This is a genomic window from Hornefia butyriciproducens, from assembly GCF_009695915.1.
Taxonomy (GTDB): domain Bacteria; phylum Bacillota; class Clostridia; order Peptostreptococcales; family Anaerovoracaceae; genus Aminicella; species Aminicella butyriciproducens.
In genome coordinates this window covers 1-57671 of the sequence record NZ_VUMZ01000008.1, presented here as the reverse complement: position 1 = coordinate 57671, position 57671 = coordinate 1, and the positions used below count along the sequence as shown (strand labels likewise).

Sequence of the window (57671 nt, the reverse complement as noted above, 5' to 3'; positions counted from 1 at the left end):
TCGTGTGCTTCCTCCGGCGCAACCTCGTAGCCCTCGAAGCTCTGCATGCAGTGTCCGCATACGATTCCTCCCGTCTTGTTGAAGCTCTGTTTGGTAATGTTGAACTGTTCTCTTGCGTTCTCCACATCGCAGTTGATCCCGGTAGTGAAGTACTGCTTCTCTGTTTTGCCTTCGTCGGCAGCGTAGGCAATGACATCCGCAAGCGCCTGCCGGTCTGAATCGGAGAAGTCAAGGTTTCTGGTCTTCTCCGGATTGCCGATATATGACAAAGGGTTTCCGGGATTGCCCCGGATCCGTTTGATTTTCGTCACTGCCATTCTGAGTATCTCCTTTCCGGCATCAAATATTTCCGTTCCATCTCGAGCCTGAACGCACGCCATGCTTTTGCCTCTGACTCAAGTAGTTCTTGTGCTTCCTCGCCGGACGTCACTGTGGATAGTGTCTGCAATCTCTCCGCAAATTCCGATATCCGGTTCATGTCCTCAAAAAATTCCGGGCCCGGTCTTTCCGGCGGAACATAGCCCCGGAGAAGGAGACGGACCAGATCGGTTTCGGTCATGCACGCCCGCTTCGCTTTCTCTGCCAGGTCATCCGCCTGCTGTTCGGTCAGCCAGAATTGTTTCTTTCTTCCTCGTCTTCCCAAAACCTCACCTCCATTCTCCGGGGTCTTAGGGTCCTCCCTAAATCTATGGGAACCGGCGGCCGGTGCCCATGCCTTTGTACTCACATGGGAGTACGAAGGCTTTGCTTGCTAAAGTTATGCACATCATCCTACCTTTCCATTTGGTGTTTCCGGTCATGGTTTACGGGATGCATCTTTTTTGACCTGATTCCGTTTTCCGAAACATAAAACTGCTCCGGAAGCTCGAATTTCTTACGCATTTTTTCTTCCAGATCAGGCGGCATGGACAGGAATCTTTCACTTTCGACAGGTGCGTAGCAAATGAAAAACGGACCTGCAATGATGTCCTGCAGCCGTCCGTTCCGGTCAAATATTCCTCTGTTCAGTTCCATGCCGAGCATTTTTCCTTCCTCGTTGCAAACGATAGCACAGTCTCCGACGCGCGGATCCGATGCATCCTCAAAGGGCATATATTCTTCAATATTTCCCTCCACGAGTCTCTGCATCGACTCCAGATTGTCCTCGATTTCTGCAATCTCTGCCTGTTCTCCCGGCTTAAGCAATAGCACCCGGAGCTTATCGTTTTCATTATGTTCGTTCATATTCAGGTCCCCTTTCATTCTTCTCGCGCTGTTTTTCCATTGCCTGATCGATGGATGTGATCATCTCATCAGCAGTCTTTCTGATCCGTTCCAGCGAATTTTTCAGTTCCTTTGTGTCTTTTCCGGAGGACCATCCGGCCACATATCCGAAGGTGTAGTCTGCGGTATCCAGACCGAAGTGGCTGCAGACAGTGTAAGCGATGCTCTCCGCCTCAACTTCCTTAGTACTGCGGTCCTGCGGCTTTTCCTCATCCATATTCTCTTTGGAATGAAGTCTCTGGTGACTGATTTCATGGATCATGGTTTTGATAGTCTGGACCTGACTCATGCCGGAGCGTATAGCAATTCGCTTTGCCCCATCATCGTAATAACCGTTGGCGCCGCCCTGAATATCCTCGGAACAGATGGGAACCGGGCAGATATCCTTCAGCGCATTGAACAGCTTGTGATAGTTTTTCACGTCTCCGGTCAGTTCATTTACGCCGATCATTGGAAGTTCTCTGCCTTCCGTCTGTTCATAGGCGAATACGCTGACCACCCGGAAACCGGTGATCTCGATGATCTCTTTATCCCCATCGTCTGCAGTATCTTTTTCCACCTTGTACCTGCAGGGAGCCAGAATGCGAATTCCTCTTTCTCCTTTGCGAACCTGCCGGTCGAACTCCTTCTGCCATGTCCGGTAGCCTGCAACCAGAGAGGCAGAAGGGTACTGCATGGCAATCAGAAGACAGTTGTTCAGAGAGTAGTGGTGAAATTTGCTCATGCATTGCAGCATTTCCCGGTACTTGTCGCTTTCAAATACTTCCTTCACGCCTTCCTCCAGCCGGTCGGTGATCTCCCGGATCTGCTCCTGCTGGCTCTTGCGGTCAGTTCCCCGTTTCTTCTTTTCATCCAAATCTCGTTTCTCCTTTCTGCCGCAGGGCTCTCAGAAACATCAGCTCCTCGTTGTAATCCTTTCCGTGAACAGGCGGCTCATCCCGGATGTGGTACCGTCTGTTCAGCCTGCCGATGATTGAAGCGGCCGCACTTCTTCCGGCAGAATCATCATCCAGGCGGAGAATGATTTCTTCGGTTCCCGGATGATGATCCAGATAATTTTCAAGTGCTGCCGGAAGTTTCACGGCCTTTGATCCTCCATATACGCCGCCCAGGGAGAGCAGTGAGTCACTGTTCCATCTTTCTCCGTTCAGCTTCCGGATCGTGGCATAGGACAGAAGGTCGATAGCACCTTCAAAGACATGAACGTGTTTTCCCGTGCCTTCAATCCGGAAGGAAAAGTGCTTGTCGGAGCCTGCAGCCTCGCCCATGATCCGGTCTTTTTCGGTCCCCCGGAAGAAGGCGTATCTCGCTTTATTGTTTTCATCAAAGCCCAGAAAAATTGCACTGTGTGAAGGTAATGACTCATAAAGTAGCCCTTCATCGATGCATTTTCCGAGAATTTCCCGGTCGATGCCCCGGCCGGTAAGATAGCGAAGAACCACATGATTGTCCTGTGCCTTCTCCGGCAGAAGCAGCCGCTTTGCTTTTCCATTTTTCGGGACAAAAGAAAAAGGAGGCCGCTCCGCCTCCGTGCCCAGTATCATTCCTACCGCTTCTGTGAAGGGTACATCCTTTACTTTGATCAGATAATCAAGCGCCGATACACCACCGAAACCTCTGGACCACCACATCCATTTACCGTTGGATATCTTCAAACTGTCATGCTCTCTGGTGCAGTATTCACCGCCCGAAATATGGATCAGATTCCCCGGATCATTCTGTCTGAGATAGGTCAGAAGATCCATCTCCCGGGCGCGTTCGATCTCTTTTGCCGTGAAGCCGGCCATGTTCATCACCTCCCGAAACTGAAAAACGCAGGTTTTTTCTATCGTTCCCACTCGCTTGTATAGTCGTCTCTTGACCGCATTCCATCGAGAAGTCCTTTTCTGAGAAAACTGGCCTGTTCTCCGGTTTCCGCGGCGATGATGATATGATCCAGCATCTTGATGCCCATGAGTTCCCCGCATCTGACCATCCGCTCGGTAACGGCAATATCCGCCGGACTCGGTTCACAGTTTCCGGATGGGTGATTGTGAATACAGATGAAGGATGCCGCATTGGACAAAATAATGGCCTTGAACGCCTCTCTCGGATTGATCATGGCTGCATCCAGGGTGCCTACGCTGCAGATATGAAGGTTGATGGGCTTGCCGTTCGTCTTCAGATTCAGGATCGCAAATACCTCCCGGTCATAGTTTTTCAGCTCGCCTGCCACCACTTCCATTACAGCTTCCGGGGACGTGACTTCTTTGGTGGAATAGAGAGAAGGCTCTTTCACCAGCCGGACATTCACGACTTTGATCTCATTTTCATTCTTCTTCGGCAAGGATCATCACCTCCTCTATCCGGATGCTGATTACCGTTCCGTCTTCCAGGTCATTCACCAGCTTTCTGAGTTCTTCCATCTTACTGATTACTGCGGTATCCGCCGTATTCGTATCTTTCATTGTTTTCACTGCGGTCTTCCTCCTTTTCTTCAAGGTTACTGCTATTGGTCTTTGGGGGTTTCGGTTTCGCATCGTCCATTGCGTTGCAAAGGTAGGCGATGACCTTCCGGTCCCGGATCGCCTCCTGCAGCTCCAGGATCACGCCGATCTCTCCGCTCAGTCCGTGATCATAGGCGATTTTCATATCGATGGATGTGATCTTCTTTTCCGTGTCAAAACCTTCATCCGTCAGTTTGTTCAGTGTCTTCAGCTTGCTTTTGTCTGCTGTCATTCTCGTCCTCCTTCCGTTTCCCATAGATGATCTCCATCATGCAGTATCCGCAGAAGGGTGCTTCCTTCCTGCGGTAGCGGCAGTTCTCCGGGCACTGCCTGCGCCCCTTCAGCCCGTTCATGCGTAACTCCCCGGGCTCATCAGCTCCATGCCGTATTCGGTGAACTGATACCATCTGGTCCGGTCGAACCGGCTCTCGTTTCTTTCCGAAGCACGGAGAATCCGGCATTCGGTCAGTTCTTTCATGGCATCCCGGATCATGTGCCGGCTCAGAAACGGGTAGACCGTCTGGATCATCTTCTGGGGCATCTTCCTCCAGTAATCCTCTGCCGTGCCGTTCTCGTACTCCATGATCTCCCAGAGATACTGGGCGATCAGTGCGGCCCGGATCCCGCATATCATGGCGATGTTTCGGTTAAACCGGCATTCGTTTTCCTTTCGGATCTCACCATTGATCCCGTTTGTAATCATTTTCTTTTCCTCCTGACGGAACCAAAAAAGAGCGGCATCTCTGCCGCCCTTTTGGCTCATTGGCTATTTCATGCTCTATTCCTTTAGATCATCCTGGTCTTCCGGAAGCTTATGAAGTCGTCTTCTCTTGTATGCGATTCCTGCTGCGGTGGTCCCCGCTGCCAGCATCAGAGCGATATATCCCAGAAGATTTGTCCTGTCTCCGGTCTTCGGCGGAGCAGAGTTCTCCGGCGGGGTATCCGGCTTCTTCGGAAAATGAACGGTCTGGTCCTTGTCGGAAAGGTCTGCGTGGCTGGTAACGGTGATCCCGTTATGGATCAGATCCTCGAACACGACCACATCGTCTCCCTGAAGCCTTTCGGCGTCAAAGGTGAACTGCAGCTCGACCGTTCCGTCTTTCTTCTCTGCGGTAAACGTCTTCTCGGAAGTCACGGCAGAAAGTCCGTCACGGACCGGCTTTCCCGTTCCTTTGTCCATCAGGACACCCTTTACCGTGTATTTCTTTCCCACAACAAGGTTGTGATAGCTGACGGTATCCACGATGGAGACCTTCTTGTCCCGGGAAGCTTCATGATTTCCGGACTTGCTGTCCTTTGCCGTTGTTTTGATCTCCGGATGCCAGATCGTCTGATCCTGATCGGTGAGATCCCCGTGAGAGGCCACCTTGATTCCATCATAGAAGATATCCTCGAATACGACAGTGGTCTTTCCTTTCAGGGAAGATGCATCGAAAGTGAAGCTCAATTCCACCGTTCCGTCGGCCTTGTGTGCCGTAAACTTTTTCTCGGAAGTGACCTTCTTTCCATTCACCATCACCGGTTTTCCGGTCTCCTTGTCCATCAAAACGCCCTTTACCGTGTATTCTTTTCCCGGAATCAGATTGCGGTAGTTTACCTTGTCCACAATGGTCGTTCCCTTGTGGGTTTCCCCGACTTCGTCCTTTGTCTTCCGGTCCTCCGCATGGGTCTTTACCTCCGGGAAGTGGATGGTCTGTCCTTCATCATGAATGTCTGCGTGAGATGCGATGTTCACATCGTTCTCATAGAGATCCTCGAACACTACCGTTGAGGTTCCGGCAAGACCCGCACCGCTGAAGGTAAACTCCACATCCACGGTTCCGTCCTTCTTCTCCGGCACGAATTTCTTCTGGGAAACCACCGGCTTTCCGTCCACCAGAAGCTCCTTTCCGGTCTTCTGGTCCATGAGCTTTCCCTTCAGAACATATTCCTTTCCGGGAACCAGATTGGTGTAGGAGACGGTGTCCATAAGTTTCACATCCTTCTCTGCTGCAGAAAGATTCATGCCGGTATTCTCTGCTTTCGCCTTGGTTCCGATGGTGATCAGATCATCTGTGATGGTCTCCAGGTCCACGGTTCCTGTGCGGGTTTTCTCATCCACGGTGAAGCTGAACTTCTGCAGAACATATCCTTTGTTGTTCTCGCAGCGCATCTCTTCGATGGTGTAGGTGTCATAAGGCAGAGCTCCTGCGCCGGTGATCATGGCAGCTTTGCTCCCGAACTGTCCTGTGCCGAAGAACACGCCGCATCGGATCTGCTCCGCTCTCTTTTTCAGAGACCCGGTAGAGATCTGTTTCTCGTTCAGAAGATCATCAAACGGATTCTGGCTGCGGGCATTGTCTTTCCCTTCTTCCTCGTCCAGATCACCATCGGCTCTTCGGTCTTTTGTGGAGAAGAATCCGTTTTTGTCCGTGACAACCACGTGGGTCTCACCGTTTGATGCGGCGGTGATTTTGAACGGGACAAAGGCAAATCTTCTGGAATCGCCGTCACCGATCTTGGTTCCCTGAACGTCGCTGCGGTAGACATAGTTGTCAAAGGTCAGTGCCATTTCGTTCTGTCCGTCGTCGTAGGAAACGGTTTTTCCGTCTTCCCGGATCTTGAACATATGCTCGCTTTTGTCCGTCCTCTGGTAGGTCTTGTTGGTCTTCGTCTCACGGATGGTATAGGTTCCGTACGGAAGATCATCCGGAAGGGTCTCTGCCGTGTAGGCCTTTTTTGCTTCATTCCAGTGAACGGTGATCTTCCCCATATCCTCACCGGACTTTACACGCTTGACTTTTCCGGAATCAATCAGATCCTTCTTTGAGGAAAGGGCCTTCCAGTCCACTTTGTTTTCCGGACTTCCGATATCACTGCGGACCAGCACATCGTGACCGGATACGTTTTTGATGGTCATCTCGATCCCGTTCAGATCAGCACCGCCGAGTGCCTCTGATTTCTTCAGCTCCTTATCCCGCTTTACGATCTGAACGCCGCCCCGCTGGACGTTTTCTCTCACGGGAGCCGAAGTGATATCGATAATCTCTCCGTCTTTCCGGATGCTGATGGCTCTTGACCATTTCTCATTGAGCTGATATCCGGAAGGCGCTTTGGTCTCTTTCACCAGATAATCGCCGTATGGCAGGGCGTCGGCAGAAGACTTCGCAAGTCCTTTCTTGTCTGTCCTGATCGTAACTGCCGCTTCTCCCTGGTTGATTTTCTTTTCTCCGAGGAAAACGGCATGACCGCTTTTGTTAAATGCGGTGAATTCCGCGCCTTCCAGCGATGCATCTCCCTGTGCGTACGGTTCATCCAGATCATTATCGATCTTCTGCAGGCGGAATCCGCCCCGGATATCCTCCAGGTATCCCACCACCATGTCCTGCACGCCGCTCATGGTGCTGATGAACACCTTGAAATTTCCCGGGATGGCCTCATCTTTTTCCGAATCCGCATTCCAGAGTCCGTCTCCCAGTTTCTTTGCCTTTGTCCAGATATCCCCCAGGCCGGAAGCTTTCGTTCCGCCCCAGGTCGCCATATCAGAGGGCCTTCCTTCGTAAACATATGCCATGGCAAGATGAGCGATGGCCCAGTCTTTGGTGAAATTTCCGGTGTAGTATGCGCCTTTGATGTTGCTGATATTCTTCTCGTAACCCGGATATGACGGGGAGTAGAACACGATGTTTCTGAGGGCATTCCATTTTCCTTTGTCGTCAGAATCGGTGATCACTTTGTCTACCGTGACCTTTCCGGTGGGCGGTGATGCCTTGGCCGGCTGGACGCAGTAGGTATACCGGATCCCCAGCCCGTCTCCCAGGTCGCATTTCCTGGAATTGCTGTAGCCTCCGTCACCGGAGCCGTAGGTGATCCTGCCTCCGTCAGTGACCGTATAGCTGCTTCCCACCTTGCCGGTGAATGCGCTGGCCGTTTCCGTCACCGCAGGAAGAGCGGACCCCAGCACCATCATGGAAGCAAAGGCGATGGTGAGCAGCTGCTTGAATTTCTGCTTGAGCTCTGTTTTTCTGTTCAAAGCATTTCTCCTTTCCGTTTCATGGCAATCGCAGAAAAATTCACCAAATCGCAGATTCGGGAATTTCTTGCGGCTGACCTTCATCGGCGCTGAAGCGCCGTGATAGGGCAAGCAAAAACGCCTGTGCTTTCACACAGACGTCCTGACTTGTCTCTCTTCTTTTAGATATATTTCTTCTTCGGGTAGTAACTGGTAGTAAATAAAGGGAGGGTTACAGGGAGGGAAAATTGGGAGTGCGTACTCCCGCATTTATCGTCCCTGATCCCTGGCTTTTCGCTGGAGGAATCGGTTGTAGTGTTCCATGGCTGCCGCAACAAAATCCTCCCTTTTGGACAGCGGCAGGTCCCTTGGAAAAAGTTTCGCGATCCGGTCTCCCCGGAAGACGATGCGCTCCTTCTGGTTGGGCTTCTCCTCCAGCATGATATCCTCCAGCGCCTCGATTGAGAGTTCGCCGGCCTGATAGAGTTTTTTCATGCGGAGAGCCTGCGAATGATTGGGAGTACACTGCTCCTGCAAAATCAGATTGTAGACATCTCTCTGCCTGTGTTCCAGATAGGAAAGTTCAACGGCAGGTCGCATGGCGATCTTGCCTTCGTCCACCATCTCCAGCAGCTCCGGGATCAATTCAGTGAGGCGGATATATCGATAAATCTGATTCCTGCTTTCTCCTGTTTCCACCGTAATATAATCCGTTGATCTCACTTTCTGTGTCCCCATTGGGGACACGCATTCATGTTTCCGTGAATCCGGTGTTCCCAGACGGAGTATTTCTTCCTCACTAAGCCCATACGTTCTCCCAAGATGTTCCTGCGCTCGTTCCAGCTGCGGTCCGACAGGCTCCCCTTCGTACTCCATTCCTTTCTTCTGATTCTCTTTCATTCTGGCGATCTGCTTTTTCATCGCTTCAAGCCGCATCTTGTACGCAAAGGCCTTCTCACTCGGAAGGATCGTTGTTCTCTGGAAATTGGATTCCACCATCAGGATCGTCGCCTCATCCCGAGAGAGCTCCACCACTTCACAGCGGATTTTATCCATCCCCAATTTTTCACAGGCCCGCTTCCTCCGGTGTCCGGAAATCATCTCATACCTTCCGTCTTTTTTCTTCCGTACCATACAGGGGGTAATCAGCCCTTTGGCCCGTATACTCTCCACCAGATGATCCATGTCTTCATCGTCTCTGACCTTGTAGGGATGATCCGGAAAGGGATCGATCTCTGTCAGCGGGATCTCGTAGATCCGCTTGAGCTTTGCGTCATCCCGTTCCTCTTGGGAGGAAAACAGTTCATCGAGAGAGGGAAACTGTATCTCTTCTCTTTTCTCTTTCGCCACTGCGGATCACCTCCTTCGTCAATGCTTCATAAGCTTTCGCCACCTTTCCGTTTTCATCGTAGGTGAATATACTCTGCCCGGACTTAGCCGCCTCAGCCGCTTTCACCGCCACCGGGATCTGGGTATCGAAGATCCGGATTGCCATCCCGTAGTGGGTCCGGATGCTGCTGATCACATCTCTTGCCAGGTTGGTCCGGTTGTCCACCAGCGTCATGACGATGCCGCCGATTTTCAGGTCCGGATTTATGTGGGTCTTGACCCGGTCGATACTCTTCATCAGTTGCGTCATTCCTTTGGCAGGAAGATACTGGGCCTGCACAGGGATAATCACTTTATCCGCCGCGGTCAGCGCATTGATGGTGATCATGCCTAATGACGGCATGCAGTCGATCAGAATATATTCGTAGTTTTTCTTTACCGATTGGAGAAGGTTATCCAGCACCTGTTCTCTGCTCATGGCGTTCACCAGACTGACTTCCATAGAAGAAAGATCCAGATTAGACGGGATCAGATCCACGCCTTCCTCGTGATGAAGGATCGTATCTTCCACAATGGGTTTGCAGTCTTTGGTGACCAAGTACATCAGCCTGCCCAGGGATTTCTCCAAATCATCCCCGTTCCATCCCAGGGACTGGGTGAGGTCACCCTGTGGATCCGAGTCGATGAGCAGCACCTTCTTTCCGGCCCGGGAAAGACCCACCCCCAGATTCAGCGCCGTGGTGGTTTTTCCCACGCCTCCTTTCTGATTGCAGATCGCAATGGTTTCACATTTCGCCATTCCTTACCTCCTAACTCAGCAGCTTCTGATCCTTGCTGGGAAACATGTCACGAAGCCAGCCTTCCACGCAGTACCAGTCAACATATCCGTCATCAAAGAAGGAATCTGCAAACGCATCGCAGGCATCAGGAACTTCACTGGTGCAGTAGTCCAGTGCTTCCATTTCCGCTGCCGCGGATTCCATTCCATTCTGACGAAAGATCCTGCCGAGAAGTGTGATCATAGCGTCCGGTTCATCAGAACAGGCCTCTGTTTCCAGCTTACGCACGATCTCCAGGACCGTTTCCTCATCCATCTCCTCGGTCATCTCAGTAAAATGCTCCGCGGCTCTTCTTGCCAGTGCATCCACTAACGGGCATCCTGCGCAGCTTTCTGTTTCACGGGCTCCGTTTTCTCCCAATCCCATCGCAATAATTTTCATTGTTTCCTTTGTTGTAGCCATCTTTTATCCTTTCTCCGAAAGCCGGATAGAAAAATAACCCCGCACCGGATTGTGCAGGGTTATGTATTCATCTTCCGGCCGGAAGGATAACTAGTCCATGAATTTCACCAGAAGATCGTCGATGGCATCGGTGTAACGGTTTTCCCGGATCAGCTTGTTTTTCATTTCGATCAGACAGAGAACTATGATCCGGCGTTCGTCGTAGCTCAGCTTATATCTCGGTTCAAACATCATGCTTACCTCCGTTTCTTCATTTTTCTTCAGCATAATGTACTCCCAACGGACCTGCAATTATGCGAAATCAGCTCGGAGAAAATGGAACAGAAAAAATTCCGGACGCAACTGTGCGGCGATCTCGACTCCCCTCATAGCAGGGGAGCCGAAAAAAATCCCAGATTTTTTCCCAGATCATATGGCTTCAGGTGGGTCTGAGAGGGTTTGTGTGCGTCTGAAAAAAGGCATAAAAAAATCCGCTGACCATTGAAATCAGCGGAATTCGTTGCAATGTAAAAGGTTCAGAGTTTTGCCTCTGAACCCCAAAAAATGGTGGAGATGATGGGAGTCGAACCCATGTCCGAAAGCATTTCCGCAGCAGTTTCTCCGAGCGCAGCTGATGGTTTAGGTTTCGCTCGTCCGTCCGCCCGTCAGCAGGCTGATAGATCCGCTATCCCGTTGTTCCCTTGCAGATCCGGGAAAGTCTGTAAGGTTTTCCTGTATGATTCGATGCCAGACATCCGGCCTACAGGGAAACCGGAGCTGACACGCAGCGCTGCTTATGCAGCCAGTGCGAAATTGTTATTATTATTTTTAGCGTTTATATTTAAACGGCCCTTTTTAGCGCAGACTGGGCGACTGCGGCTCGCTTCTGCTGTTTCTACACCCCCGTCGAAACCTTTACACCCCCGCAAAGATCCGCCGGATATGGCGAACTGAATTTGTACTAATATTATACACGACTTTCACAAAAAGTAAACAGATCATCAATCGTTTATCGCCTTGCAAGTATCAATCGCCTATCACCTCGCAAGGCACCCCGCAAGGCACCCTCAGATCATCAATCGTTTACTGCCTCATAAATCGACGACATTTGTTGTATAGTCAAGAGATCCGATGAACCGGACCGCATCGACAGTGCGAAGGAAAACCGTTTTCTCGTTGGTGTTTGGATGAAACTCATCGGAGAGCACAGTACATGGTAGCTCGCAGTTCTAAAATATAGGGATTTACAAATTTTGTAAGGCCTGATATTCAACCTCTCCATGTAAGACGGATCTGCAATCTCTGCGGAACTGATTCACGGTTTCAGTGAGATGAATTCACAGGGAAAAGTTGATGACCACGTTCAGCGCGTGCTCCGGATCCGCCGCCCGCTGGATCGCAGTGTCGATGTCATCAAGCGGATATTCGTTGGTAATGAGGGTTTCCAGAGCTGCACCCTCCAACTCCATGATGCGGAAGACGTCCCGAACATCCTCCGGTGTGTAGCCTCCGGAGCCGATGATGCTCTGCTGTGCGTAAGTCATATGAAGCAGATCGATGCTTCTGGCAGTGTTGTTTACAGCGACCGAAACGAACCGGCTTTCGATTTTTCCGTGCACAAAGAACAGGTTCAGAAGCGCAGGCGCTCCAGCGGCATCCAGCACGATATCGATATCAGCGGTTTTTCCCGTCAGCGACGGTGCTTCGCCGAAATATTTGCAGGCTTTGGGAAGAAAGTTTTGTTCGTCCCTCATATTAAATACTTCGAATCCAAGTCCGGCAGCGATGTCGAGCCGGAGCTCCGAAAGATCGCAGATTATGACTTTGTCTATGCCGAAAAAGCGTAGAGCCACGGCCGCGGCAATGCCGATCGTTCCCGCGCCGAATACCACGGCGCGCTCGCCCGCTTTCGGCTGTGAGCGGCGGGCGGCATGGCAGCCTACAGTGAAAGGCTCTGTCAGGCAGGCGAGACGATCGGAGATTTCCTTCGGTACCGGATAAAGGGAATGCTCCGGCTTTGCTTCCGGAATGAGAATGTATTCTGAAAATCCGCCCAGAGTTCCGGCGCGGGAAGTGTCATTTTTCGCGTACAAAGGGTAGGGATATACGCGGTCACCGATGCGAAAATCTGTTACATCGTATCCGATGGCAGAGACGACGGAGACAGTTTCGTGACCGAATTCGCCGCCGACAGTGATGCGATGACCGGTCCCCGGACCATGAGTATAGACGGCAGCGTCCGTTCCGCATATACTGGAAAAGATGTTGCGGATTACAACATCCCGTGGCCCCGGTACGGGAACCGGGACTTCCCGCACTTCGACTGATTTTTTCCCAAGATAAACGGCAGTTTTCATATTGTTTCTCCTACTGATTTCGGGGTTTTGACAACTCGATATTACTAGATTAACATTGATTTTGCAATCGGTAATAATGAGATAAGTGTTGGAAATTTCATCCGGCGGCTTATGGCCGCCGGGCGCTGCTGCAGGTCATGTAGATGATCTGGGTTTCGCTGCTTAGTGTCTGCAGAAGGTCGAGCGCTTTTCTGATGTGGCGGTCATCCAGATTGACAAACGGGTCGTCCAGGATCAGAAAAGGCTTTTCGTTTCTGAAGAGGGAGTCGATCAGGGCGAGGCGCAGGCAGATCATGACCGTATCTTTCTGTCCGGCGCTGAAGTATTGCAGACTGCGCCGCTGTTCGCTGCGGCTGATCTCCACATTCAGATCTGTATCGAGATAGAGACGGTTCTCTGCTTCTGAAAGCCTGTTTACATAATGCGAAAGTTTCCGGAGGATCGGTCCGGAATAGCGTGCGGAAAGAGAATCCTTCGCTTCTGCGAGAAACTGCATGGCTGCATCCAGCAGATCTGCCTGCCGGTTTTCTTCCCGAATCCGAGCGGTGAGGACAGAAATTTCGTCTGTCTTTGCGGGAATTTCATCCAGCTGCCGATAAAGCGTCCGCAGAGTGTTTTCAATTTCTCCGATGCGCTGGCGATCCCTGCTGATTCGGACCGACAGCGTGTGGAGCTGCTCTGTCGGGTCGAGCTGCGCTGTCGTGTCAGGCCGCACTGCCGGGTGGAGCTGCGCTGCCTCTGTCGGGTTGCTTTGCGGCGTGGATACGCACTGCTCAGAGGGAATCTCTGCGGGGGTGTCGTTTTTCTCGCAGGGGCTCTCTGAGAGCTCGTCCTGATGCTCCCTGCGGAATTGTTCCAGTCGCTGTCGGGATTCGTCCCGGCTTTTTTTTAATGCGCCGGTGATCTGCCGGCGTCTGTCGGCGAGGGCATCAGACCGGTTTTTTTGTGCCCGCAGTTCTGTTACAGCCCTGCTCAGATCCTCCGCATTGTCGAGAAACGGCGACATCTGATGCACAAGGCGGTAGGAAAGGCGGTCGATTTGACTGTGCAGACCGTCCTCCGGATCGCTGATCAGTCGGAGACGGCGCTGAAGCTCGCAGAACTCTGCCAGCAGTGCGGGATCCTCGACGGCGGGGCCCGGGGCTTCAGTGTGCGGCGAGCGGGGGATGCGCCTTATGACGAACGGGATGCCGCCGAAAAGCACCGCAAGGATACCGGCAAGCACAAGCAGGCCTCCGGGGAGCAGTGATGCCTGATGCGATGTATGCTGCGACAGCAGCATCAGAAGGATTCCTCCGATGATCGCGCATATGCCGGGGAGGACAGAGAGACTCCGCCGAAGTCGGTGCGGCGAAGCTGCGGTTTGTCTGTCGGATTGATCCCGGTTCTCCGGGGCGGATGAACCGTCCGGAGAACCGCTGCCCGGAGCGGGCGTGTCAGTCCGGATGTGACCGGAATGGTTGTCCGGACGGCTGAACCGTCTGCTCAGTTCTGCGTATCGCAGCTGCTCCTGCGGGGAAAATTCCAGCAGCTCAAGCTGACTGTTCAGCCGGTCAATCTGCCGCACTATCGTTTCTGCCTGCTGCAGCAGCTCTTCGGAAGGAGCGCCGTCAGGAAAGCCGTCGTCGCTGAGAATTTCAGACGCATGTGCATATTGTCTGTCTGCCTCCGCACAGACCAGCTCGAGATCCCGGGCCCGTTCCCGGACGGAGCGGACAGAGACTCTTTCTGAACGTCGTACAGCCGACTGCTCGAGGGCGTCCCGGCGCTGCAGATTTTCCCGGAGACGGGAGTTTGTCTCCGATGCTTCGTTTTCCAGCCGGCTGATCTGATTTTTCAGACTGTCTTTGACGCTGACTTCGCTGTAAAGCTCCCGGAGCCGTCTTTGTGATCCGGCGATGCTCCCGCCCTGACCGCGGAAAGGACGCAGTCCTGCTCGAAGCTCCCGGAGTTTTGCGACGGCAGAATCGTAATTGTTAATGTCATCGGTATCTTCCACCAGTCCGCTGATCTTGCTCTGGATGTCATTGGTGAGCAGCGGAGAATGTCCGGAGACGCCCCTGCCTGCGGAACTTTCAGCGGTCTGCGGCATATATGTGCTTCGGCGGAAGGAATCAGCGTCGATTCCGAACAGCTCCGTTCCGATGTTTTCGGAGAAGTCGTCGGATCTCCGGTCTGTGCTGCCGCTGTACAGTGCAAAACGGTCTTCGCGGGGAGTAACGCCGAAACTTCGCTCAATCCGGTAGGGCTGTTTTCTGTACAGGAATTCCAGACTCCCGCCGAAGACGCCGCCCTGCCACGGCGTATACAGCTCACGGTAATTATCGGGAGCCTTGTGACGTTTCTTTTTGGGGAATCCGTAGAACATGGCGGTGATGAATTCCGCCAGTGTGGTTTTTCCGAATCCGTTGGGTTCGTCGATGACGGTCATATGCTCCCGAAAATCCAGAGAGTAGTCATGGAGACCGCCGAAGTTTTCGATATGACAGCGAAGCAGTCTCATAATGTGATCTCCTCTCCGCCGAGCGCCTGAAGCCCCGCCCGGATTACAGCGTTTTTATCCCGTTCAGGGAGCTTTGAGGCGAGCACTTTTCGGATGAATTCACCTTTCAGGGAAATGTCGCCGAGGAACGTGGCGGGATCGATGGAAACAGAGGTTTCATCGCGGATCTCCGCATAGAAAAAAAGCGAAGCAAACTCCTGCTCCAGAGCGGGGAGATCAAGCTGTGCATCCGGAGCGCATGCTCCGGTCAGAATAAACCGGACCAGACTTTCCGGGGGGATTCCCGCTGCTGTGTCCCGCAGCTTATGCAGAATCTCAGGGAATGTACGGCAGTCCGCGATGTCGGTGGGGATGCGGAAGAGCATTCTCTGCGCGTGAGGAACAAAGGTATGTTCCAGATGATTTCCTAAAACGCTCAGGAGGACAAAGCCTTTCTCCCCGCATTCGTCAAATCCTCGGCCCTCCGGACAGCCGCAGTAGCAATAAATTCCACGTTCGTCCAACACTCCGTGCCGGTAACTGTGCAGGTGACCCAGGGCAAGATAGTCAATTCCTTTGTGCTGCAGAGCAGGCAGCGGAATCAGGTCGGGACCGGCCTGAGATGAAAGCTGACCGTGTAACATCACGATGTTGACATGATTCGGATCCAGCGAGAGAGTGTCGAAGCAGTTGGAACTGCTCTGTGGATCCGGTTCAACGCCGGTAATATCGATGTTTCCGTAACGATAGGTCTGCCAATGACTGCGGAATGTCAGGAGGTTTTCCGGGAGCCCTTGCAGTGGAAAAACACGTTCGGCGCTGTCATGATTGCCGCTGAGGTACAGATAGTCGATTGCCGGAGTCCGTCGGATAATGTCCAGCACGGTTTCCCTTGTTCGGGCCGTGACGATGTCCGCATCAAACATATCGCCGGCAATGATGATTCCGGTCACATGCTGCTCCTCAGCCCGTCTGACTATGCGCTCAAAGGCCCGGACGATTTCATAACGCCGTCTGCGGGCATCCTCGCCGGACAGTTTCGTTTCCAGACTGGAATCCAGATGCAGGTCGGAACAGTGAATGAATTTCAGCGGTTCTCCGTCGGACTTTCCGGCAGCTCCGGATGCTCTTGCAATAATGTTCATCGGTCCTTCCGTCATTGAAAACTCCTCTTCAAAAATGAATTTTGCTACAGTAATATTATAGCGAACATTTGTTCGCTTGTCAATTAACTCTGTTTTTTAAATGATTGATACCGGGGGGATTTGGTACATCTGTTGCTTAAAATATTTTGAGCAATATGAGAGGAGAAATAATATGGATACGATTTTTTTAAATGGAAATGTATGCACGATGGATGAGCATATGCCGGAAGCACAGGCTGTGGCGGTGAAAAATGGAGTCATTACAGCGGTAGGAAGTAATGAAGAGGTTATGGCGGAGAATTCTGCAGTAACAGAGATAATTGATCTGGGAGGGCGTATGCTTCTCCCGGGTTTTACTGATTCACATATGCATCTGATGGCCTATGCAGCAGGAAAGAGAATGGTAGATTTGTCGGATGCAGAGTCTTTAGAGGATGTGTGTGAACGCTGTGCCGCGCCGGTATCTGAGATGCAGCAGATGGGAGAGTGGATTCAGGGGCTCGGGTTCAATCAGGATAACTGGAGTGAGAAGGTGATTCCGACACGCAAAGATCTTGATCGAGTCAGCACAGAGGTTCCAATAGTGATTCGGCGCGCCTGCTTTCATTTATCGGTTTGTAATACGAAGGCGATGGAAAACATAGGGCTGATGGAACCTGATGGAGAGTCGAATGAGTTGGGGTCGCCGGGTATCGGATACTATGCAGACGGAACGCCAAACGGAATTCTGTATGAGGACACACAGAATCTCGTCAACCGGAATATACCGCGAATGAGTGTACCGCAGCTGAAGGAACTCATCCTCGAAGGCCTTTCAGATGTTGCGGCACAGGGGATAACAGAAATTCATACAGACGATTTTATGTCAGGATATGCATCAGACAGTGATTTTCATCCCTACTTCCAGGCATACTGTGAGCTTGCAGATGAGGGGAAATTACCGGTGAGAGTGTATCAGCAATGTTCGCTTTGGAGTAAGAAGGATTTAGAAGGGTTTCTTGCGGAGGGTCACAGAACCGGTGAAGAGCATGGCCTATATCGGTTAGGACCATTGAAACTGATTGTGGACGGTTCTCTGGGGGCGCATACTGCAAAACTTAAACAACCCTATAAAAACGATCCGTCTGCAAATGGATGCCTGAATCATAGTGGTGAGGAATTGTATATTTTATGCAAGCTTGCTCAGGAAAAAGGGATGCAGATTGCAGCACACTGCATCGGAGATGGCGCGATTCAGGTTATGCTGGAGGTTTATAAGAAAATTCAGCAAGAACATCCAGGGCATGATATGCGCCATGGGATTTTGCATTGCCAGATCATGGATGCGCGCCAGCAGGATGAAATGCGAAGACAGGGACTTTTAGCATATGTACAGCCGGTATTTTTGCGGTCGGACATGAATATTGTTGAAAAATGCGTGGGGCAGAGACTTGCGTCACAAAGTTATGGGTGGAGAAGGCTGGCGGATCTTGGCGTTCACCTGTCAGGCGGTTCCGATTGCCCGGTGGAGCCCTTCGATATTCTGCCGAACTTAGAGTATGCCGTGACACGGACGAATCCGGATACTGGTCAAAGCTTTTATCCAGAAAACGGGCTTGAAATCGATGAAGCTCTGCGGATGTTTACGTTGGAGGGGGCATACGCCTCATTCAGTGAAGATAACCGCGGTTCGATTACTGTTGGAAAAAATGGAGATCTGACTGTTCTGGATCGAGATTTACGAAAAAGACCTGAAGAGGAAATTCATATGACAAGGGTGCTGATGACGATGGTGCAGGGGAGAATTGTGTATCGGGCGGATTGGTAGAGAGCGCGTATCGGGTTTATGTTTCAGGGCTCTATCGTATAGTGTCTGTCGATGCACACTGCCATTAAACTGTGCGCTGCGGCGCTGCTGACGAACTGTCATCAGCGCCCATTAAATTCAGCGGGGCTTTAATGAACAGATGCTATTTACAGAATCTGTCTGCAGTTGTACAATCAGGTGAAAGGAGATCCGGGCTATGATAGAAGAATACCTTGATACAATAACGAATATAAAGAATTATGTGGATGGACTGCTTGTGGTGGACAGTGACTATAAAATTGTCTATATGACACAATATAAGACAGAGTTTCCTCCTGTAGACGGGAGGCGGGCAATCGGCAAGACATTGTTTGAAATTTATCCGGATAAAACTCCTGAGAATAGTACAATTGTACAGGCAATCCGATACGGAAAGCCTGTTCTGAACCATGATGAGGTTCTGTACCCTACGATCGGAAGACCGTTTCACTGTATGGATAATACCTATCCGATACGGGAGGATGGGAAGGTCATAGGTGCAGTGTGCGTCACAATATTCCCGGAAAATTCAGCGAACCGGGATTCTCTGAATATTTTTACCGATAAGAAGAAAAAGAAGAGGAAGAGGTTGTACGACGTTTCCGATATCATTGGTCGAAGCCCGGAGGTGCAATATGTTCGCATGCAGGTAGATCGCATTGCAAGAACGTCTTCATCCGTGCTGATCTATGGTGAAACCGGGACAGGAAAGGAAATGGTTGCACAGTCAATTCATTCAGCCAGCCGTCGAAGCGGATGCCCGTTCCTGTCGCAGAACTGTGCGGCGATTCCGGACAATCTTCTGGAAAGTCTTTTTTTCGGAACCGCCAGGGGGAGTTATACCGGTGCCGAGGATCGGGCAGGTCTGTTTGAACGAGCTCACGGGGGAACATTGTTTTTGGACGAGATAAATTCCATGGATATTGCCCTGCAGGCAAAGCTGCTGCGTGTCCTTGAGGAGCGCCAGGTGACACGTATCGGAGGAAACAAAAGCTTTGACGTGGATGTAAGGATTATCGCTGCGACAAATAAAGATCCTGCGATCTGTGCTAAGGATGGAACGCTGCGGCCGGATCTGTTCTATCGACTGAGCGGCGTTACGATCGAACTCCCTCCTTTAAGACGTCGAACCGGAGATATTGAGCTTCTGACGAATTTCTTTATTTCTCAGTTCAATGCCCAGATGCAGATGGAAATTTCAGGGGTGTCTCAGGATGTGAAAACTATTCTTAAGAATTACGAATGGCCGGGGAATGTGAGGGAATTCAGGAATGCGATTGAAGGAGCATTTAATTTCTGTGAGGGACGCATCATCACGGTTCCGGATCTTCCCGCCTATATCACTGCTGAAATGAATCTGGACAATATTCTGCCTGAGGACAGCCGAAGCGGGGGAATGGGACTTCCGTGGATGGGATCGTTGAAAAAAAGTATGGATTCCTATGAACAGTTCCTGATCCGCAAGGCAATCGATAATTTTTCAACACTGAGCGCAGCAGCGGAATACCTGGGAATCACGAGGCAGGCACTGAATCAGAAAATGAAAAAATACGGGATAAAGAAATAAGAATTCGGAGAGGTTGAGCGTTCGATTTTTCTTTGTATTTTGTATAAAAGCATTAAACATGCCAAAAGAAACGGGGATGAAACTGACGCCGGATAACAGTAGCTGACAGTCTTTGTACAAAAAAGATTACATAAATGTGTAAAAATAATATTACGATGTAAATTAAAATTTACACGATGAGAGTTTTTTTCAGCCTAATTTTAGAGCATTTTGTTGTACTGGAACTTTTTTTGTGTTATACTCCATGCAATTTCATATATGAGATTGGTTGTATTCGTTGATCCGGAGAGTGTTGAGCGCACAGAACAGGAGGATTTTTATGAATACTTTTTTGAGTGAAGCAAAAGAAAATTTTACACAGATTACACAGGACAGAAGACAATTGCATCGACAGCCGGAGATTGGTTTTGATCTTCCTGTGACAGTAAAATACGTGCAGACAAGACTGTCGGAAATGGGAATTGAAAGTCGGCTCTGCGGAGGGGTGATTGATGAAAAACTGCGTCAGAATTTTATGAAGGGTGGATTTCCCTATATGAAGCAGTGTTATGGTGTGACTGCTACGATTGGAGAAGGAGAGCCATGTATCCTTCTACGGGCAGATATGGACGCTCTTCCGATGCCGGAAAACGCCGAGCTGGAATTTAAATCTGAAATTGAAAACAGAGCGCATATGTGCGGACACGATGCTCATACGGCAATGCTTCTGGGTGCGGCTCAGATCCTCAAAAATCATGAAGCTGAGCTTCCGGGAACGGTTAAATTGATGTTTCAGCCCGGAGAGGAATGCGGCTGCGGGTCGAAATTTATGGTCGACGATGGTATTTTGGAAAATCCAACTGTGAATGCGGCGTTTATGATTCATGTGATGCCCCAGCTTAATGTGGGAAAAGTACAGTATTCAACCGGGATTGCCTCTGCAGCGATGGACACCTTTATTGTGGATATAAAGGGAAAAGGCGGACACAGCTCGGAGCCGCAGAAAACAATTGATCCATTACTGATTTCTAATCAGCTGTATACTGCATTGAACCTGCTTTCGGGCAGAGAGACAGACCCTAAACAGACTGTGGCGATGACTGTGGGGACACAAACCGGCGGAACGGCAATCAATGTTATTCCGGACGAATCGCATATGGGATTCAGTTTCAGAACCTTTGACCGTACGACCAGAGAACATTTGCTTAGACGTGTTCCGGAGATTGTGGATCATACCGTCAAAATGTGGAGAGGAGAATACTCCCTTTGTGAATTTCATACACCATCGACCTATACGGACGCAGAGTTGTGCGCATCACTCCGTCCTGCGCTCGAAAAGGTTGTTCTCTCAGAAAACATAGAGAAAATAGCACCGATGTCAGGTACGGAGGATTTCGGGTATGTCACTGAACGTGTTCCCGGAATGGCTGTGTGGCTGGGAGCCGGCACAGAAAGCAGCGCACCGCTGCATAATCCGGATATGCAGCTGGACGAAGACTGTCTTCCGATCGGGGCGGCAATTTATGTGAATGTGGCGTGGGGATGGCTCAGGAACCATTAGCATTCATTCTGTTATATAGTTGGCACGAATCATGCTGAACAACTTTATAACAAATAATTGTTATGGGCTCATTTCTATCAGTCGTTGTTGTTTCGAAGAAAAGTAGATGGTGAAATTATGGGTAACACTACGAATTTAAAAAACGAAGGTAAATTCTTTTACGGGTGGTGGATCGTTATCGGGTGTACGGTCATTATGGCTGTTCTTTTCGCAGCGATTATAAATACTTTTTCGCTGTATGTTCTCCCTGTAACCACCGGATTGAATATCGACAGATCAGAATTTACGTATCTGTATTCTATCATGACTTTTGCATCAATGATCGGAAATCCGATATTCGGTATGCTGGTAAAGAAAATGAAGATACGTGTCATGGTGACGGGTTCCGTGCTCCTCGCATTCCTCGGTGAATTAATGCTGTCTCAGGCAAATGGACTGGGCATGATTTATCTGGCCGGTGTAATACTGGGAATTGCACTTTCCGGTGGGGCAACCATCCCGGTTTCGGTTCTGATTACGAACTGGTTTGAAGAAAAGCGCGGTCTCTGTATGGGAATTGCAATGGCGGGAAGCGGCGTTGGAGGTATGATCCTGACGCCGATCGTGACATGGCTTCTCGCTGCATATGGGTGGAGAACCGCATATCTGATAGTCGGAATTATCATCCTGGTCTGTATTGTACCGTTCTCTGCATTCGTATTCCGGCTTCATCCGGAGGAAAAAGGACTGAAGCCATATGGATCGGACAGCATAGAAGGAAGCCGGTCTGAAGAGAAGAAGCCGGTAAGCGGGCTTTCTTATGCTGAGACACTGAAAAAACCGCGGTTCTGGCTGCTCTGCATCACCATTGTCCTGGTGGCGATCGTGATTAACGCAATAGTTGTCAATCTCGTTCCGCTGCTGACAGATATGGGAGCGCCGGGAAAAGCCATCACGGCCAGTGTCTCCCTTGCAGGAATGTTTATCATTATCGGCAAAATCGTTTCCGGTCGAGTATTTGATAAACTTGGAATTACAGCGGGCATCATTTTGCTGATGGCGTGCACCACGGTGCAGTTCCTGTTCCTCTATCGCCCCACATCGAGCATGTTCTGTATGCTGTTCATCGGATTTCACGGACTGGGAGCACCGGCCGCAAATCTTCTCCCGGCCATTGTGATCGGACCGTTGTTTGGTGACCGCGATTATGCGGCCAAGTATGGAATCACATCTCTGTGTGCGGCTTTAGGAGCAGCGTTGTCCTCCTTTGTAGCGGGAGTTTTGTACAACTCGTCACACGGATATGTTTCCCTTATCACGTTCTCGCTGGTGCTGTCGGTTATCTGCTTCGCGCTGTTTATGATGATCATTAAAACGTCGCCGCAAATGGAGGCAGAGGAAGAGTCTTCGGCACAGTCTGAAGTAATTTAAATGATGTTCGCTGACTGAGCTTGCAGCGAATATACAGAAGAAACTCATACAAATCAGGTCCTCTTTGCAGAATAAAATCGCCAGAGGGACCTGATTTTGTCGTAGAAAATAAATCTCAAAAAAATTAAAAACCCCCTTGCAAAATGAAAAATATTTGATAAAATATATTTGTACAAAATAAAAGAGTAGACAACGCAACGCCGGGCGAACCGATGAACCGGCGAATGGAGAAAAGCAACGGAACAAGCGCCGGCCTATAAGAGGCAGGCAGGAAACAGAAGGAGGAAGACAGAATGAGTATATATGATTACAGTGTGGAAAAGCCGAACGGAGAGCAGCAGGCTCTCGCAGATTACAAAGGGAAGGTTATGCTGATCGTCAACACAGCGACAGGATGTGGATTCACGCCGCAGTACGAGGATCTGGAAGCGAAGCACCGCGATCTTCACGAGAGGGGCCTGGAAATCATCGATATCCCGTGCAACCAGTTTGCCGGACAGACGCCGGGGACCGATGAGGAGATCCACCAGTTCTGCACACTTCACTATAACACGGAATTTCCGCAGATGAAGAAGGCGGAGGTGAACGGTGAGAATGAATTACCGCTGTATCGTTATTTGAAGGAGCAGAAGGGGTTTGAGGGATTCGGTCACGGACCGAAGGCGCTGGCGATGAGCGCAATGCTGAAGAAAATCGACAAGAATTATAAAGATAATCCGGACATCAAGTGGAATTTTACGAAATTCCTGATAGACCGCGAAGGAAATGTGGTTGCGCGGTTTGAACCCACCGCCAAGATGCAGGATGTCCGGCAGGCGGTAGAGGAGCTGCTGAGATGAACGCTGACCGTAAACGGGAGACGTTGATGACAAAGGATACAACTGCCGACGGCGCGCGGACGCTTGCGAAAAATGCTGAAACCGTGGAAACCACGGGGGCTGCGGAGAATGTGAGAACCGCCAATATGGACAACACCGGCGATACTGTCGATCCGGACGATGCACTGAAGCTTGAGAATCAGCTTTGTTTCCCGCTCTACGCCGCCGCCCGGAGTGTGGTCAGCGCCTACACTCCGCTGCTGAAACCGCTGGGGCTGACCTACACGCAGTATATCGTAATGATGGCACTGTGGGAGAGGGACGATGTCACTGTGGGGGAACTGGGAAAACGACTGCGTCTGGATAACGGAACCCTGACGCCTCTGCTGAAGAAGATGGAAAAAGCCGGACTGGTGGAGCGGAACCGGAGTGCGGAGGATGAACGGCGCGTCAAGATCACCCTGACGGACAAGGGCCGCGATATGAAGAACGGGGCGGGCAGGGTTCCCGCCGAAATGAGGCAGTGCATGCCGGCGGATTTTACGCCGGAGGATGCACGGACGCTGTATGCTCTGTTATATAAATTACTGGGAGATTAATAATGAAAACGGCGGCGTCCCCGTAAAGGGAGCGCCGTCGTTTGCCGGGGAGGCGTAATATATGGGAAATTCAGAGAATAAAGTTCCGCAGAATCTTATGGAGAAAAAAGAGGATCGGGACAGAATCATCGTCCGCACAAGTGTGATCGGGATACTGGCGAATGTGTTTCTGGCGGCGTTCAAGGCTGCGGCGGGAATCATGTCGAATTCCATCGCGATTCTTCTGGATGCGGTGAACAATCTGTCCGACGCATTGTCATCGGTCATTACGATCGTGGGAACAAAACTGGCGTCTAAGGATCCGGACAAGAAGCATCCACTCGGATACGGCAGGATTGAGTATCTCAGCGCCATGATCGTGTCGGCAATCGTGCTGTACGCCGGAATCACTTCAGCTGTGGAGTCTGTCCGCAAGATCATCCATCCGGTGAAGGCGGAATATACGATGGTTTCGCTGATTATCATCGTAGTGGCGGTTCTTGTGAAGCTGATACTGGGGAGCTATGTAAAGAAAAAGGGGAAGGATGCGAAATCCGGAGCTCTGACCGCTTCCGGTGCGGATGCACAGTTCGATGCGGTTCTGTCCCTTTCTGTTCTTTTGTCCGCACTCCTGTATATCGCGACGGGAGTGTCGCTGGAGGCGTGGGTAGGCGCTGTTATTTCCGCAGTGATTATCAAGGCCGGCGTCGAGATGATGATCGATACGCTGAACGACATTCTGGGGAAGCGGGCGGATCCCGAGACCACAGTCAGGATCAAACGCCTGCTGTCGGAGGAGCCGGAGGTGCGCGGCGCATACGATCTGTTTCTGAATAATTACGGACCGGATAAAAATTACGGTTCGGTGCATCTGGAGCTTCCGGACACGATGACGGTGGAGGAGGTGGATGTACTGACCCGCAGGGTTCAGGAGAAAATCTATTCGGAGACCGGAGTCATCCTGACCGGCGTGGGGGTATATTCCTATAATACCGGAGATAACGAGGCGGCCGGGATTCGCAACCGTGTAATGGAGACGGTTCTGTCCCACGACTGGGCGCTGCAGCTTCATGGATTTTTCGTGGACATGGAGAATAAAGAGATGCGCTTTGATGTGGTGATGAGCTTCGAAATCGACCGACAGGAGGGAGTAGAGACATTAACGGAAGAAATCCGGAAGCTTTATCCGGATTTCCGTGTGAGCATTGTTTCAGATGTGGATGTATCGGACTGATTCCCGCGGCGTCAGTTCACAAAGACTGAGTCTTCGATGATATCCCGGAGTGGACCCGTCAACCCTGTTCCCGCTGTGCGGAGAGACTTTCCTGCAGCCAGCGCCGGAGTGCCAGCGCATGGTTGCAGGCCGGATCCTTCGCCGCATACAGAAGAGTGATGTTTTCGTGAAGAAGTGTTTCGCTGCAGAGACGGACGAAATCCGGAGCATCCGGATTTTCGTCCAGCTCCTGGCAGTATCGGTCGCAGAATTCCCGGAATTTCTCAGGATCGTGACCGAACCATTTACGCAGTTCGCCTGTCGGCGCAATTTTTTTTGCCCACAAATCGAGCCCGGCGGCCTCTTTTTTTACGCCTCGGGGCCAGAGACGGTCCACCAGCACGCGGAAGCCGTCGCCGGGCTCCGGAGCATCATATATTCGTTTACATAAAATCTCATTCATCCGGCAGTATCTCCCTTCTGAAACGGTTCAGCAGACGTCAGTTATTTTCAATGAAATCCAGCAGATCCTGCGCGGAGGTCTGGATCCCGGCGCGATCCTCCGGATCCCGTCCCAGTCTTGTATACACCTCTCCGACAAAGACGCCTGTATCTGCGAGACACCGGAACACATCATCGATGATTCCGCGGCAGATTTCCTGCTGCTGCATGGGACCGAAGGGATTGGCGAAATAGGTCTCGGAGAATCCGGTTTCCTGCGTGGTCCCCTTGGCCATGCGCCTGCCCCGGATAAAGATTTCCTTGGCTTCCTCGATGTCCTCGATCCGACGCATTCCGGTCATGTCGTCGTAATTGTTGGCGTAGACGAACAGATCTACCGGGTGCAGATCGGTGATGACCGAATAGGGCGCTGCCGGTGTGATGACTCTGGCGTTAGACTGGTCCGGATTGAAGAAAATCGAACGGTTCATATCCCGGTACGGGGTTCCCGGATCCAGATCGTCCAGCCGGACGAAAGCGCCGGTTTCCGTTCCCTGTGCATAGACTCTGCCATCTCGGATCTGAAAGCTTCCCATATCGTCGAAGACGATTTCGATGTTCTTGATTTTGTCACTGCCCAGGTTTTTCAGGGCTTCGATGGTTTCTGACTTCCCAGCGCCGGAATCGCCCATGAGACAGATGCCCTTCTTTTTGTCGTTCTCCAGTGTGATGTTGACGAACGCACCGTGGATGGGCAGCCGTCCGCGCTGCATCATCGCGACGTTGTGCAGGGTGAGAACGGTTTTCTTCATGTATCCGAAGTAGGAGATTTTGTCACTGTAAGAAACGCTGCCGACCCAGAGATCTTCTTCGGTATCGTGATAGAAGGTGCACTTGTCTTTGTTGTCGCGGTTCCCGAAAATCAGGATGCAGTCCGGCTTGCGGGAGGCTTCCTCCTGTGTGGCGATTTCAAACAGATTGGCGCAGCTGACGCCGTTCGACATGAAATCACGGTGGAAATAGATGAATATGGTCAGTGTTCCCACCTTGGCCGGGAAACAGAAGTAGATATCCGGATTTCCTTCGAAGGTCGTGATGGGATTGACGGAGACTTCCTCAAAGGGCCATTCCCGTTTGTTTGATTTCGGGTGAAGGATCATCGGCGTCCGCATCATGACCGAGTCGATGAACAGCACGTTTTTCAGCACGGCGTATCTGTCGCTGAGCCGGAAGGAATCGTGCCGGTAGCAGGCCAGACTGGCGTTCGTGCCTGCGTTCTGCTGACGGAAAACCTTGTTCGGGCGGCCCATCAGAGTCTGCTCGATGCGGCGGAATGTGTTGATGATCAGGTGGTTGAAGGCGGAGTCGTTTGACACAAAGGCCGTGGATTCCGCGTCGCCTCTGCGGTTCGTCGTCACGGAATAGCGCTCCAGAGTTCTCCAGTAATCGTAAAGGCGCTCTACGAATTCCAGCGCGGTTTCGCGGTTCCGGACCAGAGAGGAATCCGCCTCGTCGATGTCGAAGACCAGCAGCTCCCGTGCGGTTTTGCTGATGTTTTCCACTGCGGCATCCTCGTTCCCGTCGGGACAGGCCCAGGCACAGAGCTTTTCGTCTTTTTTCTGCAGTTTGCGCAGAAACTGGCGAACCACCGCCTGAAATTCGGCGGATTTGATCAGATTGGATTTTGTTTCAGGGTAGGACAGATCGAAGTTCATGATGACTTCGCTGTCTGTGAGGTACAGTTTTTCTTTCATTTTATTATCCTCCAGAACAGATTGGCGCTGCCGCCCGGCTGTTGTTTGATTAATGTGTGCTCAGGGGCGCTGCTTCTGAATTATTGTCTTGTGTCTCGTTGACTTGTCTGTCGGCGCGTCAGTTCCCGTTAAGTTCGACGCGGGCTTAACGCACAGATGTTGATTATAGATATCATACTATATCCCGCGTTTTTTTTAAAGGATTTATTCGCAGTTCCTGTGCGTCTCGGGGACAATCGTGTGCCGGCCTTGCAGAATGTTTCGCAAACGATCTTGCAGCCGATTCTGCGGGTCAATCCCGAGACGGTTTTACGGCTGGACTTGCGGCCGCCCCGGTCTGTGATATAATGAAGAACAGCGAAAATAACGGAATGAAAACATTCCTGTAAGCAGGAGGAAGTTTAATTGGAAAAGATTCGGACGACGGTTTCCGTCGCTGCGGTGATTCTGATCGCCTGCTGCCTGCGCGCGCCTTTCACGGGTACAGGTTCGATTGTCGGCATGATTCAGGAGGAACTTAGTCTGAGCAGCGGCAGCGCCGGGCTTCTGACCAGTATTCCTCTGCTTACATTTGGACTTTTGTCTGCATGCATGGGTCTGATTGGAAGAAAATACGGCGCCGGCCGCGTCATGGTGACGGGCGCCGGACTGATGATTGCGGGGATTCTGATTCGATCGTTCCTCGGAACAGCCGGGCTGTTTGCCGGAACCGTGATTCTGGGTGGAGGTATCGTAATCGGTAATGTGCTGGTGCCTGCCGTGGTAAAAGATTTTTTTCCGGAGCGCAGCGGCGAGATGACCGGTATATACACTACGGTAATGTCGGTGATGTCCGGGATCGCGGGAGGCGTCAGTGTACCACTGGCAGAATGCGCAGGCTGGAGAACGGCTCTTGCGGTATGGGCGGCTCCTGCCGTACTTGCAATGATGTCTTGGATCCCATGTCGGAGGATGCGTCTTTGCGAGGGGGCGCGGAGCAGCACATTTTCTGCGGTGCTGCGCTCTCCTGTAGCCTGGGCGGCAGGTGTGTATATGGGGCTGCAGTCTCTGATATTCTATTCCTTTGTTGCCTGGTTCGCGACGATTCTGCAGAGCCGCGGATACAGTCTGGATGCGGCAGGGCTCTACAACTCGCTGTATCTGTTTACCGGTCTGCTCGGATCATTTGCGGCACCTGTCATTGCGGAGCGATGTGCGAACAAAGTGCGGTTCGGCGGGTTTCTCGGAATCCTTTACGGCACCGGGATGCTGTTTCTCATTTTCGGAACCGGAGCTGCCGGAGTCTGGATGGTGATTCTGTTCTGCGGATTTTGTCAGGGCGCATGCTTCAGCTATTCCATGCTGATGTTTGTGTTTCATACGGAAAGTGCATCGGCAGCTTCGCTGATGTCCGGGTTCGGACAGTCGGTCGGATACCTGATCGCCTGTGTCGGACCTGTTCTGTTCGGAGCGGTTTATGATGCGGCCGGCAGATGGGAGCCCGCGATGTGGATCATGCTGGCGGTCTGCGGGGTGCTGACCGTTCTGGGGGCGTACATCGGACAGGAAAAATATGTAGGATAGCATTCTGAGGTGAAAGATGATATAATATCGAATAGATTTTTCGAGAGACGAGGGAGTGGAATGTTAGAAAAACCAATCAGAGAAATGACGACGCGGGAGAAAGCCGCTCAGGCGTACAGGCTTTTGTCGGAGGACGAAGCGGTTCGGGGACAGGCCCGGGCTGCGCGGACTCTCCTGGAGAAACTGGAGGATCAGGATATGACGGTGGCCGTTGTCGGCCAGTTCAAGAGAGGCAAAAGCGCACTCTCTAACCGCATCCTTGGAGAAGATGTGCTGCCGGTGGGAATTGTACCCATTACCAGCGCAGTCACCCGCGTGAAATACGGAGAGCGGCGGGCAGAGGTCCGCTACGAGAACGGGATATGTGAAGAGATCCCTGAGTCTGACCTGCATCGTTTCATCAGCGAGCAGGAGAACCGGAACAACGAGCTTGGGGTTGCGGAGGTCGTGCTTCAGGCGCCATCCGGCTTTCTGAAGAGCGGACTGACCTTTGTAGATACGCCGGGCGTGGGATCCTTTCACAAAAACAACACTGAGGTGGCCTACGACCACATGAAGGAAAGCGATGCGGTGATTTTTCTTCTGTCGGTGGACAGCCCAATCAATCAGATTGAGATCGACTTTCTGCGGAACACCAGAAATTTCGCGGCCCGGTTCTATTTCGCAGTCAACAAAATCGATACCGTGAGTCCGGCGGAACTCGGGGAGTACCTGAAGTACTGTGAGAGCGTTCTGGAGCAGCTGATGGGTGAGAAGGAGATTCGGATATTTCCGGTGAGCGCCCGGACCGGAGAAGGCGTGGAGGAACTGAAGGCGGTGATTCAGGCTGATCTGGGAGAGCAGGCCCGCTCGATTATGGAAATGTCCACGGCCAAGAAACTGATTGATGTGATCGACCGGGCCGTGGAACAGCTGGACTTTTACTGGAAAGCCATGAATATGGAGTATAAAGAGCTGGACCGGCGGTTCGAGGAAATCGAAAAGACGATGACGGACATCCGTGCCAGAGCCGCTGCGTGCGAAGGCGGGTTTCATCTTCATCTTAATGAATACAAGATGGAGCTTTCCCGGAGGGTAAAAGAGCTTTTCGGAATGGAATATCATTATGATATCGATATGCTGAAGTTGGGGATCCTGGACATGGATCGACAGACTTTTGTGCAGAAAACAGAAGAACTCTGCAGCGATCTGAAGCAGACGCTGGATCGTATTCTGCTCTACCGGGAGGAAAACGCCTATACGGTATGTCACAGGATCAACGCCATCAACCGACTGCTCCGGGAGCTTCGGCGTATCCGTGACAGCCTGGCGCAGGATCTGAGTCAGACATAGGCAAGGTATAATACACATGCGAGTTGAAGGGGGAGGTAACCCATGTCACTTCTGACAGAAAAAGCCCTGGCGGCGTCACTGAAAAAGCTGCTGGAAAAGAAAACCCTGAATAAAATTACCGTGCGGGATATTACAGATGACTGTGGAGTCAATCGCCAGACATTCTACTATCATTTCCATGACGTTTACGATCTGGTGGAATGGATCTTCACGCAGGAGGCGCAGAAGTATCTGTCGGACGGCATCGACGCAAAGAACTGGCGAGAAGTAATTTCAGACCTGATGGACGGACTCCTGGAGGAAAAATCCTTTGTCATGAACGCATATTATTCCCTGAACAGGAGACAGCTGGAGGAATTCATGCAGAAACTGGCCAGACCCGCGATCAGCGATCTGGTGAGGCAGGTTGAGGGCACGCGGATCATCAGCGAGGAGGATCTGGAATTTGTGATCGATATCGCGACCTTCAGTCTTGTAGGCATCATCACGGAATGGGTAGCCGGAGGGATGAAGCCGGAGTACAAAGAAAAGCTGGACCGGCTGTTTGTACTGCTGGACGGCACGCTGGAGGGAATGCTCGACAGAGTCGCGAAACGGTGAAATATTGTACATTTGCCGCCGGCTGTCCTGTTTTGCGGCAGGCGGAAGAAAATTGTCTATTGAAAGCTGTATCAGAGGGCACTATGCTGAAAAACAGAAACGTATTTTTTAAGGAGAAGGATAAAAATGAGTGCAGTTGGAAATGAAATCAAGAAACTGGGGCTGATGAAGGCCTATGAGTTTCTGGACAGGAATCCGGAGGCGAATCTTCCCAAGCTTCTGGACTGGTTTGATACATATGCGCCGAAGGACGTGCTTTCCGTGCAGAGGGACGTCATCAGGGATATCGTGACCCGGAAGGACGGGAACTGGTATAATCTGCTGATCAGTCTGTGGAGTGATATCGACGACGATGTGCGGAAAACGATTTTTGAGAATATGCTGATCAACGCCAATGCGCTTGCGGCGCCGCAGGCGAATGAAAACAGAGAAAAATACGGATGCAACATTCCCTGGGTCATCGCGCTGAACATCAACGGGAGCGGCGACAGCCGGTATCTGGACTTCGACGAATGGGACGATGTGATCGAACAGGCTAAGGCTCTCGGAACCTTCATGTTTTTCATTGAGGGCGAAGAACCGCTGAAATATCCTGAGGAAATCATCGCCCTGTGCAATAAGCATTATGAGTGTGAATTTCTGATGTTTACGGACGGTATGGGGATTACAGAGGAATTCGCTGATGAAATGCTGCGTGTGAAAAATCTGATCGTCGCTGTGGAGGTCTCCGGTACGCCGGAGGATCAGAAACTGGCTGAGACTGCGGGAATCCTTCATCGTAAGAAACTTCCGTACTGTGTGTCCTGCACTTATGATGAAGAGAGCCAGGACCGGTTTGACCGGGAGGAGTTTTTCGACAAAATGATCGAAAACGGCGTCAAGCTGTGTCTCTTCTTTTCTGCCGCACCGGCCGGAAAGGACCGCGTCTATGACCGGATTGTGGAGTACCGTAAACAGAAACCGATTATGACGATCAATTTCTGCAAGGATTCCACCATTACCGGGGGCTGTGTCGCCGGCGGAAGATATTACTGCAGCATCAGCGCCACCGGCGATGTGGAGGCGTGTTTCTTCTATCGGGAATCTGACAGCAATGTGAGAGAGAAGAGTCTGGTGGAGTGTCTTCAGTCGCCGCTGTTTATGAAATTTCACGATAAAAATGTTCAGTGCGTGCTGAACCGGTAGGCGGCAGGAACAGATGCGGCGACCGGAGGGAGATCCTCGGGTCGCCGCGTTTCTTTGTTATCTGATTGTTTATGGACTCCGGCCCTCTATGCCTCGATGCCCAGCAGGAGACGGTCCAGAATCTCTACGGCGTCCTGAATGCAGCCGTCGCAGCTGCGGAGAGGTTCGCCGGTGTCCACGCCTTTCAGCTGCCGGCAGACAATGGACTTGTTTTTGTTCAGGAAAGCCTCTGTCGCTTCCTTCATCATCTGGTAGCATTCACGTTTGGTTTGCGGGTGATCCATATCTCCGTCGGAAATTTTCATTCCGATTACCATGGCCATCGCGCTGACCGCGCCGCAGGTGCCCATGCTGCCCATGCCGAGTCCGAAGGGTTCTGCAATCCGGAACACCTGTCTCGGGTCAGTGCCCATAACATTGCAGTAGGAGCAGGCGACGGCCTGCGCACAGTTGAAGCCCTGTTTGTGAAGCCTTACGGCGAGTTCTTTTCTGTTCATATAGCGTATTCTCCTTTGTCTTTGGATGACCGGCGGAAACCGGACGGTTTCAGTATACCGCAGCAAAGCACGGATTGCAAGGATACGGCGCTGTATGATATAATCAGTGCATATAGAAATTAACATTGAGGATGTGTGAATCATGAAGTATCAGGTGTTGAAAACAGAGGATTTCAGAACTTCCCGCTGGACCGGCGGAACGACGACGCAGCTGGCGATATGGCCGCAGGACAGCGAATATCTGGAGCGCAATTTTGTCTGGAGACTGTCAACGGCCACCTGCGAAAAGGAAGAGTCGGTATTCTCCAGGCTGCCGGATTTCAACCGGATTCTGGTGGTGCTGTCCGGCAGTGTGGTTCTGGCTCATGAGAATGTCCGGTCTGCCCGGCTGCGGGAACTGGAGCAGGACGCCTTTGACGGCGCTTACAGAACAAAGAGCTTCGGGGCGATCACCGACTATAATCTGATGGTGCGCAAGGGGAACGAAGGCAGTGTGGAGGTTATAGCGCTTTCTGAGGAGAACCGGACGCTGACCGTGGAGGACAAAGAACAGTACGCCATGGGAACGCAGGCGTTCTATTGCAGGGACGGATACGCAACTGTCGATATCAGCGGAACGATGGTAATGCTGAAGGAGGGAGAACAGCTGGTAATCGATTATGACCGGCGGGAGTCTCTGCGTCTGTCCGTTATGGGAGAGGGACATCTGATCCGGTGCAGTATCTGGTATAATTACGAGGAAGGAAGTTTCGGACCGACCCGGATCGAAAAAAAACCGGCGACGGCAGAGGATTTCCGCCAGTGTGTATTTATCGCCAACACACAATACCGCTTCTCAAAGTATACGAATAAACGACTGAAGAGCGTGTGGTATGATGAGGAACTGCAGAAGGGTATCCGTGCAGTCAACCGGTTTGCTATCGCGGACATTGTGTTTTTCGCAGGAATTGCTCTGGTGGGTTTTCTGGGAGCGGGACGCTTTCATTCGCCTATTCTCTGGGTTGCGGCATTCGTTGCCTGGTTCCTGCTGTATTCTCTGCTGGTGGCGCCGGCCGTATATTTTCTTGCGGTGCCTAAGCCGGTCGCAGCGCATATAAAGGATGTCAGCAAGCTGACGCCCTATGAGAGAGAGCTGAGGGAAAAACAGATGAATACCAATGAACGCGTGACCAGAATTCTGAACAAATATAAATTCAGCGGGACTGCGGAATACGATGAAGACGGGAACCGGCTGGATGACCTCAGCAGTAAAAAATTCTGAAAACATTTGCGAACAAACTGAAACAAAAAAGCGCTTCCGCGGCAGACCGGATTTACAGCCGAAGACCGGGAAGCAAGGGCAGTCCGGAACCTGCCGGAGAAACGGTGTATACGCTCCGGCGTAGTTCGGACTCGTCGGTTGCCGGAACGCAGATTCCGGATCGGAACTCAGGCGGTTTCTGCACTAAGCTCGGAGGTGCAGTGGGGGCATCTGGTGGCGTCTGCCGGAATTTCGCTCTTGCAGTAGGGGCAGATTCTGGTTGCAGGCGCAGCTTCTTCCTCCGGCGCTTTCCGGAGGCTGCTGAGCTTGTTCAGAGCGCGGATGATGCAGAAAAGGACCAGAGCGATGAGAATAAAGTTGATCACCGCCATGATGAAATTTCCGTATGCAAAGTGCACATCGCCGATGTCGGCGGTCAGACGGGAGAAATCCTTTCCAACGACCAGACCCAGCAGAGGGTTCAGAATGTCGCTGACCAGCGAGTTGACGATTGCAGTGAATGCACCGCCGATGATGATACCGACAGCCATGTCCATTACATTGCCCTGCATGGCAAATTCTTTAAATTCCTTTAAAAATGTTTTCATTAAATTTCCTCCTGTTCTGAATACAGTAACTTCAATCGGCCCTGTTCCGGTGATAACCGGATAATCGTACGAGCTTCGGAAAATCCGAAGACCGGAGCGCGGGCGTCAGATGTCTGCCGGCGCACCCTTTCCATTGGATTGCTGTGCGCCGCGGCGTCTCCGACATCACTTATTGTATACTATACATTGTTTTTCTGAAAAAAGAAAGAACTTTTAGTGCCTGCCGAATCGAAACCTGTCTGAAAACCTGTCGGAAATTTTTGCTGAAAGAGAGAAAAATTCGTGGATTTTTGCTCCGGGCTGTTGTATAATATCTCCGTAATATTTTTTGCAGAAAATACAAGGACAGGATGGCGAGGCGAGAGTCGGCGGGATCTTATATCTCCTACTCACTCCTCAGGGCTTTCCGCCTTGTTTTTTGTTTTTAAGGACCAGAAACTGACGGAGGAGTTGAGTATGAAAAAGTATATTTTTGTTACCGGAGGCGTTGTCTCGGGATTGGGAAAGGGAATCACTGCGGCGTCCCTGGGCCGGCTGCTGAAATCCAGAGGACTGAAAGTGGCCGCGCAGAAACTGGATCCCTACATCAACATTGATCCCGGCACTATGAGCCCGTACCAGCACGGCGAGGTCTTTGTGACAGAGGACGGTGCGGAGACTGACCTGGATCTTGGGCATTATGAACGGTTTATCGATGAGAATCTGAACCGGTTCAGCAATCTCACAACGGGCAAGGTGTACTGGAACGTTCTGAACAAAGAACGCAACGGCGATTTTCTTGGGAGCACGGTGCAGGTGATTCCGCATATCACTGATGAGATTAAATCGTTTATTTACGAAGTGGGACGCCATTCTGATGCAGATGTCATCATCACGGAGATCGGAGGAACCGTCGGAGATATTGAAAGTCAGCCGTTTCTGGAAGCAATCCGCCAGGTATCTCTGGAGGTCGGCAGGGAAAATTCGCTGTTTATTCATGTGACGCTGGTGCCGTATCTGCAGAGCTCCGGTGAACACAAATCCAAGCCTACGCAGCATTCGGTCAAGGAACTCCGAAGTCTGGGAATCTCTCCGGACATTATCGTGCTCCGCGCCAACGAGACCATCGATCAGTCGATCGTGGAAAAAATTTCGCTGTTCTGTAACGTAAAAAAGGACTGTGTGATCCAGAATATCACATTGCCGGTGCTCTACGAAGCGCCGGTTATGCTGGAGCGCTCCCGGTTCAGCTGGATCGTATGCCGCGAGCTGGGAATCAACGCAGGTCCCTGCGAGATGGAGGACTGGATGAGAATGCTCGACCGTGTGCACAACCGGGAGAAAGAAGTTCGTATCGGGCTGATCGGAAAGTATGTCAAACTTCATGACGCATATCTGTCCGTGGCGGAGGCGCTTCGGCACGGCGGGTATGAAAACGGGGCGAAGGTGGAAATAGAATGGATTGAAGCGGAAAGTGTGACGGAGGAGACGGCAGGAAAACTCCTGGGTGCGCTGGACGGGATTCTGGTGCCGGGAGGCTTCGGAGACCGGGGGATCGAAGGCAAGATTCAGGCGGCAAAGTATGCCAGAGAAAATGACATTCCCTATCTCGGAATCTGTCTCGGCATGCAGACTGCGGTCATTGAATTCGCCCGCGATGTGCTGGGATACAAAGACGCCGACTCAGGTGAATTCGCGCCCGGAGGCGCGCATAATGTCATCGATCTGATGCCGGACCAGCAGGGGAATATCCCCAAGGGCGGAACTATGCGGCTGGGTGCCTACCCGTGTGCGGTCGGTGAGGGTACGAAACTGCGTGAGGCCTATGGAAAGGCGGAGATCGCGGAGAGACACCGGCACCGTTACGAATTCAACAATCTCTATCGGGAGGAGATGACAAAGGCGGGGATGGTGATTTCCGGAACCTCTCCCGACGGCAGACTGGTGGAGGCAGTGGAGCTTCCGGATCGGAAATTCTTTGTGGCTGTTCAGTATCATCCGGAATTCAAATCCCGCCCCAACGACGCACACCCTCTGTTCCGCGAGTTCATCCGGGCGGCGCTGAAGTAGCGGACGCGTATGTCCTGCCGCGGCGCTGAAGCAGCGAGTGTATGCTCGGCTGCATCGCTGAAACAGCGAGCGTGTATGTCCTGACGCTGCGCCGCGGCGGCTGTGCTTCACATGCAGCTGATGTTTACATGGATTTTACATCAATTTTACATCGGAAAGATGGCTTTTTTCCTGATATCATAGTACACTTGTGGCAGGAAGGATGGAAACTATGATTTATCTTGTAGAAGATGATGGGAGCATCAGGGAACTGGTGACCTATACTTTAACAAATGAAGGGTTTGAAGCCCGCGGCTTCAGCCGTCCCTCGGAATTCTGGAAGGGGCTGGAGGAAGAAACGCCGGATCTCATTTTGTTAGATATCATGCTCCCGGAGGAGAGTGGTCTTGACATGCTGAAAAAACTCCGGGCGCTGCCCCGCACCGCGAAAGTGCCGATCATGATGCTGACGGCCCGGGGCACGGAATATGACAAGGTTATCGGACTGGACTACGGAGCGGACGACTATCTGCCCAAGCCCTTCGGAATGATGGAACTGATCGCGAGGATCAAGGCGCTTCTCCGGCGGACACAGCCCTCTACGGGGGATGAGGAATATACGGCCGGCGATATTTCTGTTTCCCTGGCGCGCCATACGGTGACGGTGAAGGGACGGGATGTTGTGCTGACCCGGAAGGAGTTTGAACTTCTGGAACTTCTGGTAGAGAATAAAGGCATCGTGTTTACCCGGGATCAGCTGCTGACGAAGATCTGGGGCTACGCCTTTGACGGCGAGAGCCGAACGGTGGATGTCCATATCCGTTCTCTGCGGCAGAAACTGGGCGAAGCGGGACATCAGATTCAGACGGTACGCGGGATCGGATATCGCATGGAGGACACGGCGAAATGAGGAACCGGATTTTTTACGGGATTTTCAGCGTGGCTCTGCTGGTGCTGGTTGCCAGTATGGTCCTGATTTTCAGTGCGCTCTATACACAGTATTCCAAGGAATATGAGAAGAGTCTGCAGAACGAGGCGTACCTGGTGGCTGCGGCCATACGGCACACCGGATCGGGATATTTTTCCGACCTGAAGGTGGATAAGCGATATCGGATCACATATATCGCCAAATCGGGGAAGGTCATCTACGATACAAGCGTCGATGCGTCCAAGCTGCCGAACCATGCATCGCGTCCGGAGGTGAAGGAGGCGATGAAAACGGGATATGGATCGAACACCCGATATTCCAAGACGCTTTCCGAGAAGACTTCATACAGCGCGGTGCGGTTGGAGGATGGAAGCGTGCTGCGCGTGTCCATCACTCAGTTTACGCTGCTTACGCTGTTGCTGCGGCTGATGAAACCGATTCTTCTGGTGCTGCTTTTGACGATTATGATATCGCTGCTTCTGGCGTCGCGGATTTCTCGCCGTATTGTTAAGCCGATTAACGAGATCAATCTGGATGCTCCGACAGAGAATATGACATATCCGGAGCTGGAGCCGCTGCTTGTCCGCATAGAAGAGCAGAATGACATGCTGAATCAGAGAATTGACAAGCTGCGGGGGGATGTGGATGAGAAAACGCGGGAAGCGGAGTTCCGGAAGGAATTTACCGCAAATGTTTCGCATGAATTGAAAACGCCTCTGACTTCGATTTCCGGATTTGCCGAGATCATGAAAAACGGAATCGTCCGTCCTGAGGATGTGGGGAAGTTTGCCGGCCGCATTTATGAGGAAGCGCAGAGGCTGATCGTTCTGGTGGACGATATTATCAAGCTTTCTCAGTTGGATGAGAATCAGATTACGGCGAAGAAGGAACGGCTGGATCTTTACGGTGTCGCGGAGGAGGTGCTGTATACGCTGGACGCTGCCGCGAAGGGGATGGACGTGAAGGTGGATCTCAGCGGAAAACACGTCCATGTGGACGGCGTCTACCAGATTATAGAAGAAATCGTTTACAACCTGTGTGATAATGCGATAAAATACAATAAGAAGGGCGGGACGGTCCGGGTTTCCACCGGGATCACGGAGGGCCGGCCGTATATCTGCGTGAAGGACACGGGCATCGGAATCCCGCAGGAGGATCTGGACCGGGTGTTCGAGCGGTTTTATCGCGTGAACAAAAGTCACTCCAAGGAGATCGGCGGCACCGGACTTGGCCTTTCAATCGTAAGGCACGGTGTCGCGTACCATAACGCGGATATCCGGATCCGGAGCAAGCTGGGAGAAGGAACTGAGATCACCGTGCTGTTCTGACCGGCCGCGGAGGCTGTGCCTCCGCATTCTGAAGGATACGCGGAGATGTGTGATGAGACTGAAACTGATTGCGACGGCGACATTCGGCCTGGAAGCCGTCGTGAAGAGAGAAATACAGGCGTTGGGATATGACATCATCAGTACAGAAAACGGTCATGTCATGTTCTGGGGAGACGAGCGGGCGATCGCGCGGTGCAACCTCTGGCTGCGCTGTGCAGATCGGCTGCTTCTTTTGATGGGCGAATTCAGCGCCGTTACGTTCGAGGAACTCTTTCAGCAGACCGGCGGCCTGCCCTGGGAACAGCTGATTCCGCCGGACGGGAGGTTCACGGTGATCGGAACGTCGGTGAAATCCCAGCTCCACAGTGTCCCCGCCTGCCAGAGCATCGTCAAGAAGGCAATCGCACAGCGTCTTGGAGAATTTTACTGTATGGAACAGCTGCCGGAGACGGGAGCGGAATATCGGATAAAGATCGGAATGATGAAGGACCGGGCACAGCTGACGGTGGATACCAGCGGTATCGGACTTCATAAGAGAGGTTACAGGACCTCGGACGTGGCAGCCCCCATCAAGGAGACACTGGCAGCGGCACTGATTCAGCTTTCTTTCTGGAATCCGGAAAGAATTCTGGCGGATCCCTGCTGCGGCTCCGGAACGATTCCCATCGAGGCTGCACTTATCGGGAGGAATATCGCGCCGGGACTTTCCAGGGAATTTGCTTCAGAGGGCTGGGAACTGATTCGGCCCGAGATTTGGAAGGAAGAGCGGAGAGAGGCATTTAAGGCAATTCGCAGCGATGTGAGCCTGAAGATCCTGGCAGGGGATATCGATCGGAGAGCGATCGCCGCCGCCAGGGCGAACGCGGAGGAAGCCGGGGTGGACGACTGTATTGTTTTTCGTCATATGGATGTGGCGCGGCTGCAGTGTGATGATGAGGGCGGTGTCATGATCACTAATCCGCCCTATGGACGGAGAATCGGAGACGACCGCGAGATCCGAAGGATCTATAGGGCGCTCCGGGCGTTCTTCCGGACACGTCCGACTTGGTCTTTGTTCCTCATCACTGCGGACAAATCTGTGGAGAGAAATCTTTTCGGAAGGAAGGCGGACCGTCGGCGGAAACTCTTCAACGGGCGTATGGAGGTCTGCTATTATCAGTTCCACGGGAAGAAACCGGAGAAAACCTCCCGGTATAGTCCGGAAGAAAGGCGGGGAGAATACCTTGAGGATCGAGATTAATAAAAAGAGAAAAATTCCTCTTTATCTTCAGATTGAAAGTCAGCTGAAGCGCATGATTCTCGCAGGGAATATCCCGGATGGGGCGGTGCTGCCGTCGGAACGGAAGCTGGCGGCGCAGCTGGGGGTTCACCGGAACACGGTAATACGAGCCTATGCGGATCTGAAGGACATGGGTCTCGTGCGTTCGGACCGCGGGAAGGGTTATGCGGTCTGTTACAGCCTTCCGGAGGATCGCCCGCTGACGGCGGAGGAGCAGCGGTCGGTGAACTGGAGTCATGTGATCAAGGATGAATATCTGGACATGGAGGAACTCTACGACGATATTTTCCAGCGCTTCTCAACGGGGAAGGGAATATCGCTTTCGGCGGGGATGCCCCCTTTTGTCTACCCGGAGGAGGAGATCGCGGATGATATTGTCGCGATTATGAATGAAAGTCAGCTGCTTCCGGCCTACCTGGCGACGTATCAGGGGGACGGCGAGCTGCTGCGGCGTCTGCAGGATTATGTGCGTACAAAGGGTATCGAGGCGGGACTTCGCCAGATTCAGGTTCTGAAGGAAACCAATCAGGCGCTGGATTATATCATCACCGCAATGACAGAGCCGGGAGACTGCGTATTCATCGAGGAACCCTGCTCGCCAGACGTGTATAGGATGATCGCACTGTCTGGCTGTGATTTTTTTACGGTTCCTGTGGATCTGGACGGCATGGTGGTGGAACAGCTGGAGCCTCTGATTGCAACAAAGAAGCCGAAGTTTATTTATGTGAATTCCAGTTATCAGGATCCGACGGGGAATATTCTGAGTCTGGAACGCCGACGGAAACTGCTGGAGCTTTCCAACCGGTACAGGATCCCGATTGTGGAAGATGATGCGGGATCCGAGATGTATTTCGAGGATCGGCCTACTCCGCCGATCAAATCGATGGATCACTGTAATAATGTGATTTACATTTATTCCTTTTCGCTGACCTTCGTTCCCGGAATGACGCTGGCCTTTGTCGTCGCAGATGAAAAGCTGGTGCGTGCCTTGAGTTATCTGGTTTCCATTCACATCGTCTCTATCGGGTGGATCACACAGAAACTGCTGGCGCGTAATCTGGAAAACGGGACTTATCAGAGGAAATGCAGAGAAATTGCGGATCACAGCCGCAGGAACCGGGATATCATGTGCGCCATGCTTGACCGTCTCTCCGATATCGGCGTCCGGTATGTCAAGCCCAGAGGGGGCGTCTATATCTGGGTCAAACTGCCTCCGGGACTCAGCGGGCGAAGAGTGGCGGAGGAGGCGTCCCGCTTCGATGTCGCTGTCGTTCCCGGTGAGGTGTTCTATCCGACCAGGAAAGACGGGAAAGAGTTCATCCGACTGAATTACTCCTACGAATCTGTGGAATGGCTTACGGAAGGAATGAACCGCCTGGTACGGGTCATCAAAAAAACATATAAAGAAATTTCCGAAGAAAAACCATGATTTTCAATGGTTTGAAGCGATATAGGTACTGGTACTTAAAAATGATTAAGTGCTGGTACTTTTTTATGAAAATGAAATATTGTAAGATGGAAATATCAAAATTGACAGTTAATTATCGATGTACACTTAAATGAAAAAGGAGAATTATTATGGCAGTTAATCTTAAGGGAAGACATTTTCTGACACTGATGGACTTCACACCGGCTGAGATCCGTTACATGCTGGATCTGGCTCATGATCTGAAGGCCAAGAAGAGAGCCGGCATCTGCAATCAGGTGCTGAAGGGCAAGAACATCGTTCTCCTGTTCGAGAAGACCTCCACCAGAACCAGATGCGCGTTTGAGGTTGCAGCGATGGACGAGGGCGCTGGTGTCACATTCCTGGACAGCAAGTCCTCCCAGATGGGAAAGAAGGAAACAATTGCGGATACTGCCAAGGTTCTGGGCAGATTCTATGACGGAATCGAGTACAGAGGATTCAAGCAGAGCGTTGTGGAAGAATTGGCGGCGAATGCAGGCGTACCGGTCTGGAACGGACTGACTGACGTTGACCACCCGACACAGATTCTGGCGGATATGCTTACCATTGAGGAGCATGTGGCGAAGCCGCTGAACAAGGTCAAGGTTGTCTTTGTCGGAGATGTCAGAAACAACATGGCTTATGCGTGGATGTACGGCTGTGCCAAGATGGGTATGGAGTTCGTTGCGTTCGGACCGAAAGAACTGGCCGCTGAGGTTGACAAGGATGTTTTGGCGAGAGCACAGAAGGTTGCGGAGGAAACCGGAGCGAGCATCAGCGTAAGCAGCGACGAGTCCTGCCTGGAGGGCGCAGACGTGATCTACACCGATATCTGGGCTTCCATGGGTGAAGAGGATCAGATTCCGGAGAGAGTCAGACTGCTGACCCCGTTCAAGGTGACCAGAGAGTTCCTGGACAAGACCGGGAATCCGGACGTGATCTTCATGCATTGCCTGCCGAGCTTCCATGATTTCGACACCACGATGGCGAAGGATCAGAAGGAACTGGGATATGACATCCGCGAGGTGACTGATGAGGTATTCCTGAGCAAGAACTCTGTCGTATTTGATGAGGCGGAAAACAGAATGCATACGATCAAGGCGGTTATCGTCGCGACCATCGCATAAGAATCGTAACGGGTGCGTATTACTTACGCGGAATCAGGAAGGAGAAAAATATGTATCCCGGAATTCACAATTTCTCGGAGATAGGGAAGCTGAACAGGGTTCTGCTTCACCGGATCGGGCACGAGGTGGAAGGCTTGGTGCCGGACAACTTCGCGAGACTGTTGTTCGATGATATTCCGTATTTGAAGGTTGCGGAACAGGAACACGACAGGTTTGCGCAGGTGCTGCGTGATAACGGCGTAGAAGTCATCTATTATGTTGATGAGACAGCAAAGGCGATCAGGGATCCTGAGGTCAAAAAGGCGTTTCTGAACGATATCCTTGACGAGAGCGATCTGAATTCAGAGGGCATCCGGGAGGCGATCTACGATTACCTGATCCGGATGCCGGAGAGAGAAATGGTCGCTAAGATCATCGCCGGTGTCAGAAAAACAGATATTCCGAATGTGGAGTCCAAGACTCTGGCGGATCTGATTTCGTCCTCGTATCCATTTTATATGGATCCGATGCCGAATCTGTATTTCACCAGGGATCCGGGGGCCTGTGTCGGAAACGGTCTGAATGTGCATCATATGAGCACGGTGACCAGAAGACGGGAATCGCTGCTGCTGAAGTACATGTTTATGTATAACAAAGACTTTGCTCCGGAGGGATCACAGCTCTGGTATGATTATGATGATCCTGCCTCCATCGAAGGCGGAGACGTACTGGTACTGAATTCGGAAACGGTCGCCATCGGTCTCTCTCAGAGAACGACAGCGCTGGGAATCGAGCGCTTCGCAGAGAATGTTCTGCATAAATCCACGTTCAAGAGAGTGATTGTGTTTGACATTCCCAAGAGCAGGGCGTTCATGCATCTCGATACGGTTTTCACGATGGTGGATTTCGACAAGTTCACCATTCATCCGGAAATCGAAGGTCCGCTCCAGCTGTTTGAGATTACATTAAATGCGGAGGGGAAAGCTCATTTTGAGTCTGTGACGGACGAGCTGAGTCATCTTCTAGCCCGTGTTCTGAAGGTTCCTGCAGTGGAACTGATCCGCTGCGGCGGAAATGACGCCATGGCCGCGCAGAGAGAGCAGTGGAACGACGGCTCCAATACGCTCTGCATTGCGCCGGGAACGGTTGTGACCTATGAGAGAAATTATGTAACAAATGACCTGCTGGACAAGAAGGGAATCAAGGTTCTGACCATTCCGAGCTCGGAGCTTTCCAGAGGAAGAGGCGGCCCGCGCTGCATGTCCTGCCCGGTCAACAGAGATGATCTGTAACTGATGAAGATTTATTAAGAGATAGTGAGGAATTAAAATGGCAGAAAAAATTGTAATCGCGCTGGGCGGAAACGCTCTTCAGTCCGGAAAGGGCGAGGCAACCGCGGAAGCACAGCTGAAGGTCGTGAAGAAGACCTGTGAACACATTGCGGATATCAGCTGCGCAGGATATGAGATCGGTCTGGTGCACGGAAACGGCCCTCAGGTAGGGAGAATCCTTCTGGCTTCCGAGACCGCGAAAGACGTTACACCGGCAATGCCGTTCGATGTCTGCGGTGCGCAGTCCCAGGGGTATATCGGGTATCACATTCAGCAGGCCCTGAGATACGCGCTGGCGAAGAGAAACCGCAATATACCGGTCGTCACGATTGAAACGCAGACCATCGTTGAGAGGAAAGACCCCGCATTCAAGACACCGACGAAGCCGATCGGACCATTCTATACAGAAGAAGAGGCGAAACGGATGCAGGAGGAGAAGGGTTACACGATGAAGGAAGACGCCGGCAGAGGCTGGAGAAGAGTCGTCGCCTCTCCGCTTCCGCGCAAGATCGTTGAAATCGATGCGATCCGGACTCTGTGGCCTTCGACGATCACGATTTCTGTCGGAGGCGGTGGAATCCCCGTGGTCGAGAAGCGTAACGGCGCGCTGGAGGGCGTTGCCGCAGTTATCGACAAAGACTTCGGTGCGGAGCTTCTGGCCGAGGAGATCGGTGCGGATATTCTGATGATCCTGACCGAGGTAGAGAATGTCGCCATTAACTTCAACAAGCCGGATCAGAAGAACCTGACATCCATGACACTGGAGGAAGCCGACCGGTACATTGAAGAGGGACAGTTCGCTCCCGGAAGCATGCTTCCCAAGGTAGAGGCGGCGATGAAGTTCGTCAGAACATATCCGAACAAAAAGGCAATTATCACGTCACTGGACAAGGCGGTGGACGCCCTGAACGGAAAGACGGGTACTGTCATCACTTTCGCATAATAAAATCAATGAAACAGCAGAAACAGAAAGTAACACGCGTTGCTTTCTGTTTCTGTGATTAGAGGCTTTTTTCGTCTGAACGAGAGGACAGCGGGTGTGAGGCAGGCGGCATGCCTGCGATGTGTTGTGTCTGTGTGCAGATATGGATGTCTGTATATGTGTATGTGTGTGTCGCGGGAACATCGGATCTGAAGTGAAATGTCCTCAGAATTTTATCAGCATTTGTTGACATAAAGAAAAGTATATTATATATTGTATTTAATGTGCGACCAGGAACGGAGAGTACCTGATTGCTGTGTGATATGTTACTCAGGGTATCTGACTCGGTGACGGTACTCTGTGAACAGATAAAGGTATCAATTTATGTGATCTGCAGCTTCAACCGTTTGCGCAGATTTCTGACGGGAACCTCAGGGGCTGCAATTTGGAGGAATTGTTGTTATGGAAAAAGAAAAAAATCTTGGCATAGGTAAGCTTACCTTATTTGCCATCAGTACGACGCTCGCGTCCGGGGTGTTTTCTCTGTCAGGAGACTTCGCGGCCGGCGGTGCGCACACTCTGGCCGTTCTGATTGGATGGGCGATCTGTGGAATCGGAATGGCAGGACTTGCGGTTTCCTTTTACAGACTTTCCGTTGTCAAGCCGGAATTGTCCAGTGGAATTTTTAATTACGCAAAGACGGGATTCGGCGATTACATCGGGTTTATCAACGGATGGGGATACTGGATCAGCGCAATTCTCGCCCCGGTATCTTATGTGGCGCTTTTGTTCGCTACACTGGGGAACTTCTTTGATGCGTTCGGAGACGGAAACAATCTGCTCTCGGTGGTTGTCGGTTCCCTCTATGTGTGGTTCCTGATTCTGCTGGTGTACCGAGGCGTGAATTCCGCGGTCGGCATCAATGCAGTCGTGGTTATCGCCAAACTGGTGCCTATCATCTTTACTGTCTTTGCGATCATTCTGATGGGAGCGTTCAAGCCTTCCATATTCATGGAGAACTTCGCAGGCGCCGCAGACAGCCCCTCGCTGCTCACGCAGGTGAAGGGTACCGTGACGACGACGGTATGGACGTTTATCGGAATTGAGGGTGCCGTAGTGCTTTCAGCCCGTGCGAAGAACACAAAAATCGCCGGGAAGGCGACGATTAATTCGTTCCTGGCTCTGCTGATCCTGTATGTGCTCATCTCCGTGCTCTCCATGGGCGTCATGCCGCAGGAGGAACTGGCTAAACTGAGCAATCCGCCGATGGCCGGTGTGATGGCCTACGTTGTCGGCCCTTGGGGTGCGACGCTGGTGAACTGCGCGGTAATTCTGTCCGTTGCAGGTGCGATGCTCTCCTATGTGATTCTTTGTACCGACAGCGCCTATCAGCCGGCGGTGAACGGTCTTTTCCCGAAGTTCCTGAGCAAGCTTAATCGTTACGACGCACCGACCTGGTCCGTTCTGGGAACCGGTATCGTTCTCCAGTTCTTCATCATCATGATCTATGTGGCGGCAAGCTCCTATCAGAAGTTGTACGCTGTCTCCACCAGCACGATCATGTTTCCGTATTTCTTCTCGGCACTGTATTATCTGAAGCTTTGTATTCAGGGACACGGCTGCGATAACGACGCAGGCGGAAAAGCCGGTGCATGGCTGGCCGCTGTCGTTGGAACTGTCTACGGCCTCTGGCTGCTGTATGCTACAGGCTGGCAGTATATCCTGATCACGACACTGTGTTATGCGCCAGGCACGATTCTTTACTATTGGAGCAAGAAGGAGAGAAACGAAAAGGTCTTTCCGAAAACCAGCGATCTGGCGGCTTTCATCGTGGTTATGGTTCTGTTCGTGATTTCCATTATTCTGCTGGCAAACGGCACGATCAAGCCGTTCTAAGATAAACAGCACCTGCTGCCGATGAGGCGGCGAAAACTGCTGGAATAAAGACAGGACGGGAAAATAAGAAGACGCATTAATAAAGCCTCTCGCAAGTTCTGAAAGGTACTGAAGCGAGAGGCTTTTTAATTGAGGACTATATTATGGCATGCAACGGGCATGCGACCCGCGTCGGCATGCGTCATTGCGTACGGTCAGCCGAACCGCATTTGCTATGACGCAGCGCTGTGCGTCACTGTTTGAAGTCGCCGCCTTTGATGACTTTTTTATCGAACTTCGCTTTCTGTGCTTCAGGCACGCCTTCCAGATTCTGTTTCTGGATGGCCCGGATCTTCAGCGGAAGAGACCACAGGTTGATGAAGCCTTCGGCGTCGCTCTGATCGTAGACTTCGTCCGCACTGAAGGTGGCGAATTCTTCGTTATACAGGGAATATGGTGATCTGCTGGCAACCGGCCATGCGGTTCCTTTGTACAGCTTCATTTTCACATCGCCGGTCATCAGCTCCTGGGTTTTGTCCACAAAGGCGGAAATCGCCTCCCGGAGCGGAGTAAACCAGAGACCGTCGTAGCACAGTTCTGCAAATTTCTGCGCGACGATCGCTTTATACGCCATGGTGTCGCGATCCAGGATTAATTTCTCCAGATCCCGGTGCGCCTGATAGAGAATTGTTCCTCCCGGGGTCTCATAGACGCCTCTTGACTTCATTCCAACCAGCCGGTTCTCGATGATATCGATGGTGCCGACAGCGTTTCTGCTTCCCATTTCATTCAGCTTTGTCAGAAGCTCAATTGGTCCAAGCTTCTCGCCGTCAATTGCGACCGGCTCCCCCTTCTCAAAGGAAATCGTCACATATTCAGGTTCATCAGGAGCGTCCTCCGGTTCGCAGGACAGCACATGAATTCCTTTTTTGTGCTCGTTCCACGGATTCTCCAATTCACCGCCCTCGTGGCTGATGTGCCAGATGTTTTCGTCTCTGGAATAGATTTTTTCTGTTGTCTGTTCAATTGGAATGTTGTTCTGATGAGCATATTCGATGAGATCTTCACGGGACTGGAAATCCCAGGTTCTCCATGGGGCGATGATCTGCATCGCAGGATTGATGGCCTTAATCGCGGTTTCGAATCTGACCTGATCGTTGCCCTTTCCGGTGCAGCCGTGGCAGATGATGAATGCGCCCTCTTCTACGGCGAGTTCCACGAGCTTCTGCGCCATCAGCGGCCGCGCCATCGAAGTTCCGAGGAGATAATCTCCTTCGTAGATTGCTCCTGCCTTCAGGGTTGGGTAAATGTAGTCAGTGATAAATTCTTCTCTGATGTCGATCGTAACAGCCTTCGATGCGCCGGTTGCGATCGCCTTTTTTTCTATTGCATCGAAGTCTTCTCCCTGACCGGCGTTGCAGCAGGCAGCGATCACTTCGTAATCGAATTCTTTGATCAGCCATTTGAGAATAACGGATGTGTCCAGCCCGCCGGAGTAGGCAAGGACGACTTTTTCTTTAGACATATCGGGTTCCTCCTGAGAATCTTTTAATAAATATTAAACATATTGAATTTTATTTCGTGTATGTAATATAGCATATAGTGAATGAATAATCAAGGGGGTTTATCAAAAAATCAATAAAAATTTTACGAAATTTGTTTCTGAACAATAAATATTGTATTTTTACTGTTTCAGGGTTGAATAAAAATAGATATTAAATTATAATCTTCCCAATGCAATATTGTGTGGAGGGAGTAAAATGATGAAAGGTACGATTTATCTTGAGGACGGTACGGTCTATAAGGGCACCGGGTTCGGATTCCGGGGAACCCGGACGGGCGAGCTGGTTTTCAACACAGCGATGACAGGTTACCAGAAAACTATGACGGATCCGTCCTATGAAGGGCAGATTATCGTGATGACGTATCCGCTGATCGGAAATTACGGAGTCAACGATGTGGACTTTGAATCCAACAGAATCCACGCCTTCGGACTGGTGGCCAGAGATGTGTGCTTTCGTCCGTCGAACTGGCGGTGCGTCAGGACGATCGATCAGTGGATGCAGGACGAGCAGATTCCGGGAGTATATAATATAGATACCAGAGAGATTACGAGGCGGCTTCGGCGCATGGGCAGCCAGAAATGTGTCATCTCAACGGAGGATATCGGCATCGAGGAACTGGCGCGGATTTGCGGGGAGCATGAACTGCGCGGAGACGCGATGAAAACGGCAGGTGTGTCCGAGGTGACAGAATGTAAGGCGGAGCATCCAAGGTACCGCGTTGCGGTGATGGATTTCGGCGTCAAACGGAGCATCCTGAGGGAACTGACGGCCAGAGGCTGTGACCTGACTTTGTTCCCCTACGGTACAAAGGCGAGGACGATTCTCGACATGCACCCGGACGGCGTCTTCCTCACCAACGGCCCCGGCGATCCTGAAGAAGCGGCGGAGGCGGTGAAAATTACGGAGAAACTCGTCACAAACAGTAATTACGGGGAACGTGCCATGCCGATCTTCGGGATCTGCATGGGGCACCAGATTATCGCACTTTCTCAGGGAGGAGAAACCTACAAGCTGAAGTACGGGCATCGGGGCGGCAACCACGGAGTGTTCGACAAAAATACTGGGCGCAGTTATATTACATCGCAGAATCACGGATATGCTGTGAAAGCAGAAAGCATCATTCTTCACGGACTGGAAGTGACGCACCTGAATCTGAACGACGGGACTGTGGAGGGGATGCAGGCCATCGATAAGCCGGTTTTCTCGGTGCAGTTTCATCCGGAATCCAGTCCGGGCCCCAACGACGCGGGTTATCTGTTCGATAAATTTATTGAGTTGATGGAAGGAGGACGGCTATAATGCCAAGGGATTATTCATTGAAGAAGGTGATGATCATCGGCTCCGGGCCGATTGTCATCGGTCAGGCGGCGGAGTTCGATTATGCCGGGACGCAGGCGTGCAAGGCGATTTCCGAGGAAGGGATTGAAACTGTCCTGATCAACAGCAATCCAGCCACGATCATGACAGATAAGGGAATTGCGGACAAAGTGTATCTGGAACCGATTACGGAGGATGCGGTAACAAAAATTATACAGCAGGAGCGACCGGACGGCGTATTGGCTGGATTCGGAGGACAGACCGGTCTCAATCTTGCGATGGCGCTGGATGAAAAGGGAATTTTCGAAAAGTATGGAGTCAAGCTTCTGGGAGTCAATAAGGAAAGCATTCATAAAGCCGAAGACAGGGAAGCGTTCAAGGAACTGATGGGTCAGATCAATGAGCCTGTACCGCCCAGCATCATCGCTACAGGCTATGAAGAATGCCGGGCTTTCGCAGAGGAAACAGGGTATCCGGTTATCATCCGACCTGCCTATACCCTGGGAGGCACCGGAGGGGGCATCGCCCATAATGAACAGGAACTGCGGGAGCACTGTGATATGGGCATTGCGAAAAGCGCCATAGGCCAGATTCTGGTAGAGAAGTCCATCGCAGGCTGGAAAGAAATCGAATATGAGGTGATGCGCGACAGCAAGGATAACTGTATCGTTGTCTGTAGCATGGAAAACCTGGATCCGGCAGGGGTTCACACCGGCGACAGCATCGTCGTAGCGCCGACACAGACACTCAACGACACACAGTATCAGATGCTCCGTGATTCGGCCCTGAAGATTATCCGCAGTCTGAAAATCGAGGGGGGATGCAACGCCCAGTTTGCCCTGAATCCCGACAGGGATGAATACATCGTCATCGAGGTCAATCCCAGAGTCAGTCGTTCCTCTGCGCTGGCCTCAAAAGCTGCCGGTTATCCGATCGCCAAGATTGCCGCGAAAATCGCCATCGGATATTCGCTGGATGAGCTGAAAAACTATGTTACAGAAGGTTCCAGTGCATGTTTTGAGCCGGCGCTGGATTACTGCGTGGTCAAGATTCCCAAATGGCCCTTCAATAAATTCCGCACTGCCTCGCGGAAACTGGGGACGCAGATGAAGGCCACCGGAGAGATCATGGCGATTGACCGGTATTTCGAGGCGGCGCTGGCCAAGGCGATTTCCTCGCTGGAACTGGAGGGTACAGGACTGAGGATTCCATATGTGACAGGGCTCAGTAACGAGAAGCTGCTTGAAAAGCTCCGTGCCTGCGATGATGAACGGATTTTCTGTATCGCGGAGATCTTCCGCCGGCAGCTCATGACGCTGGAGGAGGTATTTGCGGAAACCAAAATCGATCGCTGGTTTCTGAACAAGCTGAAGGGCATAATCGACATGGAGGAACTTCTGAAAAACTCGGAGGTCACTGCAGAACTGATTGAAGAGGCGGAACACCGGGGATTTGAGGAGGAGGAGATCATGGCGCTCACTGGGATCCCCCGGGATGTTCTGCAGGATATCCGGATCTATCACGATATTTATCCGGTGTACAAAGTGGTAGATACCTGCGCGGGAGAATTTGAGGCACTGACTCCCTACTATTATTCCAGCTACGGAGGAGAAAATGAGAGCGTTCCCTCCGGGCGCGACAAAATCCTCGTTGTGGGTTCCGGCCCGATCCGCATCGGTCAGGGAATTGAGTTCGATTACTGCTGCGTACAGGGCGTATGGGCGCTTCGTGAGGCAGGCTATGAATCGATTATCATCAACAATAATCCGGAGACGGTGAGCACAGACTTCGATACCTCGGATAAGCTGTATTTCGAGCCGCTACATACCGATGACGTGATGAATGTCATTAAGCAGGAGCATCCTGAGGGCGTCATCCTGCAGTTCGGCGGGCAGACTTCGCTGAATCTTGCCTCTCGCCTGGCGGCGCGGAGCATCAATATTCTGGGAACAAAAAATAAATATATCGATCTGGCAGAGGATAGGGAAAAGTTCTCAGAACTGCTGGATCTCCTTGACATCGCGACACCGAAGGGTTGTGCGGTGCGCACGGAGGAGGAAGCCTTCGAAGCTGTGGAAAGATTGGGGTATCCGCTGGTCGTCCGGCCGTCCTTTGTCATCGGCGGAAGAGCCATGCAGGTGGTGTACAGCGATGAGGAACTAAAAAAATACCTGAAGGAAGCAGTTCGGATGTCCCATGAGCACCCTGTCCTGATCGACAAGTATGTGGAGGGACGGGAAATGGACGTGGACGCCATCGCTGACGGTGAGGACGTGCTCATTCCGGGGATTATGGAGCATTTCGAGCGCACCGGCGTTCATTCCGGCGACAGTTGTACATCCTATCCGCCGTATGATCTTCCGCGAGAGGTAATCGAGGAACTTGTGGAGAGCACAAAGAAAATCGCGAAGGCTCTGCACATTGTGGGACTGGTGAATATTCAGTACGCCTGGGACGGAGAAAAGGTGTATGTTATTGAAGTAAATCCGAGAGCGTCACGGACGGTGCCGATTCTCAGTAAGGTTACAGGAATACCGATGGTCAAAATCGCAGTCAAGGTTATGACAGGCTCCAGGCTTGCGGAGATGGAGTGGGGAACCGGGCTGTATCCTGATGCAGATTACTATGCCATCAAAATCCCGGTATTCTCAGACGCCAAACTGACCGATGTGGATGTCGCAGTGGGTCCGGAGATGAAATCCACAGGAGAAGTTCTGGGAATAGACCCTGACTTTTTTACGGCGGTGTACAAAGGCTTTTTGGGCGCCGGCGGCAGGATTCCCACGACAGGATCAGCCTTTGTGAGCCTGAAGGATCATGACAAGACGGAAGAATCGGCAGAAATCATTCGTGAATATGAGAAGATGGGCTTCCGGCTCCTTGCTTCCCGCGGAACCTGCGAATATCTCCGGGAGCACGGACTGAAGGCAGAGCAGATCGGCTATGATGGGGTGATTCCGCGAATCGTGGAGGGGGAGATTCAGATTGTAATCAATACTCCGAAGACCGTCAACCGGATCGGTGCAGACACATTCCCGATACGGCGCGCCGCCATTGAGAGGAATCTGCCGGTGATGACCTGCATGGACACGGCGAAGCTGTTTCTGAATGCCGTCCGGCTGCGGCAGGAAGGGAAGGAACTCACGTACAGTGCTTTGTAACGCCGGGAGTCCGGCCTTTGCAACAACGAGGGTACAGCGCTTTGTAACGGCGGGAAATAACGCTTTCTGACGGCGGGAGAGCCTTGCGCCCGCGGAGCCGCCGTTATATAATGGAGACATGGACAGAAAATGTGAATTGCTGGTCCCCGCAGGAGGGCCGGAACAGTTGATTGCGGCAGTGGAAAACGGCGCCGATGCGGTGTACATCGGCGGCCGCCTTTTTAATGCCCGGATGAATGCGGGAAATTTCGACGATGAAACATTGCGGAGCGCGGTGGATTTCGCGCATCAGCGGGGCGTCAGCGTGCATGTGACGATGAACACGCTGCTGCGTGACGACGAGATAGGGGAGGCGCTGAAATACGCAGCCTTTCTGTATGAGACCGGCGTGGATGCGCTGATCGTTGCGGACCTTGGACTTGGAAAACGGATTTCTGAGGTGATTCCGGATTTCCCGCTGCATCTTTCCACGCAGGGTACAATTTACAGTCTTGCCGGCGTAGAGGCGGCCGGACGGCTTGGTTTCGAAAGGGTTGTGCTCGCTCGGGAACTCAGTCTGCAGGAGATACAGACGATCTGTGAAAATACGGCGATGGAAATTGAGGTTTTCATTCACGGTGCATTGTGCATCTGTTATTCCGGCCAATGTCAACTGAGCCGGTATTTCGGCGGCAGAAGCGGAAACAGGGGACAGTGCGCCCAGCCGTGCAGACTTGGATACCGCAGCCTGACGGATACGGGAGCGGAGGCGCCTGCACCGCTTTACCCGCTGAGCCCCGGGGATCTCTGCCTGATTGATCATCTGGGAGCACTGGTTTCTGCCGGAGTGACTTCACTGAAGGTGGAGGGCAGAATGAAATCCGCCGACTATGTGGGCGTGGTGACATCAGTTTACCGTAAATATCTGGATCGTGTCTGTGCCGGTAAAAGCGGCAGAGTGGAGCCTGAGGATCGTGAGGCACTCGCTCAGATTTTCAACCGGGGAGGGTTCACGGATGCGTATATTCGCGGCGACTCTGGAACGGAACTGATGTCCGGAGACCTTCCGAAGCACGGCGGGATCTATATAGGCAATGTGCTCCGCAGGGTTCCCGGAACGGATCTTCTGGAAACAAAGGAAAATCTGCCTGTTTCTCTGGGAGACGGAGTTGAGATTCGCGGTACGGAGCTGTGCGGAAATGTTGTTACGTATTGCCGGAAAACAAAGGGAAAACTTCACATCGGAGATATACGAGGCAGCGTGCAGCCCGGGGATCCCATCTACCGAATTTCTTCGGCGTCGCAGCTTGCTGCGGTTCGAAAAACATACCGGCACACAGGACTCGACGGAGGACAGGAACAAAGGAAAACCCGTGTGGACATCCGCATCATCGGCCGGGGGACCTGCATCACGGCGATCGGTACGCATGAATCCGGGAAAAGAGCAGAGGTGCGCTCCGGAGCGTTTGAACCTGCCGCGGAACCGGTGGATCTGGAAAGGATGGAGGCTGCGCTGCGTAAGAGCGGAAACACGCCTTTTTTCATCGGTCGGATACGGTTCGATGGGGATTTCGGTATGCGCATGAAGGCCTCTCAGATGAATGAACTGCGCCGGCGCCTGCTGAAGGAGGTCGCGGATTCGCTGATCGTGCGCCGGCCGAAACCGGAGGTGATGGACTTTTCTTTTGTGCAGGAAACGCAGCCCCGTGTGATGGAATATTATTTCTATACATGGGAGAGGTTTCTGCAGAGCAGAAACGTACTTCCGTCTCATGACCTTCCGGTGGTCTGTGTGGTTCCGCTGGCGGAATATTTCCGCCGGTTCGGAGAAGTGGGGGACGGGGTGAATATCGTCCCGTATGTCTCCAATGTGACGAGGGGAAGGGAAGAAACTGTGTTGCGGGAAAACTTCACTGAGATCTGCGAAATCTGCCGTGAAACGGGTGTCTACGTGGGAAATCCGGGGTGGATTCAGCCGTTTCGGAGTGCAGGGGTTCCGGTTTATGGAGATTATGGACTTAATGTGTATAACTCGCAGTCGCAGGCGGCGCTTGATATGCTGGGTGTGCGTTTCAGTGTGCAGAGCCTGGAATCTGACGATCGCAGCAACGGAGCCATTCCTTTGATGACGCTGCAGCACGAACCCGAAGGAAGATATCTCGTGTCTGAGAGATATGGCGTGCTGGAAAAGGTGGAACGCCCGTGGTCGGACCAGACACTGCTGGTGGCAAGGGATGCGGACAAGCCCTCAGAGGACCGGTTGCCGGCCCGCGACGCCGGCTGTGAGGTTTTTCGCTACTACTGGAAATGATGGCGTGATGACGGTTATCGATGAAATATGGCATCGTGTCGAACTCCTGTATGGAAGAGAAGTAACTAATGCGTGCTCAGCTATCGGATATGCTTGAAATATCAATAATACAAAGAGCATATTCGGTAGCCTGCCGCAAAGTTTTCAAGCGTTTCATCCGAAAACCCTGCGGCAGTGGGATTCGGAAACGGCCGAATCCCTGAGCACAAGCATCAGTTAGTGTCTGCCGGCACGCTCTTCCATTGGATGGTGCGCCGCGGCGCTGCTGACAAACTGCCGTCAGCGCCCATTAAGTCCGATGGGGACTTAATGAACAGGCACTAATTATAAGGAGAACGCCGGCGCGGAAGAGTCTGTGAAAATATGTTTCAGGGAATTTTAAAAGAGGATGTTGCGAAAACATCCTCTTTCAGGTTTCATTCTATTTTACTAACGGTTCTATGCTTCCAGATTGGCAAGAGCTTCCTGCTTTTCCTTCTCTCTGGCCTGCATAATCTTTTCGTATTCTTCGTCGGTCATCTTCATCATGGTGATGCCGGTGAATCCGTAGAAGATGGATACGAGCGGATTGATCAGGTTCAGGAACGCATAGCGTCCATAGCCTCCGCCCGGGCCGCCCCAGGTCTTGACGCCCAGGAACTTCTGCATCGTAGCGCCGCAGGTGTTCCACGGAACGAGGCAGGAAGTGATTGTACCGGAGTCTTCCAGTACACGGGAGAGGTTTCTCGGCGCCAGATGTCTGTCTTCGTAGGTTTCCTTGTACATTCTGCCCGGCAGTACGAGGGACAGGTACTGGTCTCCTGCGATGACGTTCATGATGACGCAGCTGATAACGGTAACGGTAACCAGTCCGCCGGTTCCCTTTGCGAAGTGCAGCAGGGACTGTGCGATTTCGCCCAGCATTCCGGAAGCGTCCATAATTCCTCCGAAGCACATTGCGCAGAGAATCAGGTTGATGGTCCACATCATGGAATCCATACCACCCTTGCCGTCGATCAGCTTGTCGATGTTGTACTCACCGATGATGGCAGTGCTCAGACCCTGTTCTTTAGCAAGTGTTGCGAAGTCTCCGGCGTCCATTGCCAGGAAGCTGTCCGCATCGTAGGATGCGATCTGATCCGCCAGCTTGTCCTGTGCCTGTGTGTAAGCGTCGGTGAATCCCGGTACGGAATAACCGTAGTGCAGGATTCCCGGCCATTCGGCCAGATTGATTCCGTTGAAGATGGAGCCGATGATCATACCGGCAACGATACCGCCCATGATGCCCGGGATCGCGGGGATCTTCAGAGCAACGATGACGATAACCAGAATCGGCGGAATCAGCATCCACAGGTTCAGATGGAAGTTGACCAGGCAGGCCTGTCTCATCGGTCCGACGATGTCCAGATTGTTTCCGCTGGCTCTCATACCCAGAATCAGGTAGATGACCAGAGAGATGATCAGAGACGGTGTAACCGTGTAGATCATGTGGCGGATGTGATCGAACAGCGTGGCGCCCGCCATGGCAGGAGCCAGGTTGGTGGTGTCAGACAGCGGCGACATCTTGTCTCCGAAATAAGCGCCGGAGACGACAGCGCCGGCTGCCATGCTGGACGGGATTCCGAGACCCGTCGCAACACCGATCAGTGCGATACCGATGGTTCCGGCGGTGGTCCAGGAAGAACCGGTCGCCAGTGCGACGATACAGCAGAGCAGGCATGCTGCGAACAGGAAGATGCTCGGTTTCAGAATCAGCAGTCCGTAGTAGATCATCGCGGGAACGACGCCCGCGGCGACCCAGCATCCGATCAGCAGACCGACCTCAGCGAGGATCAGAATGGCCTGCATGGAACGGTTGATGGAAGCCAGCATGCCGGCCTCCAGGAATGACCATTTGTAGCCGTTCAGAGCGGCTACAATCGCGGCAAATGTCGCGGAAGTAAGAAGTGCGATGTGTACCTCGCCATAGTCGCAGGCGAGTGCATCCCCAAATAATTTTCCAAGGATGCCCAGACAATACATTAATACGATCAACGTGAAGAAGAAACATAATAATGCTTGCCATAGAGGTATCTTTCTACCCATAATAAGTCCTCCTCAATAAAGACAAGTAAAATAAAATAAACCCATGCCCTCAGGCATTATCTATTATAAGAGAGGCTTATTGATTTGTCAAGATTATGTGAAAATTCGGAGAAGGCATAACACAAAAATAACAAAGTGATGCGGGATCGACTCATAATAAAATGTTATTGATCCGGGAGCACGAGAAAACCGGGATGCAAGACGAGACGGCAGAAGAGCAGCAGACAAGCAGCGGAAAAGAAGGCGCGTGATCAGCGCCGGGCTTCGAGAAAGAGGCGGCAAAAGTGGACGACAGATGAACCGGCGCCTGTGAAATCACCGATCGGCAGACGCGGGGGGCAGTCAGATGAACCGGCGCCGCAGGGGCTGAAAGCCCGGGCTTTGCTTTGTTATATATAATGTAAGAAAAAGAAAATCAAAAAAACGTAAAATTAATTTTAAAAAGATGTTGACAAGGGAGTAAACAGGTGGTAATATATTAAATGTTCGCGGCACACGCGAGCACGGAAAGCCTTGAAAAATGAAGGATTTCCGGAAGGACCTAGAAAACCACATAGACAGGAAACGAAAGTCAAACAAGACAAAA

The 57671-nt window shown here is 51.8% G+C and carries 47 protein-coding genes and 1 other RNA gene (1 of these 48 running past the window's edge); 24 read left to right on the top strand and 24 right to left on the bottom strand.

Going from position 1 to position 57671, the window contains the following annotated elements; all coding sequences use genetic code 11:
• The 18 genes from FYJ64_RS08805 to FYJ64_RS08720 form a co-directional block, all read right to left on the bottom strand.
• Positions 1 to 317, bottom strand: partial view of a relaxase/mobilization nuclease domain-containing protein gene (locus FYJ64_RS08805; protein WP_206045611.1) — the start only. The gene continues 1036 nt to the left of window position 1, outside the view; the window shows 317 of its 1353 coding nt (coding positions 1-317); the start codon lies at positions 315 to 317; its stop codon lies beyond the left edge, outside the window.
• A complete protein-coding gene (locus FYJ64_RS08800) occupies positions 308 to 643 on the bottom strand; it encodes a hypothetical protein (RefSeq protein WP_154574783.1) in 336 nt (111 codons plus the stop codon). Before FYJ64_RS08800 ends, FYJ64_RS08805 begins: the two co-directional genes overlap by 10 nt.
• A gap of 128 nt (positions 644 to 771) precedes the next feature.
• A complete protein-coding gene (locus FYJ64_RS08795) occupies positions 772 to 1224 on the bottom strand; it encodes a DUF3846 domain-containing protein (RefSeq protein ID WP_154574782.1) in 453 nt (150 codons plus the stop codon).
• Positions 1211 to 2119 (bottom strand): ArdC-like ssDNA-binding domain-containing protein, encoded by a 909-nt coding sequence (locus FYJ64_RS08790; protein WP_154574781.1) that lies wholly within the window; start codon positions 2117 to 2119, stop codon positions 1211 to 1213. The genes FYJ64_RS08795 and FYJ64_RS08790 overlap by 14 nt, the downstream gene beginning before the upstream one ends.
• Positions 2112 to 3101, bottom strand: coding sequence for a DUF3991 domain-containing protein (locus FYJ64_RS08785; RefSeq protein WP_407928788.1), 990 nt, complete (start codon positions 3099 to 3101; stop codon positions 2112 to 2114). The genes FYJ64_RS08790 and FYJ64_RS08785 overlap by 8 nt, the downstream gene beginning before the upstream one ends.
• Positions 3089 to 3589, bottom strand: coding sequence for a JAB domain-containing protein (locus FYJ64_RS08780; RefSeq protein WP_075712647.1), 501 nt, complete (start codon positions 3587 to 3589; stop codon positions 3089 to 3091). Before FYJ64_RS08780 ends, FYJ64_RS08785 begins: the two co-directional genes overlap by 13 nt.
• 80 nt (positions 3590 to 3669) lie before the next feature.
• Positions 3670 to 3981 (bottom strand): hypothetical protein, encoded by a 312-nt coding sequence (locus tag FYJ64_RS08775; RefSeq protein ID WP_154574780.1) that lies wholly within the window; start codon positions 3979 to 3981, stop codon positions 3670 to 3672.
• Positions 3932 to 4102: a hypothetical protein gene (locus tag FYJ64_RS08770; RefSeq protein ID WP_154574779.1), complete on the bottom strand. Its 171-nt coding sequence runs from the start codon at positions 4100 to 4102 to the stop codon at positions 3932 to 3934. Before FYJ64_RS08770 ends, FYJ64_RS08775 begins: the two co-directional genes overlap by 50 nt.
• Positions 4099 to 4452, bottom strand: a complete 354-nt coding sequence (locus FYJ64_RS08765; RefSeq protein WP_154574778.1) for a hypothetical protein — start codon at positions 4450 to 4452, stop codon at positions 4099 to 4101. Before FYJ64_RS08765 ends, FYJ64_RS08770 begins: the two co-directional genes overlap by 4 nt.
• Positions 4453 to 4527: 75 nt before the next feature.
• On the bottom strand, positions 4528 to 7761 hold the full coding sequence (locus tag FYJ64_RS08760) for a VaFE repeat-containing surface-anchored protein (protein ID WP_206045610.1): 3234 nt from the start codon (positions 7759 to 7761) through the stop codon (positions 4528 to 4530).
• Between the two features lie 249 nt (positions 7762 to 8010).
• Complete coding sequence (locus FYJ64_RS08755) at positions 8011 to 9090, bottom strand: ParB/RepB/Spo0J family partition protein (RefSeq protein WP_328597001.1); 1080 nt, start codon at positions 9088 to 9090, stop codon at positions 8011 to 8013.
• On the bottom strand, positions 9044 to 9868 hold the full coding sequence (locus tag FYJ64_RS08750) for a ParA family protein (RefSeq protein WP_154574776.1): 825 nt from the start codon (positions 9866 to 9868) through the stop codon (positions 9044 to 9046). The genes FYJ64_RS08755 and FYJ64_RS08750 overlap by 47 nt, the downstream gene beginning before the upstream one ends.
• Positions 9869 to 9878: 10 nt before the next feature.
• Positions 9879 to 10310: a hypothetical protein gene (locus tag FYJ64_RS08745; protein WP_154574775.1), complete on the bottom strand. Its 432-nt coding sequence runs from the start codon at positions 10308 to 10310 to the stop codon at positions 9879 to 9881.
• Between the two features lie 90 nt (positions 10311 to 10400).
• Positions 10401 to 10577, bottom strand: coding sequence for a hypothetical protein (locus tag FYJ64_RS08740; protein WP_154571942.1), 177 nt, complete (start codon positions 10575 to 10577; stop codon positions 10401 to 10403).
• Positions 10578 to 10854: 277 nt separating this feature from the next.
• Positions 10855 to 11214: a transfer-messenger RNA gene (ssrA, locus tag FYJ64_RS08735) on the bottom strand.
• A gap of 412 nt (positions 11215 to 11626) precedes the next feature.
• On the bottom strand, positions 11627 to 12646 hold the full coding sequence (locus FYJ64_RS08730) for a zinc-dependent alcohol dehydrogenase (RefSeq protein ID WP_154574774.1): 1020 nt from the start codon (positions 12644 to 12646) through the stop codon (positions 11627 to 11629).
• Between the two features lie 109 nt (positions 12647 to 12755).
• Positions 12756 to 15149, bottom strand: a complete 2394-nt coding sequence (locus FYJ64_RS08725; protein ID WP_154574773.1) for an ATP-binding protein — start codon at positions 15147 to 15149, stop codon at positions 12756 to 12758.
• Positions 15146 to 16288: a metallophosphoesterase family protein gene (locus tag FYJ64_RS08720; RefSeq protein WP_154574772.1), complete on the bottom strand. Its 1143-nt coding sequence runs from the start codon at positions 16286 to 16288 to the stop codon at positions 15146 to 15148. The genes FYJ64_RS08725 and FYJ64_RS08720 overlap by 4 nt, the downstream gene beginning before the upstream one ends.
• 85 nt (positions 16289 to 16373) lie before the next feature.
• Here FYJ64_RS08720 and FYJ64_RS08715 point away from each other — a divergent pair, with 85 nt between their 5' ends.
• From FYJ64_RS08715 to FYJ64_RS08685, 7 genes are all read left to right on the top strand, one after another.
• On the top strand, positions 16374 to 18080 hold the full coding sequence (locus FYJ64_RS08715) for an amidohydrolase (RefSeq protein WP_154574771.1): 1707 nt from the start codon (positions 16374 to 16376) through the stop codon (positions 18078 to 18080).
• Between the two features lie 196 nt (positions 18081 to 18276).
• The gene (locus FYJ64_RS08710; protein WP_154574770.1) at positions 18277 to 19665 is read left to right on the top strand and encodes a sigma-54 interaction domain-containing protein; all 1389 of its coding nucleotides are present in this window, start codon (positions 18277 to 18279) and stop codon (positions 19663 to 19665) included.
• A gap of 319 nt (positions 19666 to 19984) precedes the next feature.
• Positions 19985 to 21205, top strand: coding sequence for a M20 metallopeptidase family protein (locus FYJ64_RS08705; protein ID WP_154574769.1), 1221 nt, complete (start codon positions 19985 to 19987; stop codon positions 21203 to 21205).
• Positions 21206 to 21322: 117 nt separating this feature from the next.
• Positions 21323 to 22615, top strand: coding sequence for an MFS transporter (locus FYJ64_RS08700; protein WP_154574768.1), 1293 nt, complete (start codon positions 21323 to 21325; stop codon positions 22613 to 22615).
• Positions 22616 to 22908: 293 nt separating this feature from the next.
• A complete protein-coding gene (locus FYJ64_RS08695; protein WP_154574767.1) occupies positions 22909 to 23454 on the top strand; it encodes a glutathione peroxidase in 546 nt (181 codons plus the stop codon).
• Positions 23455 to 23480: 26 nt separating this feature from the next.
• Positions 23481 to 24032, top strand: coding sequence for a MarR family winged helix-turn-helix transcriptional regulator (locus FYJ64_RS08690; protein WP_321073260.1), 552 nt, complete (start codon positions 23481 to 23483; stop codon positions 24030 to 24032).
• A gap of 61 nt (positions 24033 to 24093) precedes the next feature.
• On the top strand, positions 24094 to 25245 hold the full coding sequence (locus tag FYJ64_RS08685) for a cation diffusion facilitator family transporter (RefSeq protein WP_235897159.1): 1152 nt from the start codon (positions 24094 to 24096) through the stop codon (positions 25243 to 25245).
• 58 nt (positions 25246 to 25303) lie between these two features.
• On the opposite strand, the gene FYJ64_RS08680 is transcribed toward FYJ64_RS08685, so the two are convergent.
• Positions 25304 to 25687, bottom strand: coding sequence for a DUF488 domain-containing protein (locus FYJ64_RS08680; RefSeq protein WP_154574766.1), 384 nt, complete (start codon positions 25685 to 25687; stop codon positions 25304 to 25306).
• A gap of 37 nt (positions 25688 to 25724) precedes the next feature.
• Positions 25725 to 27419 carry a hypothetical protein gene (locus FYJ64_RS08675; RefSeq protein ID WP_154574765.1) on the bottom strand — a complete coding sequence of 565 codons (1695 nt, stop codon included), beginning with the start codon at positions 27417 to 27419 and terminating at the stop codon, positions 25725 to 25727.
• Positions 27420 to 27824: 405 nt separating this feature from the next.
• On the opposite strand from FYJ64_RS08675, the gene FYJ64_RS08670 reads away from it, so the two are divergent.
• The 4 genes from FYJ64_RS08670 to FYJ64_RS08655 all read left to right on the top strand — a co-directional run bounded on the left by FYJ64_RS08670 (position 27825) and on the right by FYJ64_RS08655 (position 32099).
• Positions 27825 to 28982 (top strand): CynX/NimT family MFS transporter, encoded by a 1158-nt coding sequence (locus FYJ64_RS08670; RefSeq protein ID WP_154574764.1) that lies wholly within the window; start codon positions 27825 to 27827, stop codon positions 28980 to 28982.
• A gap of 60 nt (positions 28983 to 29042) precedes the next feature.
• Positions 29043 to 30314 carry a dynamin family protein gene (locus FYJ64_RS08665; RefSeq protein WP_154574763.1) on the top strand — a complete coding sequence of 424 codons (1272 nt, stop codon included), beginning with the start codon at positions 29043 to 29045 and terminating at the stop codon, positions 30312 to 30314.
• A gap of 42 nt (positions 30315 to 30356) precedes the next feature.
• Positions 30357 to 30914 carry a TetR-like C-terminal domain-containing protein gene (locus tag FYJ64_RS08660; RefSeq protein WP_154574762.1) on the top strand — a complete coding sequence of 186 codons (558 nt, stop codon included), beginning with the start codon at positions 30357 to 30359 and terminating at the stop codon, positions 30912 to 30914.
• 126 nt (positions 30915 to 31040) lie between these two features.
• The gene (locus FYJ64_RS08655) at positions 31041 to 32099 is read left to right on the top strand and encodes a radical SAM/SPASM domain-containing protein (RefSeq protein WP_154574761.1); all 1059 of its coding nucleotides are present in this window, start codon (positions 31041 to 31043) and stop codon (positions 32097 to 32099) included.
• 86 nt (positions 32100 to 32185) lie between these two features.
• Here FYJ64_RS08655 and FYJ64_RS08650 read toward each other — a convergent pair whose 3' ends face one another.
• Positions 32186 to 32596 carry a C-GCAxxG-C-C family protein gene (locus tag FYJ64_RS08650; protein ID WP_154574760.1) on the bottom strand — a complete coding sequence of 137 codons (411 nt, stop codon included), beginning with the start codon at positions 32594 to 32596 and terminating at the stop codon, positions 32186 to 32188.
• A gap of 142 nt (positions 32597 to 32738) precedes the next feature.
• Between FYJ64_RS08650 and FYJ64_RS08645 the strand changes: the two genes are divergently transcribed.
• Positions 32739 to 33857: a HutD/Ves family protein gene (locus FYJ64_RS08645; RefSeq protein ID WP_154574759.1), complete on the top strand. Its 1119-nt coding sequence runs from the start codon at positions 32739 to 32741 to the stop codon at positions 33855 to 33857.
• Between the two features lie 167 nt (positions 33858 to 34024).
• Here the strand turns inward: FYJ64_RS08645 and mscL are convergent, their stop codons facing one another.
• Positions 34025 to 34444 (bottom strand): large conductance mechanosensitive channel protein MscL, encoded by a 420-nt coding sequence (gene mscL / locus FYJ64_RS08640; RefSeq protein ID WP_154574758.1) that lies wholly within the window; start codon positions 34442 to 34444, stop codon positions 34025 to 34027.
• A 456-nt stretch (positions 34445 to 34900) separates the two neighbouring features.
• Between mscL and FYJ64_RS08635 the strand changes: the two genes are divergently transcribed.
• The 9 genes from FYJ64_RS08635 (at position 34901) to FYJ64_RS08595 (ending at position 46709) form a co-directional block, all read left to right on the top strand.
• Positions 34901 to 36493 (top strand): CTP synthase, encoded by a 1593-nt coding sequence (locus tag FYJ64_RS08635; protein ID WP_154574757.1) that lies wholly within the window; start codon positions 34901 to 34903, stop codon positions 36491 to 36493.
• 211 nt (positions 36494 to 36704) lie between these two features.
• A complete protein-coding gene (locus FYJ64_RS08630; RefSeq protein ID WP_154574756.1) occupies positions 36705 to 37382 on the top strand; it encodes a winged helix-turn-helix domain-containing protein in 678 nt (225 codons plus the stop codon).
• Positions 37379 to 38728, top strand: coding sequence for a sensor histidine kinase (locus FYJ64_RS08625; protein ID WP_154574755.1), 1350 nt, complete (start codon positions 37379 to 37381; stop codon positions 38726 to 38728). Before FYJ64_RS08630 ends, FYJ64_RS08625 begins: the two co-directional genes overlap by 4 nt.
• 52 nt (positions 38729 to 38780) lie before the next feature.
• Positions 38781 to 39968: a THUMP domain-containing class I SAM-dependent RNA methyltransferase gene (locus FYJ64_RS08620; protein ID WP_154574754.1), complete on the top strand. Its 1188-nt coding sequence runs from the start codon at positions 38781 to 38783 to the stop codon at positions 39966 to 39968.
• The gene (locus tag FYJ64_RS08615) at positions 39952 to 41436 is read left to right on the top strand and encodes an aminotransferase-like domain-containing protein (RefSeq protein ID WP_154574753.1); all 1485 of its coding nucleotides are present in this window, start codon (positions 39952 to 39954) and stop codon (positions 41434 to 41436) included. Before FYJ64_RS08620 ends, FYJ64_RS08615 begins: the two co-directional genes overlap by 17 nt.
• Positions 41437 to 41585: 149 nt before the next feature.
• Positions 41586 to 42581 (top strand): ornithine carbamoyltransferase, encoded by a 996-nt coding sequence (gene argF, locus FYJ64_RS08610; RefSeq protein WP_154574752.1) that lies wholly within the window; start codon positions 41586 to 41588, stop codon positions 42579 to 42581.
• 50 nt (positions 42582 to 42631) lie between these two features.
• A complete protein-coding gene (gene arcA, locus FYJ64_RS08605; protein WP_154574751.1) occupies positions 42632 to 43852 on the top strand; it encodes an arginine deiminase in 1221 nt (406 codons plus the stop codon).
• A gap of 37 nt (positions 43853 to 43889) precedes the next feature.
• A complete protein-coding gene (arcC, locus tag FYJ64_RS08600; RefSeq protein ID WP_075714148.1) occupies positions 43890 to 44834 on the top strand; it encodes a carbamate kinase in 945 nt (314 codons plus the stop codon).
• Between the two features lie 441 nt (positions 44835 to 45275).
• Positions 45276 to 46709: a basic amino acid/polyamine antiporter gene (locus tag FYJ64_RS08595; RefSeq protein ID WP_154574750.1), complete on the top strand. Its 1434-nt coding sequence runs from the start codon at positions 45276 to 45278 to the stop codon at positions 46707 to 46709.
• Between the two features lie 232 nt (positions 46710 to 46941).
• Here the strand turns inward: FYJ64_RS08595 and FYJ64_RS08590 are convergent, their stop codons facing one another.
• Positions 46942 to 48213 (bottom strand): argininosuccinate synthase, encoded by a 1272-nt coding sequence (locus FYJ64_RS08590; protein ID WP_154574749.1) that lies wholly within the window; start codon positions 48211 to 48213, stop codon positions 46942 to 46944.
• Between the two features lie 235 nt (positions 48214 to 48448).
• On the opposite strand from FYJ64_RS08590, the gene carA reads away from it, so the two are divergent.
• The 3 genes from carA (at position 48449) to FYJ64_RS08575 (ending at position 55021) form a co-directional block, all read left to right on the top strand.
• The gene (gene carA / locus FYJ64_RS08585; RefSeq protein ID WP_465250634.1) at positions 48449 to 49552 is read left to right on the top strand and encodes a glutamine-hydrolyzing carbamoyl-phosphate synthase small subunit; all 1104 of its coding nucleotides are present in this window, start codon (positions 48449 to 48451) and stop codon (positions 49550 to 49552) included.
• Positions 49552 to 52731 (top strand): carbamoyl-phosphate synthase large subunit, encoded by a 3180-nt coding sequence (gene carB / locus FYJ64_RS08580; RefSeq protein WP_154574748.1) that lies wholly within the window; start codon positions 49552 to 49554, stop codon positions 52729 to 52731. The genes carA and carB overlap by 1 nt, the downstream gene beginning before the upstream one ends.
• 118 nt (positions 52732 to 52849) lie before the next feature.
• Positions 52850 to 55021, top strand: a complete 2172-nt coding sequence (locus FYJ64_RS08575; protein WP_154574747.1) for a peptidase U32 family protein — start codon at positions 52850 to 52852, stop codon at positions 55019 to 55021.
• 438 nt (positions 55022 to 55459) lie between these two features.
• On the opposite strand, the gene nhaC is transcribed toward FYJ64_RS08575, so the two are convergent.
• Entirely contained in the window at positions 55460 to 57085 is a 1626-nt protein-coding gene (nhaC, locus tag FYJ64_RS11570) for a Na+/H+ antiporter NhaC (RefSeq protein WP_154574746.1), read from the bottom strand.
• Between the last annotated feature and the right edge of the window lie 586 nt (positions 57086 to 57671).

What these genes read in the sequence shown, in the direction of transcription:
- FYJ64_RS08795 (WP_154574782.1), bottom strand. Translation starts at nt 1,224, where the DNA reads ATGAACGAACATAATGAAAACGATAAGCTCCGGGTGCTATTGCTTAAG.
- FYJ64_RS08775 (WP_154574780.1), bottom strand. Translation starts at nt 3,981, where the DNA reads ATGACAGCAGACAAAAGCAAGCTGAAGACACTGAACAAACTGACGGAT.
- FYJ64_RS08770 (WP_154574779.1), bottom strand. Translation starts at nt 4,102, where the DNA reads ATGAACGGGCTGAAGGGGCGCAGGCAGTGCCCGGAGAACTGCCGCTAC.
- FYJ64_RS08765 (WP_154574778.1), bottom strand. Translation starts at nt 4,452, where the DNA reads ATGATTACAAACGGGATCAATGGTGAGATCCGAAAGGAAAACGAATGC.
- FYJ64_RS08750 (WP_154574776.1), bottom strand. Translation starts at nt 9,868, where the DNA reads ATGGCGAAATGTGAAACCATTGCGATCTGCAATCAGAAAGGAGGCGTG.
- FYJ64_RS08745 (WP_154574775.1), bottom strand. Translation starts at nt 10,310, where the DNA reads ATGGCTACAACAAAGGAAACAATGAAAATTATTGCGATGGGATTGGGA.
- FYJ64_RS08740 (WP_154571942.1), bottom strand. Translation starts at nt 10,577, where the DNA reads ATGCTGAAGAAAAATGAAGAAACGGAGGTAAGCATGATGTTTGAACCG.
- FYJ64_RS08730 (WP_154574774.1), bottom strand. Translation starts at nt 12,646, where the DNA reads ATGAAAACTGCCGTTTATCTTGGGAAAAAATCAGTCGAAGTGCGGGAA.
- FYJ64_RS08725 (WP_154574773.1), bottom strand. Translation starts at nt 15,149, where the DNA reads ATGAGACTGCTTCGCTGTCATATCGAAAACTTCGGCGGTCTCCATGAC.
- FYJ64_RS08720 (WP_154574772.1), bottom strand. Translation starts at nt 16,288, where the DNA reads ATGACGGAAGGACCGATGAACATTATTGCAAGAGCATCCGGAGCTGCC.
- FYJ64_RS08715 (WP_154574771.1), top strand. Translation starts at nt 16,374, where the DNA reads ATGATTGATACCGGGGGGATTTGGTACATCTGTTGCTTAAAATATTTT.
- FYJ64_RS08710 (WP_154574770.1), top strand. Translation starts at nt 18,277, where the DNA reads ATGATAGAAGAATACCTTGATACAATAACGAATATAAAGAATTATGTG.
- FYJ64_RS08705 (WP_154574769.1), top strand. Translation starts at nt 19,985, where the DNA reads ATGAATACTTTTTTGAGTGAAGCAAAAGAAAATTTTACACAGATTACA.
- FYJ64_RS08700 (WP_154574768.1), top strand. Translation starts at nt 21,323, where the DNA reads ATGGGTAACACTACGAATTTAAAAAACGAAGGTAAATTCTTTTACGGG.
- FYJ64_RS08695 (WP_154574767.1), top strand. Translation starts at nt 22,909, where the DNA reads ATGAGTATATATGATTACAGTGTGGAAAAGCCGAACGGAGAGCAGCAG.
- FYJ64_RS08690 (WP_321073260.1), top strand. Translation starts at nt 23,481, where the DNA reads ATGACAAAGGATACAACTGCCGACGGCGCGCGGACGCTTGCGAAAAAT.
- FYJ64_RS08685 (WP_235897159.1), top strand. Translation starts at nt 24,094, where the DNA reads ATGGGAAATTCAGAGAATAAAGTTCCGCAGAATCTTATGGAGAAAAAA.
- FYJ64_RS08680 (WP_154574766.1), bottom strand. Translation starts at nt 25,687, where the DNA reads ATGAATGAGATTTTATGTAAACGAATATATGATGCTCCGGAGCCCGGC.
- FYJ64_RS08675 (WP_154574765.1), bottom strand. Translation starts at nt 27,419, where the DNA reads ATGAAAGAAAAACTGTACCTCACAGACAGCGAAGTCATCATGAACTTC.
- FYJ64_RS08665 (WP_154574763.1), top strand. Translation starts at nt 29,043, where the DNA reads ATGTTAGAAAAACCAATCAGAGAAATGACGACGCGGGAGAAAGCCGCT.
- FYJ64_RS08660 (WP_154574762.1), top strand. Translation starts at nt 30,357, where the DNA reads ATGTCACTTCTGACAGAAAAAGCCCTGGCGGCGTCACTGAAAAAGCTG.
- FYJ64_RS08655 (WP_154574761.1), top strand. Translation starts at nt 31,041, where the DNA reads ATGAGTGCAGTTGGAAATGAAATCAAGAAACTGGGGCTGATGAAGGCC.
- FYJ64_RS08650 (WP_154574760.1), bottom strand. Translation starts at nt 32,596, where the DNA reads ATGAACAGAAAAGAACTCGCCGTAAGGCTTCACAAACAGGGCTTCAAC.
- FYJ64_RS08645 (WP_154574759.1), top strand. Translation starts at nt 32,739, where the DNA reads ATGAAGTATCAGGTGTTGAAAACAGAGGATTTCAGAACTTCCCGCTGG.
- mscL (WP_154574758.1), bottom strand. Translation starts at nt 34,444, where the DNA reads ATGAAAACATTTTTAAAGGAATTTAAAGAATTTGCCATGCAGGGCAAT.
- FYJ64_RS08635 (WP_154574757.1), top strand. Translation starts at nt 34,901, where the DNA reads ATGAAAAAGTATATTTTTGTTACCGGAGGCGTTGTCTCGGGATTGGGA.
- FYJ64_RS08630 (WP_154574756.1), top strand. Translation starts at nt 36,705, where the DNA reads ATGATTTATCTTGTAGAAGATGATGGGAGCATCAGGGAACTGGTGACC.
- FYJ64_RS08625 (WP_154574755.1), top strand. Translation starts at nt 37,379, where the DNA reads ATGAGGAACCGGATTTTTTACGGGATTTTCAGCGTGGCTCTGCTGGTG.
- FYJ64_RS08620 (WP_154574754.1), top strand. Translation starts at nt 38,781, where the DNA reads ATGAGACTGAAACTGATTGCGACGGCGACATTCGGCCTGGAAGCCGTC.
- argF (WP_154574752.1), top strand. Translation starts at nt 41,586, where the DNA reads ATGGCAGTTAATCTTAAGGGAAGACATTTTCTGACACTGATGGACTTC.
- arcA (WP_154574751.1), top strand. Translation starts at nt 42,632, where the DNA reads ATGTATCCCGGAATTCACAATTTCTCGGAGATAGGGAAGCTGAACAGG.
- arcC (WP_075714148.1), top strand. Translation starts at nt 43,890, where the DNA reads ATGGCAGAAAAAATTGTAATCGCGCTGGGCGGAAACGCTCTTCAGTCC.
- FYJ64_RS08595 (WP_154574750.1), top strand. Translation starts at nt 45,276, where the DNA reads ATGGAAAAAGAAAAAAATCTTGGCATAGGTAAGCTTACCTTATTTGCC.
- FYJ64_RS08590 (WP_154574749.1), bottom strand. Translation starts at nt 48,213, where the DNA reads ATGTCTAAAGAAAAAGTCGTCCTTGCCTACTCCGGCGGGCTGGACACA.
- carA (WP_465250634.1), top strand. Translation starts at nt 48,449, where the DNA reads ATGATGAAAGGTACGATTTATCTTGAGGACGGTACGGTCTATAAGGGC.
- carB (WP_154574748.1), top strand. Translation starts at nt 49,552, where the DNA reads ATGCCAAGGGATTATTCATTGAAGAAGGTGATGATCATCGGCTCCGGG.
- FYJ64_RS08575 (WP_154574747.1), top strand. Translation starts at nt 52,850, where the DNA reads ATGGACAGAAAATGTGAATTGCTGGTCCCCGCAGGAGGGCCGGAACAG.
- nhaC (WP_154574746.1), bottom strand. Translation starts at nt 57,085, where the DNA reads ATGGGTAGAAAGATACCTCTATGGCAAGCATTATTATGTTTCTTCTTC.